Annotated in this window: 46 protein-coding genes, 6 tRNA genes and 1 pseudogene (1 of these 53 only partly in view); 43 read left to right on the plus strand and 10 right to left on the minus strand. The window is 59.6% G+C overall.

Translation table 11 applies throughout. The features are described from left to right. Nucleotides 1–876: the 5' portion of a selenide, water dikinase SelD gene (selD, locus tag GJA_RS07445; RefSeq protein WP_038490550.1), read on the minus strand. 183 nt of this gene lie to the left of the window's left edge; the window shows 876 of its 1,059 coding nt (coding positions 1–876); the start codon lies at nucleotides 874–876; the stop codon falls past the left edge of the window. A 157-nt stretch (nucleotides 877–1,033) separates the two neighbouring features. On the opposite strand from selD, the gene senA reads away from it, so the two are divergent. The 3 genes from senA to udk all read left to right on the plus strand — a co-directional run bounded on the left by senA (nucleotide 1,034) and on the right by udk (nucleotide 5,067). Then, complete coding sequence (senA, locus tag GJA_RS07450) at nucleotides 1,034–2,236, plus strand: selenoneine synthase SenA (protein ID WP_174525959.1); 1,203 nt, start codon at nucleotides 1,034–1,036, stop codon at nucleotides 2,234–2,236. 27 nt (nucleotides 2,237–2,263) lie between these two features. Beyond that, nucleotides 2,264–4,276, plus strand: coding sequence for a UvrD-helicase domain-containing protein (locus tag GJA_RS07455; protein WP_242404478.1), 2,013 nt, complete (start codon nucleotides 2,264–2,266; stop codon nucleotides 4,274–4,276). Between the two features lie 149 nt (nucleotides 4,277–4,425). Next, nucleotides 4,426–5,067, plus strand: a complete 642-nt coding sequence (gene udk / locus GJA_RS07460; protein WP_038490553.1) for a uridine kinase — start codon at nucleotides 4,426–4,428, stop codon at nucleotides 5,065–5,067. 106 nt (nucleotides 5,068–5,173) lie between these two features. Here udk and GJA_RS07465 read toward each other — a convergent pair whose 3' ends face one another. From GJA_RS07465 to GJA_RS07480, 4 genes are all read right to left on the minus strand, one after another. Continuing rightward, a complete protein-coding gene (locus tag GJA_RS07465) occupies nucleotides 5,174–5,605 on the minus strand; it encodes a hypothetical protein (RefSeq protein WP_144241442.1) in 432 nt (143 codons plus the stop codon). Nucleotides 5,606–5,699: 94 nt separating this feature from the next. Further along, on the minus strand, nucleotides 5,700–6,593 hold the full coding sequence (locus GJA_RS07470; RefSeq protein WP_038490559.1) for an AraC family transcriptional regulator: 894 nt from the start codon (nucleotides 6,591–6,593) through the stop codon (nucleotides 5,700–5,702). A 102-nt stretch (nucleotides 6,594–6,695) separates the two neighbouring features. After that, nucleotides 6,696–8,105 (minus strand): DEAD/DEAH box helicase, encoded by a 1,410-nt coding sequence (locus tag GJA_RS07475; protein ID WP_038490562.1) that lies wholly within the window; start codon nucleotides 8,103–8,105, stop codon nucleotides 6,696–6,698. A gap of 415 nt (nucleotides 8,106–8,520) precedes the next feature. After that, nucleotides 8,521–9,930 (minus strand): transglycosylase SLT domain-containing protein, encoded by a 1,410-nt coding sequence (locus GJA_RS07480; RefSeq protein WP_038490566.1) that lies wholly within the window; start codon nucleotides 9,928–9,930, stop codon nucleotides 8,521–8,523. A gap of 397 nt (nucleotides 9,931–10,327) precedes the next feature. Between GJA_RS07480 and GJA_RS07485 the strand changes: the two genes are divergently transcribed. Beyond that, complete coding sequence (locus GJA_RS07485; protein WP_038499010.1) at nucleotides 10,328–10,909, plus strand: DUF1415 domain-containing protein; 582 nt, start codon at nucleotides 10,328–10,330, stop codon at nucleotides 10,907–10,909. Next, the gene (locus GJA_RS07490; RefSeq protein ID WP_038490569.1) at nucleotides 10,906–11,094 is read left to right on the plus strand and encodes a DUF1289 domain-containing protein; all 189 of its coding nucleotides are present in this window, start codon (nucleotides 10,906–10,908) and stop codon (nucleotides 11,092–11,094) included. The genes GJA_RS07485 and GJA_RS07490 overlap by 4 nt, the downstream gene beginning before the upstream one ends. Nucleotides 11,095–11,175: 81 nt before the next feature. Here the strand turns inward: GJA_RS07490 and GJA_RS07495 are convergent, their stop codons facing one another. Beyond that, the gene (locus GJA_RS07495; protein ID WP_038490571.1) at nucleotides 11,176–11,682 is read right to left on the minus strand and encodes a DUF1993 domain-containing protein; all 507 of its coding nucleotides are present in this window, start codon (nucleotides 11,680–11,682) and stop codon (nucleotides 11,176–11,178) included. A gap of 282 nt (nucleotides 11,683–11,964) precedes the next feature. Here GJA_RS07495 and GJA_RS07500 point away from each other — a divergent pair, with 282 nt between their 5' ends. Next, nucleotides 11,965–15,087: a bifunctional diguanylate cyclase/phosphodiesterase gene (locus tag GJA_RS07500; protein WP_038499014.1), complete on the plus strand. Its 3,123-nt coding sequence runs from the start codon at nucleotides 11,965–11,967 to the stop codon at nucleotides 15,085–15,087. A 4-nt stretch (nucleotides 15,088–15,091) separates the two neighbouring features. On the opposite strand, the gene GJA_RS07505 is transcribed toward GJA_RS07500, so the two are convergent. Next, nucleotides 15,092–15,523 (minus strand): thioredoxin family protein, encoded by a 432-nt coding sequence (locus GJA_RS07505; RefSeq protein WP_038490574.1) that lies wholly within the window; start codon nucleotides 15,521–15,523, stop codon nucleotides 15,092–15,094. A gap of 286 nt (nucleotides 15,524–15,809) precedes the next feature. Here GJA_RS07505 and GJA_RS07510 point away from each other — a divergent pair, with 286 nt between their 5' ends. Both GJA_RS07510 and GJA_RS07515 read left to right on the plus strand, forming a co-directional pair. After that, the gene (locus GJA_RS07510) at nucleotides 15,810–16,727 is read left to right on the plus strand and encodes a 23S rRNA (adenine(2030)-N(6))-methyltransferase RlmJ (protein ID WP_038490578.1); all 918 of its coding nucleotides are present in this window, start codon (nucleotides 15,810–15,812) and stop codon (nucleotides 16,725–16,727) included. A gap of 115 nt (nucleotides 16,728–16,842) precedes the next feature. Next, nucleotides 16,843–18,150, plus strand: coding sequence for an EAL and HDOD domain-containing protein (locus tag GJA_RS07515; RefSeq protein ID WP_051780418.1), 1,308 nt, complete (start codon nucleotides 16,843–16,845; stop codon nucleotides 18,148–18,150). 37 nt (nucleotides 18,151–18,187) lie between these two features. On the opposite strand, the gene GJA_RS07520 is transcribed toward GJA_RS07515, so the two are convergent. After that, nucleotides 18,188–18,937, minus strand: a complete 750-nt coding sequence (locus GJA_RS07520) for an SAM-dependent methyltransferase (RefSeq protein ID WP_038490581.1) — start codon at nucleotides 18,935–18,937, stop codon at nucleotides 18,188–18,190. A gap of 12 nt (nucleotides 18,938–18,949) precedes the next feature. Next, nucleotides 18,950–19,567: a Maf-like protein gene (locus GJA_RS07525; protein ID WP_038490583.1), complete on the minus strand. Its 618-nt coding sequence runs from the start codon at nucleotides 19,565–19,567 to the stop codon at nucleotides 18,950–18,952. Nucleotides 19,568–19,735: 168 nt separating this feature from the next. Here GJA_RS07525 and GJA_RS07530 point away from each other — a divergent pair, with 168 nt between their 5' ends. The 27 genes from GJA_RS07530 to GJA_RS07660 all read left to right on the plus strand — a co-directional run bounded on the left by GJA_RS07530 (nucleotide 19,736) and on the right by GJA_RS07660 (nucleotide 40,543). Next, nucleotides 19,736–20,233 (plus strand): YceD family protein, encoded by a 498-nt coding sequence (locus GJA_RS07530; RefSeq protein ID WP_038490586.1) that lies wholly within the window; start codon nucleotides 19,736–19,738, stop codon nucleotides 20,231–20,233. A gap of 223 nt (nucleotides 20,234–20,456) precedes the next feature. Next, nucleotides 20,457–20,639, plus strand: coding sequence for a 50S ribosomal protein L32 (gene rpmF / locus GJA_RS07535; protein ID WP_034749653.1), 183 nt, complete (start codon nucleotides 20,457–20,459; stop codon nucleotides 20,637–20,639). 187 nt (nucleotides 20,640–20,826) lie between these two features. After that, nucleotides 20,827–21,888 (plus strand): phosphate acyltransferase PlsX, encoded by a 1,062-nt coding sequence (gene plsX, locus GJA_RS07540; RefSeq protein WP_038490591.1) that lies wholly within the window; start codon nucleotides 20,827–20,829, stop codon nucleotides 21,886–21,888. 15 nt (nucleotides 21,889–21,903) lie between these two features. Then, the gene (locus GJA_RS07545; protein ID WP_038490594.1) at nucleotides 21,904–22,890 is read left to right on the plus strand and encodes a beta-ketoacyl-ACP synthase III; all 987 of its coding nucleotides are present in this window, start codon (nucleotides 21,904–21,906) and stop codon (nucleotides 22,888–22,890) included. A gap of 31 nt (nucleotides 22,891–22,921) precedes the next feature. Then, entirely contained in the window at nucleotides 22,922–23,863 is a 942-nt protein-coding gene (fabD, locus tag GJA_RS07550; protein ID WP_038490596.1) for an ACP S-malonyltransferase, read from the plus strand. A gap of 84 nt (nucleotides 23,864–23,947) precedes the next feature. Beyond that, nucleotides 23,948–24,709, plus strand: coding sequence for a 3-oxoacyl-ACP reductase FabG (gene fabG / locus GJA_RS07555; protein ID WP_038490599.1), 762 nt, complete (start codon nucleotides 23,948–23,950; stop codon nucleotides 24,707–24,709). Between the two features lie 200 nt (nucleotides 24,710–24,909). After that, on the plus strand, nucleotides 24,910–25,149 hold the full coding sequence (gene acpP, locus GJA_RS07560; RefSeq protein ID WP_008449912.1) for an acyl carrier protein: 240 nt from the start codon (nucleotides 24,910–24,912) through the stop codon (nucleotides 25,147–25,149). Nucleotides 25,150–25,178: 29 nt separating this feature from the next. After that, on the plus strand, nucleotides 25,179–26,426 hold the full coding sequence (gene fabF, locus GJA_RS07565) for a beta-ketoacyl-ACP synthase II (protein ID WP_038490604.1): 1,248 nt from the start codon (nucleotides 25,179–25,181) through the stop codon (nucleotides 26,424–26,426). 159 nt (nucleotides 26,427–26,585) lie between these two features. Further along, entirely contained in the window at nucleotides 26,586–27,050 is a 465-nt protein-coding gene (locus tag GJA_RS07570; protein WP_144241443.1) for a hypothetical protein, read from the plus strand. 42 nt (nucleotides 27,051–27,092) lie between these two features. Further along, nucleotides 27,093–27,731, plus strand: coding sequence for an RNA polymerase sigma factor RpoE (rpoE, locus tag GJA_RS07575; protein ID WP_051780420.1), 639 nt, complete (start codon nucleotides 27,093–27,095; stop codon nucleotides 27,729–27,731). Nucleotides 27,732–27,811: 80 nt separating this feature from the next. Further along, nucleotides 27,812–28,138 carry a sigma-E factor negative regulatory protein gene (locus GJA_RS07580; protein ID WP_038490613.1) on the plus strand — a complete coding sequence of 109 codons (327 nt, stop codon included), beginning with the start codon at nucleotides 27,812–27,814 and terminating at the stop codon, nucleotides 28,136–28,138. A 210-nt stretch (nucleotides 28,139–28,348) separates the two neighbouring features. Then, nucleotides 28,349–29,860 carry a DegQ family serine endoprotease gene (locus tag GJA_RS07585; RefSeq protein ID WP_038490616.1) on the plus strand — a complete coding sequence of 504 codons (1,512 nt, stop codon included), beginning with the start codon at nucleotides 28,349–28,351 and terminating at the stop codon, nucleotides 29,858–29,860. A gap of 59 nt (nucleotides 29,861–29,919) precedes the next feature. Continuing rightward, nucleotides 29,920–30,189, plus strand: coding sequence for a glutaredoxin family protein (locus tag GJA_RS07590; protein ID WP_038490619.1), 270 nt, complete (start codon nucleotides 29,920–29,922; stop codon nucleotides 30,187–30,189). A gap of 313 nt (nucleotides 30,190–30,502) precedes the next feature. Beyond that, nucleotides 30,503–32,293, plus strand: a complete 1,791-nt coding sequence (gene lepA, locus GJA_RS07595) for a translation elongation factor 4 (protein ID WP_038490621.1) — start codon at nucleotides 30,503–30,505, stop codon at nucleotides 32,291–32,293. Continuing rightward, a complete protein-coding gene (gene lepB, locus GJA_RS07600) occupies nucleotides 32,293–33,210 on the plus strand; it encodes a signal peptidase I (protein WP_038490624.1) in 918 nt (305 codons plus the stop codon). The genes lepA and lepB overlap by 1 nt, the downstream gene beginning before the upstream one ends. 21 nt (nucleotides 33,211–33,231) lie before the next feature. Continuing rightward, a complete protein-coding gene (locus GJA_RS07605; RefSeq protein ID WP_038490626.1) occupies nucleotides 33,232–33,642 on the plus strand; it encodes a DUF4845 domain-containing protein in 411 nt (136 codons plus the stop codon). A 17-nt stretch (nucleotides 33,643–33,659) separates the two neighbouring features. Then, complete coding sequence (gene rnc, locus GJA_RS07610; RefSeq protein WP_038490629.1) at nucleotides 33,660–34,469, plus strand: ribonuclease III; 810 nt, start codon at nucleotides 33,660–33,662, stop codon at nucleotides 34,467–34,469. A gap of 1 nt (nucleotide 34,470) precedes the next feature. Then, the gene (gene era, locus GJA_RS07615) at nucleotides 34,471–35,373 is read left to right on the plus strand and encodes a GTPase Era (protein WP_038490631.1); all 903 of its coding nucleotides are present in this window, start codon (nucleotides 34,471–34,473) and stop codon (nucleotides 35,371–35,373) included. A gap of 33 nt (nucleotides 35,374–35,406) precedes the next feature. Then, on the plus strand, nucleotides 35,407–36,198 hold the full coding sequence (recO, locus tag GJA_RS07620; protein WP_038490634.1) for a DNA repair protein RecO: 792 nt from the start codon (nucleotides 35,407–35,409) through the stop codon (nucleotides 36,196–36,198). A gap of 39 nt (nucleotides 36,199–36,237) precedes the next feature. Further along, nucleotides 36,238–37,008 carry a pyridoxine 5'-phosphate synthase gene (gene pdxJ, locus GJA_RS07625; protein WP_038490637.1) on the plus strand — a complete coding sequence of 257 codons (771 nt, stop codon included), beginning with the start codon at nucleotides 36,238–36,240 and terminating at the stop codon, nucleotides 37,006–37,008. Further along, a complete protein-coding gene (acpS, locus tag GJA_RS07630; protein ID WP_038490640.1) occupies nucleotides 37,005–37,400 on the plus strand; it encodes a holo-ACP synthase in 396 nt (131 codons plus the stop codon). Before pdxJ ends, acpS begins: the two co-directional genes overlap by 4 nt. A gap of 26 nt (nucleotides 37,401–37,426) precedes the next feature. Then, nucleotides 37,427–39,274: an excinuclease ABC subunit UvrC gene (gene uvrC, locus GJA_RS07635; RefSeq protein WP_038490642.1), complete on the plus strand. Its 1,848-nt coding sequence runs from the start codon at nucleotides 37,427–37,429 to the stop codon at nucleotides 39,272–39,274. 108 nt (nucleotides 39,275–39,382) lie between these two features. Next, nucleotides 39,383–39,964, plus strand: coding sequence for a CDP-diacylglycerol--glycerol-3-phosphate 3-phosphatidyltransferase (pgsA, locus tag GJA_RS07640; protein WP_038490645.1), 582 nt, complete (start codon nucleotides 39,383–39,385; stop codon nucleotides 39,962–39,964). An 89-nt stretch (nucleotides 39,965–40,053) separates the two neighbouring features. Then, nucleotides 40,054–40,129: transfer RNA gene (locus tag GJA_RS07645), tRNA-Gly, on the plus strand. A gap of 80 nt (nucleotides 40,130–40,209) precedes the next feature. Further along, a tRNA-Gly gene (locus GJA_RS07650) sits at nucleotides 40,210–40,285 on the plus strand. A gap of 56 nt (nucleotides 40,286–40,341) precedes the next feature. Beyond that, a tRNA-Gly gene (locus tag GJA_RS07655) sits at nucleotides 40,342–40,417 on the plus strand. 50 nt (nucleotides 40,418–40,467) lie between these two features. Continuing rightward, a tRNA-Gly gene (locus GJA_RS07660) sits at nucleotides 40,468–40,543 on the plus strand. A gap of 163 nt (nucleotides 40,544–40,706) precedes the next feature. Here the strand turns inward: GJA_RS07660 and GJA_RS07665 are convergent. Continuing rightward, nucleotides 40,707–42,929 (minus strand): TonB-dependent receptor family protein, encoded by a 2,223-nt coding sequence (locus GJA_RS07665; protein WP_051780422.1) that lies wholly within the window; start codon nucleotides 42,927–42,929, stop codon nucleotides 40,707–40,709. A gap of 293 nt (nucleotides 42,930–43,222) precedes the next feature. Between GJA_RS07665 and GJA_RS07670 the strand changes: the two genes are divergently transcribed. The 8 genes and pseudogenes from GJA_RS07670 (at nucleotide 43,223) to GJA_RS07695 (ending at nucleotide 48,665) form a co-directional block, all read left to right on the plus strand. Further along, nucleotides 43,223–43,296 (plus strand) — tRNA-Cys (locus tag GJA_RS07670). Between the two features lie 17 nt (nucleotides 43,297–43,313). Continuing rightward, nucleotides 43,314–43,389: transfer RNA gene (locus tag GJA_RS07675), tRNA-Gly, on the plus strand. A 178-nt stretch (nucleotides 43,390–43,567) separates the two neighbouring features. After that, nucleotides 43,568–44,446 carry a CPBP family intramembrane glutamic endopeptidase gene (locus tag GJA_RS07680; protein ID WP_038490651.1) on the plus strand — a complete coding sequence of 293 codons (879 nt, stop codon included), beginning with the start codon at nucleotides 43,568–43,570 and terminating at the stop codon, nucleotides 44,444–44,446. A 199-nt stretch (nucleotides 44,447–44,645) separates the two neighbouring features. Continuing rightward, nucleotides 44,646–45,125: pseudogene (locus tag GJA_RS07685) on the plus strand (methylated-DNA--[protein]-cysteine S-methyltransferase); the annotation flags it as partial. A 190-nt stretch (nucleotides 45,126–45,315) separates the two neighbouring features. Continuing rightward, on the plus strand, nucleotides 45,316–46,440 hold the full coding sequence (locus GJA_RS07690; RefSeq protein ID WP_038490656.1) for a hypothetical protein: 1,125 nt from the start codon (nucleotides 45,316–45,318) through the stop codon (nucleotides 46,438–46,440). Between the two features lie 125 nt (nucleotides 46,441–46,565). Continuing rightward, on the plus strand, nucleotides 46,566–46,739 hold the full coding sequence (locus tag GJA_RS27745) for a hypothetical protein (protein ID WP_156484098.1): 174 nt from the start codon (nucleotides 46,566–46,568) through the stop codon (nucleotides 46,737–46,739). Nucleotides 46,740–46,816: 77 nt separating this feature from the next. Beyond that, nucleotides 46,817–46,993, plus strand: coding sequence for a hypothetical protein (locus tag GJA_RS27750; RefSeq protein WP_156484097.1), 177 nt, complete (start codon nucleotides 46,817–46,819; stop codon nucleotides 46,991–46,993). Nucleotides 46,994–47,192: 199 nt separating this feature from the next. Continuing rightward, on the plus strand, nucleotides 47,193–48,665 hold the full coding sequence (locus GJA_RS07695) for a class I SAM-dependent methyltransferase (RefSeq protein ID WP_038490659.1): 1,473 nt from the start codon (nucleotides 47,193–47,195) through the stop codon (nucleotides 48,663–48,665). The last annotated feature ends 691 nt before the right edge of the window (nucleotides 48,666–49,356 follow it).

The raw sequence follows: 49,356 nt of genomic DNA on the forward strand, positions 1-49,356 counted from the left end.
CGGCGCCAGGCTGACGTCCTTGCCATACGCATCCCAGTTGCGTCCCGACGCCCCGGTGAAATAACCGTCGGCCGCCAATCGTTCCACGCCCGGCAGCAACGGCACCTGGCCCATCGTCAATTGCGCCGTCAAACCCGCACCGCGCGCCAATTCCAGCAAATGACCCAGCAAGCCAAAACCGGTGACGTCGGTTAATGCATGCACGCCAGCCATGTCCGACAGCGCCTTGCCTGGCTTGTTCAGCTTGGTGGTATTGGCGATCATCGCCGCGTAGCCATCCGGCCCCAGCGCATCTTTTTTCAAGGCTGCCGACAAGATGCCGACGCCCAGCGGTTTGCCGAGGATCAGCACGTCCCCCGCCTTGGCGCCGGAATTGCGCTTGACTTTCGACGGGTGGACCAGGCCCAGCACCACCAGGCCATAAATCGGCTCGACCGAATCGATGGTGTGGCCGCCGGCGATCGGAATGCCGGCCTCGGCGCAGATCGCTTCACCGCCGCGGATGATCTGGCCGATGGTTTCCAGCGGCAGCTGGTTGACCGGCATGCCGACCAGGGCCAGCGCCATGATCGGCGTGCCGCCCATCGCATACACGTCGGAAATCGCATTGGTCGCGGCGATGCGGCCAAAGTCGAATGGATCGTCGACGATGGGCATGAAAAAGTCGGTGGTGGCGATCAGCGCCTGGTCGTCGTTCAATTGATAGACGGCCGCGTCGTCCGAGGTTTCTATGCCGACCATCAACTCTTTTGGTACCGGGAAGCCGGCCGAGTTTTTCAGGATTTCCGCCAGCAGACCGGGCGCGATCTTGCAGCCGCAGCCGCCGCCATGCGAAAACGACGTCAGTTTGATGGGTTGGCCGGGAACTGTGCTCATGTACATTCCTAAATTCTATTAATGAGTATGGGATAAGAAAACTGTAACAGCGGATTATGCGCCAAAGCGCCGAATGGCGCGCCGCAGCGGCGATTTTTGGCCCGTCAATTGCCCGCACGACTGGTATGACCCGCTTAAAAGTCGCTACAATCGCTGTATGAACTTCAGCCACGCACCTTTCCGCAACGCCACGCCGCAACAATTGGCGCTTGCCTTGCGGGCTGCCCGAAATTATACGCTCAGCTTGTTCGACTGTTTTGCCGCGGCCGGGTTGGACCATGCATCCCGGGTTCCGGTAGGGCCGACGCTCAACCCGCCGTTGTGGGAATTGGGCCGCATCGCGTGGTTCGCCGAATGGTTCATCTTGCGTGAAGCCGCATCCAGCCATCCGGCCGATGCCATTCGCCATTCGCTGTTGACGCGCGGCGACGACATGTTCGACGCCAACCTGGTGCCGCGGCCGCGGCGCTGGAACCTGGACTTGCCGACGCCTGGCGCATTGAAAACCTATTGCCATGAAGTATTGGACCGGGTGCTCGACAAATTGTCGCGCGCGGCCAATCTGGATGCCGCGCTGTATCCGTACCGGCTGGTGCTGGCCCATGAAGACTTGCGCGGCGAAGCGCTGCTGGCCAATCTGCAGATGCTGGGACTGGCCAGTCCCGCCGGTTTCAACCAGGCGGGGGCCATGCTGGCGAGGCCGCCTTCGGCCGAGATTGCCTTCCCCGGCGGCACGCTGAACCTGGGCGGCGCGCAGCAGGCCGGTTTTGTCTTCGATAACGAACGCAACGCCCATCCATGCTATGTGCCGCCATTCATTATCGATGCGTCGCCGATTTCCAATGCACAATACAGCGACTTTGTCGCCGATGGCGGCTATCAGAACCGGCAATTCTGGAGCGCCGCCGGCAGTGCCTGGCTGATGCGGCAAGAGCGTTCGTCGCCCCGTTATTGGCAGCGCGACGGTTTGCAATGGCGCACCGTACGGTTCGGACGCTTGCACACGCTGGCCGGATGGGAGCCGGTACGCCACATCAACTTGTACGAGGCGCAAGCCTATTGCGCATGGGCAGGGCGCCGGCTGGCTACCGAAGCGGAGTGGGAATTGGCGGCCTCGTCCGGTCATCCCGGTTTTCAGTGGGGCCAGATCTGGGAATGGACCGCGACGCCGTTCGAACCGTATCCAGGCTTCAAGGCCGATGCGTGGCGAGAATATTCGGCACCGCATTTCATGACCGACCAAGTCTTGCGCGGCGCCTCGTTCGCCACCCCGGCCCGCTTGGTGTCGAACCGCTTCCGCCAATTTCACTTGCCCGAACGGGATGACGTGTTTGCGGGCTTTCGCACCTGTGCTTGGTAAGAGCGCCTTATTTCATCAGGAAAAATTTTGAGCATAGCTAACGCACCAGGTAACGCCCCCCAGTTCATCCCGAAACGCATCAAGCCGACGGCCGAACAGATCGCGATCCAGACCGCGCAAAAGCGCGTGGTCCTGATCGACGCCAACGCCGGCGCCGCCAAGACCACCACGCTGGCGCTGCGCCTGGCCGAAGCGCTGTATCGCGGCCGCCAGCCTGAACGCATGCTGGCGCTGGTGTTTACCCACGCCGCCCGGGTCGCGCTGCAACAGCGGCTGGCTGACATCGGCGTGGCCTTGCCGGTGATCAGGCGCCTGACGATACAGACCTTCGACGACTTTGCCCGGATTGTCTTGCTGAAAATCGAAAGGGCGGCCATGCCGGCCATCGACAACTATGAAGACTTGCGGCCGTACGCGTGGGAAGCGCTGGAAATCGTTGCTGAGAAATACGCTCATGTATACCCGTTGGAAATAGCCACCACCAACACCGCCATCGCCCAATTCCTGAAACTGCAATTGCGCACCAAGGCCAGGCTGGATTTCCATACCCCGGCCTTCGAAGAAAATCCGCTGCAAGACAATCTGGAATTGCTGGGCATGTCGCACACCAATTATTTGTGGATACGCGAATATGAACGGCTGCGCGGCAGCGATACCGGCGGCATCAACTTCCGCGCCCAGTTCGACGCCACTTTCGACCTGGTGCGTTTGCTCGACGACGATCCGCTGCTGCGCCAGCAATTGCCGGAATTTCAGATCATCGTCGCCGATGAATTGCACGACTTGAACGAAGCGTCGTTCCGCTTCCTGACCATGTTGATACGGCGCAGCAATGCATTTTTTTGCGGGGCAGGGGATAAGGATCAGGTCATCTACACCTGGTCGGGCGCCGACCACCAATTCCTGCGCGACCGTTTCGAACAGGAATTTCCGGCCATGCAGCGTTACCCGCTGACTGCATCGTACCGCTATGGCCCGGAACTGGCGCAATCGGTCGGCTTGCTGAAACATAAAGCCAGCGTGTCGGCGCTGGCCCGCGGCACCCAGCTGGATGTCATGCATTACGATTACCTCGACCCGGCAGCTTGCGCGGCGCAATTGCTGGCCTCGCTGCAACAGTGGCTGGGCGATGGCCACAACTTCGGTTCGGTGGCGATCTTGCTGCGCGACCGCGACCAATCGATACGCGTCGAAAACGCTTTATTCCAGAACAATATCCCGTACACCTTCGTCGATATGCAAAGCTATTTGAGCAGCCAGGAAATCCTGATGATGCGCGGCCTGGTGGCGATTGCGCGCAAGGATTTACACAGCATCAAGAGCGCCCAGCGCCGGACCGAGATACTCGAAGCGCTGATCGTGTTCGCCGAAATTCCGTTTACCCGCGAAGAATTGCAGCAAGCCAAGACCGACGTCTCCAACTACCCGGACTTGCTGGAAGGCTTCTTGAGCAATCAACTGGGCAAGTCGCACAACCAGGACAAGGCCGTGCTGACGCTGGCGGCGGTGGAGTATTTGCGCAATGCCGACGCGGCGGCATTGGCGGGGGAGGCGCTGCAACAGGTATTCCAATTGATGAAACTCGACGACACCGCGCGCCGCATCTATGTCGACCCGGCACAGGCGCGCGTGGTGGCGCGTTCGATCGGCGGTTTTATCGCCGTGTGCAGCGAAGCGAAGATCGACCTGGCCGGCTTTTCAAGCTGGCTGGGTGTCATGGAAGACGGCCTGGCCGACATCAAAAAGCAACACAAAGTCACCATCGCCTGCATCGACCAGATCAAGGGACTGGAATACGGCCACGTCATCTTGCCCTATTTGAGCATCGATGAATTCCCGCGCAGCAAAACCGATCCGCTCGAAGAGGAAAACCGCTTTTACGTGGCGGTGACCCGCGCGCGGGACAGGCTGACGCTGCTGACGCCGGCCGATGCGAGCCATCAAAGTCGTTATATCGCGGCGATGCAGATCGACAAGGCGGTGGGCAGCGGAACGCGCTTGCTGCGCAAGAACCAGGCGAGGACGGGTATTGCCGCGTAATCGGTAGTAGTTCAGGCTTGCACTGACAACAAGTACCGGAAGCAGCCGCTCACGGGCCATCCTGTGGCAGGCGTCACAGGATAGACCAATGTTGCATTTTGGATTAGCCGGCCCCTGTCGGTTCGGTTGCGCTTCCGGTATGATTCGGCATGAATAAGATTTCTTTCCATCCGTTTGTGATTGGTGTCGCTGGCGGCAGCGGCAGCGGCAAGTCAACGGTGTCCCAGCAAGTGCTGGCGTCGTTTGGCGCGGATATGGTCTCGGTCGTGATGCAGGACGATTACTACTGCGACCAATCCCATCTCACCCCTGAAGTTCGCCGCCAGCAGAATTACGACCATCCGCAGGCTTTCGACTGGCCATTGCTGGTACAGCACGTCCAAGCCTTGCGCAATGGCGAAGCGATCGAGATGCCAGAGTACGACTTCACGCGCGACAACCGCTCCGACAGGACCATTCCAGTCAAGCCCGCCCCGGTGATCGTGATCGAAGGCCTGTTTGCCTTGTATGACGCGGACTTGCGCAACATGATGTCGCTGAAGATCTTTGTCGACACCGCTTCCGACGTCCGCTTCATTCGCCGCATGCAAAGAGATATTACCGAACGCGGCCGCTCGGTGGAAAGCGTCGTCGGCCAGTATCTGGAAACAGTACGCCCGATGCACCAGCAATTCATCGAGCCAAGCAAGCGCCACGCCGATGTCATTATTCCGCATGGCGCAAATGGCCCGGCAGTCGATGTGATTACCACCAAGGTAGCGAGTGTTATCGGCCAGTTGACGCGGCCCTGATTTTATCGGATGCGTTATCCGATGAGCTGCGCTTATACCGGGCCGAGACGTGATAAAGCGGCATAAAGTCCAGGCCGCCACAGTGCGGCGGCCTGGATAGCCGGCTTTACGGCTTGGCGATCATCAGCCAGATCGATGCGGTCCAAAAGAAAAAGCCGGCGATATTGGCGTACAGCGCGACATTCGAGCGTTGCGGCAACAGCGGCGCCGTGCCGGCCACGGCGGCGGCCATCATGCGCTTCTGGAATGGCTCCAGTATCAGCGCGCCGTTGAGGATGGCCAGCACCATCAGCACATAAGACGCCAGCAACCAAGTTGATCCATAACCGAAGGGCCGGGCAACGACCAGTCCCAGGATGATGCCCAGGATAATCGCGATGCGTCCCGCGACATCCAGCTTGCCGACCGCCTTGAACGCCAGGCGGGCAAATTCGGCATGATTGCTGCGCGCTACGACGTGGCACACGGTGCCGTAGGAAATCAGCATGGTAAAACCCAGCACCATCGCCGTGACGTGTAAAAAGACCAGAACAGACATGAACAACCTTTCGATAAGGGGCGGGACGCCCGAAATCCGGATTGGATCATGCCGCTCGATTGTTTTCTTGCCTGTTCCTGCTAAACGTGCCGCTTCATGCTTTTGCTTGCACGCCGCGCCGGTAAGCGCCCGGGGTGATGCCGGTCAGGCGATGAAAGGTGCGTGAAAAGTGTTGCGGATTAGTAAAGCCGCATAATAAACCGACTTCAATCACCGAATATTGCCGTTGCCGCAACAGTGTCTGGGCCTGGGTGATGCGCAGTTGCAGCACATATTGATGCGGCGTGGTCCGGAAGCTGGCCTGGAACAGCCGCGAAAAATGCGCCGGGCTGTAAGCGGCGCATGCCGCAAGGTCGGTCAATTGTATCGGCTGTGCCAGGTTGGCTTGTATAAAGTCGGTGATGCGCCGCATTTGCCAGGCCGGCAAACCGCCCGGGATTGCCGCTGCCGGCACGCGTACGCCATGCTGGCTGACCAGCCGCGCGCAGATGGCTTGCTCGATACCATCGGTAAACAGGCGGCCCGAGCTGTAGCCGCTGGCTTGTTCCAGCTGCAGCGTATGCATCAGCGCGGCCAGCATGTCGTCGCGGATGCCGGGTGCGGGCAGCGCTTCGAAGTCGCGGCCGTCGAGTAAAGCTGCCGAAGCTTGCGCCATGACGGCATCGTCCAGCGTGACGCTGATGAAATGGGCCGGTTCCAGCCACTGTATGCTTTCCTGGCACTGGCGCAGCGATAGCGCCAGCGAGCGCGCGACCAGCGGAATCCGCCTGACCGGCCCATTTTCCTGTGCATGCAGCATGGCGCCTGGACGCAGGAACATGGTCAGTACTTGCGGCTGGATCGCATGGCTTTGCCAGTCGCTTGTCGGCAACTGGTGCGTCTCGACCAGCAGTGTTGGCGATGGCGATGCCCGGCCGATCGGCTGCGCATTGAACAGCGGCGCTTCTATACCATCGCGCAACGCGATGATGCGGGCGGTTTCAGTCATCGTGTTGTTTCCTGGAAGCGGGACTCATCATGCAAAACGGCCACCAGATGAATCGGGTGGCCGTTTTCTTAAGACTTTACATTAATCAACGATAATCGAAGATTAACGGTCGCCGTAGGTGCGGCGTGCGCCGTCGGTGCTGCGCGGGTTGGAGCCCTTGTAGCCGCCGCCGCTGCTTGGTGCGCCGTCTTTACGCGGTGCGCCTGGCTTGCTGAAAGTGCGTTGGCCGGTTGGCTTGGCGCCGCCACGGTTGTCGCCTGGTTTCCAGCTGCCTGGACGCGCGCTCGAACGTGGCGCCGATGCGGTCTTCTTAGGCTCGAAACCTTCGATGACGTTGACCGGAATCAGTTGCTTGGTGAAGCGCTCGATGCGTTTGACGTTCATGCCTTCGGCATGGTTGACCAGCGAAATGGCCAGGCCGTTACGGCCAGCGCGGCCGGTACGGCCGATGCGGTGGACGTAGTCTTCCGGGAATTTCGGCAAGTCGTAGTTGAAGACGTGGGTGATGGTTGGCACGTCGATACCGCGCGCGGCAACGTCGGTGGCAACCAGCACCTTGACCTGGCCGCGGCGCATGCCGTCCAGGGTGCGGTTACGCGCGCCCTGGTGCATATCGCCGTGCAAGGCGGCAGCCGAGAAGCCGGCGATGTTCAAGCGGTCGGCGATGGTGTCGGCGTCACGCTTGGTGGCGGTGAAGACCACGGCCTGGTCCAGCGTTTCGTCGCGCAGCAGGTGGTCCAGCAGGCGATTCTTGTGCGACAGGTCGTCGACAAAGTGGACGCGCTGGGTGATGTTTTCATGCTTGTTCGACGAGCTGGCGATCTGGATCACCAGCGGGTTCTTGGTGATGCGGCGCGCCATGTTGCCGACCACGCCATCCAGCGTTGCCGAGAACAGCATGGTTTGACGGCCTTCCGGGGTTGCTTCGACGATTTTCTCGATATCGTCGATAAAACCCATGTCCAGCATGCGGTCGGCTTCATCCAGCACCAGGATTTCCAGTTGCGAGAAGTCGATCTTGCCCGATTCCATGTGGTCGATCAGACGGCCTGGAGTCGCCACCAGAATCTCGGGATTCTTGGCCAGCAATTGCATTTGTTTAGGGTAAGGCATGCCACCGAGGATAGATACAGCCTTGATGCGGCGGATGCCGGTGCTGTATTTGTCGGTATTGGTGGTCACTTGCAAGGCCAGTTCGCGGGTCGGGGTCAACACCAGCATTTTTGGCTGGGCAGCCTTGAAACGTGGACGGTCGCCGCGAGCGCGGGCCGCTTGCATTTCCTGGTTCGGCGTTTTGCCGGCCGCGCCAGGCTCGATGCTGGCCAGCTTGTGCAGCGATGGCAGCATGAAGGCGGCGGTCTTGCCGGAACCGGTTTGCGACGAGACCAGCAAGTCGCGGCCTTCGATCGCGGCCGGTATCGCTTGCGATTGGACAGCGGTCGGCGCGGTATAGCCGGACTCGGTCAGGGCAGCGAGGATGGACGGATGCAGGCCTAAGGATTCAAAAGTCATTCTTTTTCTTTCGTGAAAATCAGCGTTCTTGCAAAAAGCAGAACGCAAAATAGCAACGCCAACCAAAACGAAATGACTCAATAGAAAGAAATTTCGGCACAAAAGCTTTGCGCCGGGACGGTGTCAGGTGCGACACACAAGGCGGGAGGGCTTTATTCAGCGGCATCCTGTGGATGCGCTAAGGCTTGCGAAGCTGCTAGTTAATGCAGGCAACTGCAGTGTTGCAGCGCACAAGCGATACTATACCGTATTTCCCCCGTCCTTGCATAGAAAAAATGTACTTTCTGTTAGCAAAAAGGGGAGAAACGCCGTGTAAAGCCTTGTGAGGAGGATTTTTGGCCTTGCAAGAACATCATGCAGACGTCGATTGCAAGGCCTGAGCAACCCCTGGGCAGCCAGGTGGCCGGTGCCAACCTTAGCGGTGCGCTTTGTGGTGGTTGTTGCTGCTGCCGCGCTGGATGCGTGGCTTGACCAGGGAGATCGGTCCTTTGCCGTTGCCTTTGGCCAGTTTGACGTTGCGCGACGAATGTTTTCTTTCCGGACGGTCGGCTTCGAACGCCATGGTGGCGTTGTCGGCGACTTCCGGCGCGATATCGACGTTCAGCGATGCCGAGGTTTTCGGCACCAGGATGGTCGAACCGGCTTTCAGGCTGGTACGTTGTGGAATGTTGTTGGCTTGGCGCAAGACGTCAGGCGTGGTGCCGAATCTCGACGCCAGCGTTTCAATCCGTTCGCGCGCGCTGGTGATCTTGTGCGTGGTCCAGGTCGACAGCGCATGGCCCCATTGCGCCAGGTTGGCGGTGAACTTGGCGGCATTTTCCTGCGGCAGCAAGATCTTGGTTTTTTCGCTGCCGGTGATGACCGGGCGATTAAATTGCGGATTCAGCGCCTTGAATTCGTCGAGCGACAATTCGGCCAGTTGCGCGGCGATGGTCAAGTCGATATCGCTGGTCTTGTCGACCGCCGTGAAATACGGCTGGTTGTCGACCGATTGCAGCGCGATGCCGTATTGGCCCGGATTGGCGATGATGTTCTTGACGGCTTGCAATTTCGGCACGTAGTTGCGCGTTTCGGCCGGCATCAGGTCGGCCAGGCTTTCGAAATCGGTTGGCTTGCCCAGCGACTGGTTTTTCTTGATCGCGCGCTGCACCGAGCCTTCGCCCCAGTTATACGCGGCCAAGGCCAGTTGCCAGTCGCCAAACATATCGTACAGGCGCTGCAGATAGGTCAGCGCCGCATCGGTCGACGCCAGCACGCCGCGGCGCTCGTCCTTGAACATGTTTTGCTTCAAATTGAAGTCGCGCCCGGTGGCTGGCACGAATTGCCACATGCCGGCCGCATTGGCGCTGGAAAATGCTTGCGGGTTGAAGGCCGACTCGATGAATGGCAGCAAGGCCAGTTCGGTCGGCATGCCGCGTTTTTCCAGTTCCTGCACCACATAATAGATGTAGCGCGACGCGCGCGCGGTGGTGCGGGCGATGTAGTCGGGACGGGCGGTGTACCAGGCGATATGCTTGGCGACCAGTTGATTGTCGATATCGGGAATCGCATAACCGCTGCGGATGCGCGCCCAGACATCGCCGTCGTGCAAGCCATCAGGGCCGTCCGCCAGGTTTTTCAGCAGTTTGTCGGTCTTTTGCAGCCGGGTGTCCATGGTCGGCAGTTTTGCCGTGACCTGTGGCGCCATCGGGATCAACGTGGGAGCGCTGCTGCCTTGCGGCGTTGCAGCGAGTTCCGGACCGGATTCGTAAGCCTGGGAAAGCGCAGGAGCAAGGGCTAAAACAAGCGCGGCCAGGATCGTGGATTTAGGTGTGTTTTCGTGCATAGTGTTCCATTGTTGTCGTCGAAGAAACATCGGACTGACCATGATTAAGCACGGAGTGTACGTATGACCGCACGCCTGAGTCAAGAATTATGTCCGCTGGATGACAGCTTTTTACGTTGATTCTTTTTGCTGATCATATGATTTTTACAAAAATAATTACCTGCAATAATTTCTTTTAAATCAGGATGTTGCCTCGAATTCGCTGCGATCAGGCTGTGCCGAATATGCCGCGCCAAGTGAACCAGCATAGGCACATGCGATGAAACGGCAAGCCCGCGATCGATTCCGCATGAGCCTGCGCAAAAGTGCGTACAATTTGGCTTTGGCAGCTAAGGTATCACTTGTATACCCACCTGCAAGCTTTAGTAACAGCATCACTCACAGGAAATAAATGCAAATGACTACCTCATCACGCGCCGCCGACCACGACCACGATACCATCATCGCCAATACCGTCGCCTGGATGGAAAAGGCCGTGATCGGCTTGAACCTGTGCCCGTTCGCCAAGGCCGTGCATGTCAAAAAACAAATTCGCTACGTGGTGTGCGACGCGACCACGCCGGAAGAATTGCTGGGCGTCTTGATGGATGAGCTGCAAACGCTGGCCGACAGCGATCCGGAACAGATCGACACCACCATGCTGATGCATCCTTATGTGTTGAATGATTTCCTCGATTACAACGAATTCCTCGATGTGGCCGATAGCGCAGTGGAAGACATGCAATTGGATGGCGAGCTGCAGGTAGCCAGTTTCCATCCGCACTACCAGTTTGCCGATACCGATCCTGACGATATCGGCAATTACACCAACCGTGCGCCGTACCCGACGCTGCATTTGCTGCGTGAAGACAGTATCGACCGCGCCGTCGAGGCGTTCCCGGAGGCATCGGATATTTTCGACAAAAATATCGACAAGCTGGAAGCGCTGGGCCACGAGGGCTGGGATAAACTCGGCATACCAAAGGTGCAATACGAATGAGCGACTTGCCTATCCGCCCGGACACGCCTTGCGTCGCAGTGTGCTCGACCACTTTTGATGAAATCTGCCGCGGCTGCGGCCGCACGGTGGTCGAAGTGGCGCACTGGGTATCGATGACGCCGGAACAGAAGGAAATTGTCTGGCAGCGGATTACCGCACAGGGTTATCCGCGGCGTAATACATGACGTCTGATACATCACGTCATTGCCGGCCTGTGCCGGCATTAACGCCGGATGAGCGACAGTGCCGCCCATCCACGTCACTGATTAATAACTACCGATAAAATCTTTTTTGCCGACATCCAGGCCGTTATGGCGCAGGATGTCGTAGGCGGTCGTCGCGTGGAAGAAGAAATGCGGCAGCGCGTAGTGGAACAGATAGGTCTGGCCAGTGAAATGCTTGATCTTTTCGCCGCTGCCGGTGGTGATCGGGCGGATCTCGCTGCCGTCGATGTCGGCTTGCGGCAAACCGTCGATGAAGGCGATGGTCTTGGCGATACGCGCTTTCAGTTCGGCAAAAGTTTGCTCGGTATCTTCATACGGCGGCACGGCCACGCCGGCCAGACGCGCGCCGCAGCCCTTGGCGAAGTCGGTGGCGATCTGGATCTGGCGCACGAAGGGCAGCATGTCGGGGAATAAACGGAAATTCAACAGCGCGTTTGGATCGATTTTCTTTTCGGTCGCGTGGTTTTCAGCTTTTTCCAGAATCGCCGACAGGCTGTTCAGGATTTGTTTGAAGACGGGAATCGACGCGGAGTAAATGGACAGGGACATGGGGTTTCCTTTTATAAAGTGGCGCGATGATAGCAAGGCTGGCGGGTTTTTGCTTGGACTGCATCAAGACCTTGGGAAGCCCGCATTTGTATGCTGTAGTGCAATGGCGGATTTGAGTGAGTTTGGGTGAGTTTTTGATGACTTACTATGCTTTTTACAGGCATAATTCCTTTTGGACAAATGTTTTTGTTTTGTCCGGGACGGCGCCGACCGTTATTAATCCTATCAAATAAAGTTTGATGATGCCCCTTACCGACCCGGCCGCATGCGCGCTGTATGCGCATGGCTAGAACTTTTTATCACAACCTTCGTTCCAGGCTGGGCGAGCTGTACGGACTATCGCTGTCCATTTACGGCGCCTTGTTATTAGTGGTGTTTGGCGGCCTGGTGATTCCGGCCATCGTCGGCAGTTATCTGCTGGTCGGCGTGCACGAGCGGCAGTCGGCGCGGATGACGCTGAACGAATCGTTGCAGCGCAATGCGGATATCCTGGCGCTGGGCATGCAGGAATCGTTGTGGAATATGAATGCCGAATCGGCCCATTCGCTGGTCGAGTCGGTGATGCGCGACCGTTCCGTATTGCAAGTGCAAGTGATGGGCCAGTCCGACACCCAGTTCATGCACATGGAAGCGCCGCAGCGGCCGATCGGCAATGTCTACCGGGCCGAGCGCGAAGTGCTGGTGCGCGGCGAGCGCATCGGCCACATCGTGGTCGAGATGGATGATGCCAGGAGCCAGCAAGAGTTGCGCGAGAAGCAGGTTTCCTATGTGTTCGTATTGGCTGCGCAACTGGCCATCTCGATGGCGCTGATCGTGCTGTTCCTCAACCGGCGCCTGTTGAAACCATTACGCAAGCTGATGCGCTTTTCCGACCGTCTGTCGCACGGCGACTTTGAAACCCATCTTGATTCCGGCAGCAACGACGAACTGGGCCGGCTGGCGGCGCAGATGGAACAAATGCGCGTGGCGATCAAGCAATTGTTTGAAGACATAGGCCAGCGCGAAGAACGTTTCCGCACCATCGTCACGCAAGTGCCGGGTGCGGTATTCCGTTTCCGTCCGGACGGGCCGATCGATTTTGTCAGCGACGCCATCGAGGATATCGCCGGGTATTCGGCGCGCCAGTTCATGCGCACCACCACCCACGCGTGGGCCGACCTGATTTGCCCGGAAGACCGCAAGATGCACCGCCGCGCGCTGAAGCAGGCGATTATCGACAATCAGCCGTATGAAATGGAATACCGCATCACCGATGCGTCCGGCACCGAGCGCTGGGTGGCGGAAAACGGCCAGCCGCAAGTCAGCGAGCGGGGCGGTTCCGCGTGGGTCGACGGCATCATTTCCGACATCAGCCAGCGCAAGCACCATGAAATGCGCATCGAAGCCTTGCTGACCGAACAAAGCGCGATTCTCGACAATGTGATGTTTGGCGTGATGTTCGTGCGCCACCGTAATATTGTGTCGGTCAACCGGCGCTGCGAGGAATTGTTCGCTTATCCGCATAATGACATGACCGGACGCTCGACGGCCATCATGTTCGCCAGCCCGTTCGATTACGAGGCGGCCGGCGAGCGCCAGTATTCCAGCCTGGCCACCGGCGAATATTTCAATGAAGAGCGCCAGTATGTGCGCAAGGACGGCACCCTGTTCTGGGCGCTGGTCAGCGGCTGCGCGCTCGATCCGCAGCGCGCTTATGAAGGCAGTATCTGGGTCTATGCCGACATTACCGCGCGCAAGGAAGCGGAAGAAAAACTGCGCCTGTCGGCCACCGTGCTGGAGCATATCGCCGACGGCGTGATGGTGATCGACGCCAAGGGCATGATCGTGGCCGTCAATCCGGCCTTCACGCAAATCACCGGTTACACCGAATCCGAGGCGGTCGGCCAGGATTCGACGCTGACCCGCTCGGGCCGCCACGACGAAGCGTTTTATCACGATATGTGGATGGAATTGATTGGCAGCGGCTTTTGGCGCGGCGAGATATGGAATCTGCGCAAGAACGGCGAAATCTACCTGGAGTGGCTGACCATCAGCGCGGTGCGCGATACGCAGGGTGTGACCACCCACTATGTCGGCGTGTTCAGCGACATCACGCTGATCAAGGAATCGCAGGAAAAACTGGACCACATGGCGCACCACGATCCGCTGACGGCGCTGCCGAACCGGCTGCTGTTCCACGACCGCCTGCACAACGCCTTGCAGCGCGCCGCCCGCGACAATGAACAACTGGCGATCCTGTTCATCGACCTGGACCGCTTTAAAAACGTCAACGATACGCTGGGCCACCATATCGGCGATGAATTGCTGAAACAAGTGGCGCAAGAGCTGATGGGCAAGCTGCGCGAAGGCGACACGCTGGCGCGCCTCGGCGGCGATGAATTCATCGTCTTGCTGGAAGATGTAGACGGCCAGTACGGCGCCACCCACGTCGCCGAAAAGCTGATGACGATGTTCGAGACGCCGTTCGTGGTGGCCGACCACGAATTGTTTGTCACCTGCAGCGTCGGCATCAGCCTGTTCCCGAACGACGCCGTCGATTTGAACATGCTGATCCGCAATGCCGACGTGGCCATGTACCAGGCCAAGGCGCGCGGTCGCAACGGTTACCGCTTTTATGCGCCGTCGATGACGGGCGAGGGCGTCGAGCGCTTGCGCCTGGAAACCTTCCTGCGCCGCTCGATCGAGAAAAACGAGATTTTCCTGAATTACCAGCCGCAAGTGGAAATCGACAGCGGCCGCCTGATCGGGGTCGAGGCGCTGGTGCGCTGGAACCACCCGGAACTGGGCCTGGTGCCGCCGGTGCGCTTCATTCCGCTGGCCGAAGACAGCGGCTTCATCAACCAGCTCGGCAAATGGGTATTGTTCGAGGCGTGCCGCCAGATGATACGCTGGCAAAACGCCGGCCTGTACGTGCCCAAGATCGCCGTCAACTTGTCGGTCAAGCAATTCGAGCGCGGCAGCATCGTCAATATGGTGGCGGAAATCCTGGCCGAAACCGGCCTGGAGCCGCAGCGCCTGCAATTGGAAGTGACCGAATCGGTGATCATGAATACCGGCGATGCGCTGGCCTTCATCAACGACTTGCATTCGATCGGCGTCGGCCTGGCGATCGACGATTTCGGCACCGGTTATTCGTCGCTGGCGTATTTGAAGCAATTACCGGTGCAAACCCTGAAAATCGACCGTTCCTTCATCAAGGATATTTCGACCGACGTCAACGACGAGGCGATTGCGATCGCCATCATTCAGCTCGGCAAGAGTATGAATCTGTCGGTGATCGCCGAAGGGGTGGAAACCGCGGAACAGGCCGCGTTCCTGCTGCGCCATGGCTGCAAGCTGGCGCAAGGGTATTTCTACAGCCGGCCATTGCTGGCGCAGGATGTGCTGCTGAACTGGACTGCCTGAAGTTTTATGGCTGGCCGGCGGCCGCCAGCAACTGGCGTAAATTGACGGACTGCTGCCATGCGCGGCGCTCGGCGCTGCTGGCCGACTGGGCCGCCAGCTCGCCGGCGCTTAATGCCACTTGCGCCTGGATCATGCGCTGGGCCAGGCCGGCGTCCGGCAGCACGGTGCCGAAAAACGCCACCTGGTCCTGCTGCTGGATCAGCAGCGTCGGGAAATTTTCAATGTCGAGGTCGCCGACCACGTCGGCCTGGTCTTCGATATCGATCCACACGAAGACTTTGTCCGGATGGCGGGCCGCCAATTGTTCGAAGGTGGCGCGGTAGGTGGTGCACGTGCCGCACCAGCCTGCGCACAGGCAGGCGACGATCCAGCGTTGGCCGGCCAGCGCGGCCGCGATGGCCTCGCGATTGTCGGAGTCTAAGGTCAGGCTAAACATGCGTTGATATTGGATGGTGCCAAAAGAATATGCAATCAGTACTGCAAAAAGAATGTCCAGGGCGCTTGTGACGCCACAACTTGGTATTCTACCTTGCCGCAGCGGATCGAACTCAAGTATTGACGATCGCCTTTTGTATAGGCTTTTCGGCTGTGTTTTTGTGCTAACGCAGCTTTCTAGTGGATAATGCTGGTAATTACGCGCTATTTCTGTTCCTTCTCGCAGTTTCCTGCCTTTCTGATACCAGCGCCGCCCCAGTCACCTTCTTTTAGGAATTACCAAGCTTATGTTGAGTTACCGCCACGCCTTTCACGCGGGTAATCACGCCGATGTGCTGAAGCATTTTGTGCAAATCCAGTTGATGCAGTACCTGAATCAAAAAGATACCGCCTATAGTTATATCGATACCCATTCCGGTGCCGGCGTGTATGCGCTGGACGGCGGTTATGCGTCGAAAAACGCGGAATATGAAACCGGCATTGCCCCGTTGTGGGAGCGCAGCGACTTGCCGCCGGCGCTGGCCGAGTATATCAATCTGGTCAAGGGCATGAATCCGAGCGGCAAGATGCGTTATTACCCTGGCTCGCCGTATTGCGCCGATCAGGTGGCGCGCGAGCAAGACCGTCTGCGCTTGTTTGAATTGCATCCGGCCGACGCCAAGATCCTGGCCGACAACTTCCGCAAGGTCGAGGCGCATGCCGCGGCCCAGGGCGTGCGTTCGACCGTGCGCGGCAAGCGCGTGATCATCACCAAGGCCGACGGTTTCCAGAGCTTGAAAGCGCTGTTGCCGCCGCCATCGCGCCGTGCGCTGGTGCTGATCGATCCGCCGTACGAAGACAAGATGGATTACCGCAAGGTCAAGGATGTGCTGGCCGATGCGCTGGTGCGTTTCCCTACCGGCACGTATGCGATCTGGTATCCGGTGCTGCAGCGCATGGAGTCGCGCCAGTTCGCCGACAAGCTGAAGCAATTGCCGGCCGCCAGCTGGCTGCACGTGACGCTGACCGTCAACACGCCGTCGCCGGACGGTTTTGGCTTGCACAGCAGCGGCATGTTCGTGCTCAATCCGCCCTACACGCTGGAGCCGACCTTGCGCGAAGTGATGCCTTACCTGGTCAAGGTGCTGGGCCGCGACGACGGCGCCAGGTTCGTGCTGGAAAGCGGAACGACGACGGCGCGCAACACTGGCACCCGCCGCGTGTGATTTTTCCTCGCGGAACCACGCAGATGGACCTCTGCAGCGTATAGTAAGAGCTGGCTGGGCGCTTGCCCGCCAGGCACGCCGCAGCCGGGAATGCGGTCAGGCAGGATGTATTGCCATGACATTCGACGTTTTTCCGGCCGCGCCCGATGCGCCGCCGCTGTTCAATCAATTCTTCCTGGCGCGCCAGCCGATACTGGACCGCGAGCAGCGCCTGGTCGCCTACGAATTGCTGTTCCGGACCGCGCAGACCGATCATGCCGACGTCAGCGATGATATGGCCGCCACCGCCGCCGTGATTGCCCATGCATCCGAACTGGGTATGGAACAGGTAGTCGGCCAGCAAGTCGCGTACATCAATGTCGATGCGGCCGTGCTGCACAGCGACTTTATCGAATTCCTGCCGCATGACCGGGTCATCCTGGAAATTCTCGAAACCGTGCGCGCCACGCCCGAGGTGCTGGTCCGGATGCGCGCCTTGCGCCGGCTGGGCTTTCATTTTGCGCTGGACGACGTCGCGTCGGCGTCGGACGATGTGCAGAAACTGCTGCCGCTGGTCGATATCGTCAAGGTCGATCTGCGCCAGGTCGCGCCTGAAACCCTGGATACGCTGGCGTCGGTACTGGCCGCTTCCGGCAAGAAATTGCTGGCCGAAAAAGTGGAAACGCTGGATGAATTCCAGCGCTGCCTGCAGCTCGGCTTTGAATTTTTCCAGGGCTATTATTTTGCGCGGCCGGTAATCTTGACCGGTAAAAAGATTTCACCATCGGCCTTGGCGATCCTGCATTTGCTGGAATTGATACAGCAAGGCGCCGATAACCGGGAGCTGGAGCACTGCATCAAGCATGACGCCTTGATCGGCCTGAACCTGTTGCGACTGGTAAATACGCCGGCGGTCGGCGCCGGCTTGCGCATCGATACCCTGGGCCAGGCGCTGCTGGTGCTGGGACGGCGCCAGTTGCGGCGCTGGCTGCAAATCCTGCTATATGTCCATCCGGGCTCCAGCCAGCCGTTCGCGACGCCGCTGCTGCAACTGGCGACCACGCGCGGCAAGTTGCTGGAATTGATGACGGAAAAGTTGCGGCCCGGCGAAAAACTGTCGGCCGACATCGGCTTCACGGTCGGCATCATGTCGCTGATGGATGCGTTGTTCTCGATGAGCATGAACGATGTGGTGCGCAGCGTGAATATCGACGACAGAGTAAAAAGCGCCTTGCTGTTCCGCCATGGCGACTTTGGCGGCATGTTGCGCCTGGTTGAGCACGTCGAGCAAGCCGAGTGTGGTCCCGGCTTGCTGAGCCTGCTCGATCAATTACAGTTGTCGGCGGCGGACTTGAACCTGATCCAGGTCGCCGCCTTCGACTGGGTACATGGCTATGTGGCGGGGGTTGCCGGCATGGATGATCCGGCCGGCGCCGTGCACTGATGCGGATGGGCTGCTGATGCTTCTGCTAATCTGCCAATTATTGGGCCAGCAGCAGGAATACGGTGGGCTTCTTGTGGAAGTCCGGTGCCTTGCCGGCTGCCAATTGGATTTTCCAGTGCGCGCCGCTGAGGGTCTTGATGCTTTCGCTATCCAGACTCAGGTCGGTTGCCACGCAAATCAGCGTGCCCGGCTGGCAATGGGCGACCAGCGCTTCCAGCATCGCCGCGTTGCGGTACGGCGTTTCAATGAAAAGCTGGGTTTGCTTTTCGCTGCGCGAACGGCTTTCCAGGTCCTTGATGCGCTTGCTCCGCAGCGCGGCATCGGTCGGTAAATAACCGTTGAAGGCGAAACTTTGGCCATTCAAGCCGCTGGCCATGACCGCCAGCAGCAGCGACGACGGGCCGACCAGCGGTCTCACGGTGATGCCGTGCTGATGCGCCAGCCGCACCAGGTCGGCGCCCGGGTCGGCCACCGCCGGCACGCCGGCTTCCGACACCAGGCCGGCGTCGCGGCCGGCCAGCAATGGCGCCAGCAAGCCGGCCAGCACTTGCGCCGGGGTATTCACGTTGAGTTCGGAAATGGTAATTTCCTGCAAAGGTTTGGCCAGCGGGTGCTTGATTGCAATCAATTTCAAGAAAGCGCGCGCGGTCTTGGCGTTTTCGGCGACGAAATAATCCAGCTGCGACGTGATGTGGCGCACTTGCTCCGGGATGATGTGGGCCAGCGCGTCGTCGCTATGTTCGGTCAGGCCGAGGGTATTGGGAATCAGGTAAAGGGTGCCGGACATAAGGTACTTGTTTTATTGTAATGAAGAAGTGAAAAAAGCGATGCCTGCCTTGCGCAGCATGCCGCTCAGGGCGATCAGCGGCAAGCCGGTCAGTGCGGTCGGGTCGTTGCTGTCGATGCGTTCCAGGATGGCGATGCCAAGGCCTTCGTTCTTGGCGCTGCCGGCGCAATCATACGGCTGTTCGATGCGCAGGTAGGCGTCCAGCTCGGCGTCCGGCAAATCGCGCACGCTGACCCGGGTCTGGATGTCTGCCACTTGCACCACGGGTTCGGCGTGGCGGCCGTCGATGACACACAGCGCGGTATGGAAAACGACTTGCCGGCCGCGCATCTTTTGCAATTGCAGCAGGGCATTATGGTGGTTGCCGGGCTTGCCGATCTGCTCATCGTCCAGCGTCGCGACCTGGTCGGAGCCGATGACGATGCTGCCCGGCTGGCGGGCCAGCACCGCCAGCGCCTTCGCTTGCGCCAGGCGCAGCGCGGTGGCGCCCGGGGTTTCGCCGGCCAGCGGGGTTTCATCCAGGTCGGGTACGGCCACCTCGAAAGGCAGCCGTAAGCGTGATAGTAATTCCTTGCGGTAGGCGGAGCTGGAAGCGAGTATCAGGCGGAACGGCGGGGCAGGTGGCGTCATGTGAAATTCTGTGGCGGTAATGGTGGTCGCGGATGATAAAATACCACCCTGATCGCGGAGAGCCGCGCCCGGCGGCACATTTGTCTTATCAAAAAAATGTGCTTAGGCTTTGACTCGGTGCTAAAAACCCTGTTATTATCGCAGGTTTTCCGGGGAAATTTTCTACCAATGAATGCTTTTGTGATCGACGCCTTTGATTTTTGTCGCATCAACGGGAGCCGCGAAGGTGTCACTCCTGTCGCTGAAATGACCCGGTTGAGCAAGGATTGCGCCGATACGTCCGGCACGATCGCCTGGCGGATTGAAGGCGGTACCAGCAAGCAAGGTTATCCGCAACTGATCTTGTCGGTCAGCGGCACGGTGCAACTGGTGTGCCAGCGTTGCCTGACACCCTATGCTTACGAGATCGATGCATCGACCACGCTGATGCTCGGCAAGGACGATGAGCATGCGGATGAGATCGAGGAAATCATCAACGATGAAACCATCGACGTCATCGTCGGCAACCGCGCGATGGATGCGATGGACTTGATCGAAGATGAAGCGTTGCTGGCTTTGCCGCAAGTGCCTAAACATGCAGTCTGCCCGGATAGCGCGGTGCTCGACGCAGCCAGGACGGAAAAGAAATCGCCGTTCGCGGGCCTGAAAGACTTGAAACCAGAATAAGTAGCAGGGCAGCCGTAGTCCGCAGTAAGGCTGCAGTACCGAACATGTAGTGGAAAAGAACGTGTCAAACGCGTGTAGTAATCGAGTATGGCAGTGTGTAGTGAAATGTAGTAGTGTAAAACGATGTCGGTAAAGTAACTACTTTGCCGCTGGGATACTCGATTCGCATGTATTTGCCAGTCGATTGTGCTAAAATTTTAGAACTTATGTATTAGGAGTCATCATGGCAGTTCAACAGAACAAGAAAACCCCTTCCAAACGCGGCATGCACCGTTCGCACGACTTCCTGGTCGCGCCGCAATTGAGCGTCGAGCCAGTTACCGGCGAAACCCACATGCGTCACCACATCAGCCCTAACGGCTTCTACCGTGGCCGTAAAGTGTTGAAGACCAAAAACGACGAGTAATCGACGTTTTTGTTGGGTAGGATGCAAGCGGTGTTACGTGGTTTTACCGGCGTGGCGCCGCTTCTTCTTTTTCAACGGCTGCAATGTTCTTTTGCACACCGTCATTTTGAATCACGCTGACTCTGGCTGGCTCATGCTCTGGCTGACGCCCCTTGCCGCACTCCCTGCGCGGTATTGAATCAAAACAATGACAATCAAAATTTCTATCGACTGCATGGGCGGAGATCATGGTCCCTCGGTCACTATTCCCGCAGCAATTTCCTTCATCAACCGCGAACCCGACGCTGAACTGATCCTGGTGGGATTGGAAGACGTGATCCGCGCCGAACTGAAAAAACATAAAGCCGAAGCGCATCCGCGCCTGACGGTACTGCACGCTTCCGAGCAAATCACGATGGACGATCCGCTCGAGGTGGCCTTGCGCCGCAAGAAGGATTCGTCGATGCGCGTGGCGATCGAACAAGTCAAGGATGGCCGGACGCAGGCGTCTGTGTCGGCCGGCAATACGGCGGCCTTGATGGCGGTATCGCGCTACGTGCTCAAGACCATGGCCGGCGTCGACCGCCCGGCCATTTGCAGCGTCTTGCCAAATCAAAAGAATGGTCCGACCTATATGCTGGACCTGGGCGCCAACGTCGATTGCGAACCGCACCATTTGCACCAGTTCGCCATCATGGGGTCGGTGCTGGTCACGGCGATGGAAGGCATCGCCCGTCCGACCATCGGCCTGCTCAATGTCGGCACCGAAGATATCAAGGGCAATGAAGCGGTGAAATTGACCGCCAAACTGCTGCAGGCCGACCACCAGCGCGGCGCGCTGAATTTCTTTGGCAATGTCGAAGGCAACGATATTTTCAAGGGCACCACCGATATCGTCGTCTGCGACGGTTTTGTCGGCAACGTCACCTTGAAATCGATCGAAGGCCTGGCGCGTTTCGTCAAGGATGTGATGACCTCCGAATTCAAGCGCAATCCGCTGACGATGCTGGGCGCGCTGATTGCCAGGGGGGCGCTGAAAGCGATCTCGAACCGGCTCAATCCATCGCGCTACAATGGCGCCAGCCTGCTGGGTTTGCGCGGCCTGGTGTTCAAGAGCCATGGCGGGGCGGATGCATATTCCTTTGAATGGGCGATCAAACGGGCGTATGATGCGGCAAAAAATGACGTGCTCGCGCACTTGTCGACCATGATCGCCGACCTGATGCCGCGTGAGCCAGTCACACAGGAAGTACCAAGCTCAACTATTTAGTGGACGGTAAGCGGCATGACTTTGTACAGTAAAATTATCGGTACCGGCAGCTATCTGCCAGAAAAACGCGTCACTAACCATGACTTGACCGCGCAACTGGCGGCCAAGGGCATTGAAACCTCGGACGAATGGATCGTGTCGCGCAGCGGCATTTCGGCGCGCCACTATGCGGCGCCGGAGCAGAATTCGTCCGACCTCGGCGTCGCGGCGGCTAAAAAAGCGCTGGAGATGGCCGGTTTGCAGGGCAATGACCTGGACCTGATCATCGTGGCCAGTTCGACCCCTGATTTCTTTGGCAGCTTCCCCAGCACCGCCTGCATCGTCCAGGAAAAACTCGGCATCACCAACCATTGCGCGGCAGTCGACGTGCAAGCGGTGTGCAGCGGTTTTGTCTACGCGGTGGCGACCGCCGACAGCTTCATCAAGTCCGGCATGCATAAGAACGTGCTGGTGATTGGCGCCGAAGTGTTTTCGCGCATCCTCAATTTCGACGACCGCACCACCTGCGTGCTGTTCGGCGACGGCGCCGGCGCGATCGTCATGACCGCTTCGGAAGAGCCCGGCGTGCTGGCCACCAAATTGCACGCCGACGGCCGCCATTCGCACATCCTGAGCGTACCGGGCAATCCGGACGGCGGCGCGCTGGCCGGCAGCGCCTTCCTGTACATGGATGGTCCGGCGGTATTCAAGCTGGCCGTGTCGGTGCTGGAAAAAGTGGCCCACGAAGCGTTGCAGCACGCCAACATGAGCGCCGACCAGATCGACTGGCTGATCCCGCATCAAGCCAATATCCGCATCATGAACAGCACGGCCAAGAAACTTGGTTTGCCGCCTGAAAAGATGGTGGTGACGGTCGACCAGCATGGCAACACCTCCGCCGCATCGATTCCGCTGGCGCTGGATCTTGCAGTGCGCGATGGCCGCGTCAAAAAGGGCGACAATGTGATGATGGAAGGCGTAGGCGGCGGCTTCACCTGGGGCGCCGTGCTGGCGCGTATGTAGCATCAACACCTCGGTTTTGGATGGATATCACATGACTCAATTTGCATTTGTTTTTCCCGGTCAAGGTTCGCAAGCGATTGCGATGCTCGACGGTTTTGCCGGCAATCCGCTGGTTGCGCAGACTGTTGCTGAAGCGTCGGACGCGTTGCAGTTCGATCTCGGCAAGCTGATCGCCGAAGGTCCGAAAGAAGAACTCGACCTGACCACCAATACCCAGCCAGTGATGCTGACCGCCGCCGTGGCGGTGTACCGCGCGTGGATCGCCGCCGGCGGTCCGCTGCCGTCGGTGGTGGCCGGCCATAGTCTGGGCGAATATTCGGCGCTGGTCGCCGCCGGCGTGATCTCCTTCAAGGATGCGGTGCCGCTGGTGCGCTTCCGCGCCCAGGCGATGCAGGAAGCCGTGCCGGTCGGCCAGGGCAGCATGGCGGTGGTGCTCGGTTTGTCGGACGACGATGTGCGCGCCGCTTGTATTGAAGCGATCGCGGCCGATCCGGCGCTGGTGGTCGAGGCGGTCAATTTCAATGCGCCTGCGCAAGTTGTGATCGCCGGCCATACCGCCGCGGTCGAGCGCGCCTGTGAACTGGCCAAGGCCAAGGGCGCCAAGCGCGCGATGAAATTGCCGGTGTCGGCGCCATTCCATTCGACGCTGCTGAAGCCGGCTTCCGACCGCTTGCGCGACTATATGGCCGAGCTGCATTTCTCGGCGCCGCACATCGCGCTGATCAACAACGTCGATGTGGCGGTGGTCAGCGATCCGGCCAGCATCAAGGATGCGCTGGTGCGCCAGGCCGCGAGTCCTGTGCGCTGGGTCGAGACGATGCAGAAAGTCGCCGCCGACGGCATCACGCAAGTGGTCGAGTGCGGCCCCGGCAAGGTATTGATGGGCTTGACCAAGCGCATCGATGCATCGCTGGTGGGCGACGCGATCGTCGACCAGGCGTCGCTGGAACGTATTTTGGCTTTGCTTAAGTAATCAGTACCCAAGGCAGGCGGTGCGGCAAGCAGTGCCGCCGCCGCTTGTGCGGTAACCTCAATCAGTCAGGCATTAAGGACAACCATGAATTTAGTCAATCAAATCGCGCTGGTCACCGGCGCTTCGCGCGGCATCGGCCGCGCCATCGCCGTCGAGCTGGCAAAGCAGGGTGCTACAGTGGTCGGCACCGCCACCACCGAAGCGGGCGCCGCCGCCATTTCCGATTACCTGGCCACGGTCGCCGCGGAACTCGGCGTGGCAAGCGTCGGCAAGGGCGTGGTACTGAATGTCACCGATGCGGCGCGTTGCGCGGCGGTCATCGATGAAGTGCAGAAATCGTATGGCAGCGTATCGATCCTGGTGAACAACGCCGGCATCACGCAAGACCAATTGGCGATGCGCATGAAGGATGAAGAGTGGGACAACGTCATCCTGACCAACCTGAGCGCGGTCGGCCGTTTGTCGCGCGCCGTGTTGCGCGGCATGATGAAGGCCAAGGCTGGCCGCATCATCAACATCACCTCGGTGGTCGGTTCGACCGGCAATCCGGGGCAGATGAATTACGCGGCGGCCAAGGCTGGCGTAGAAGGCATGGGCCGCGCGCTGGCGCGTGAAATCGGCAGCCGCAACATCACCGTCAACAGCGTCGCGCCGGGTTTCATCGATACCGACATGACCAAGGCGCTGGGCGACGAGCAGCACGCCGCCTTGCTGACGCAAATTCCGCTGGCGCGCCTTGGCAAGCCGGAAGATATCGCCGCCGCCGTATCGTTCCTGGCGTCGCCGCAAGCGGCCTACATCACGGGCACCACGCTGCACGTGAACGGCGGCATGTACATGAATTGAGGCCCGGTTGATGCCCGGTGAACCCGAAGCGCGCCGCCGTAGCGGTCTTTTTGAAGAAGCGGCGTTATATTTGTGTTTATAATCGCATCTTTTAGCAGTAAATTCGGTTGAATTAGCAGCAGACGCCGAAATTAGTATTCGGACGCGCAAACCTGATAAAATGCGCGCACTTTCCGTAACACACACAATGGAGTTATAACATGTCGGATATCGAACAACGCGTTAAGAAAATCGTCGCTGAGCAACTGGGCGTTGCAGAAGCAGACATCAAAATCGAATCCTCCTTCGTCGACGACCTCGGCGCGGACTCCCTGGACACCGTCGAACTGGTGATGGCCCTGGAAGACGAATTCGAAATGGAAATCCCTGACGAACAAGCTGAAAAGATCACCACCGTGCAACAGGCTATCGACTACGCCACTGCACACGTCAAGGCCTAAGCCTGTCTGACCGACTTCAGGAGAATCGCTTGAGCCGTTCTAAAAACCGTCGTGTCGTCGTTACCGGCCTGGGCTGCATTTCACCTGTCGGCAATACTATTGCCGAGGCGTGGAGCGCAATCGTCGAGGGAAAATCCGGCATCGCCACGATCACCAAGTTCGATGCACTGCCGTTCAGCACTCACTTTGCAGGTGAAGTCAAAGGTTTTAATATCGAAGACTACATTACCGGCAAGGAAGCGCGCCACATGGATACCTTTATCCATTACGGCATGGCGGCCGGCATCCAGGCGATCCAGGATTCCGGGATCGCTGTCACCGAAGAGAACGCCGATCGCATCGGCGTGATCATCGGTTCCGGCATCGGCGGCTTGCCGATGATCGAAGAAACCAAGACCGAATATGACAAGCGCGGCCCGCGCCGCATTTCGCCATTTTTCGTGCCGGCTTCGATCATTAACATGATCTCTGGTAATCTTTCGATCAAATACGGCATGCGTGGGCCTAACCTGTCCATCGTCACCGCCTGCACCACCGGCTTGCACAGCATCGGTGCGGCGGCGCGTTTGATCGAGTACGGCGACGCCGACGTGATGATCGCCGGCGGCGCGGAATCGACCGTGTCGCCGCTGGGTCTGGGCGGTTTCGCCTCGGCCCGCGCCCTGTCCGCACGTAACGACGATCCGGCAACGGCATCGCGTCCGTGGGACCGGGACCGCGACGGTTTTGTGCTCGGCGAAGGCGCCGGCGTGATGGTGCTCGAAGAGTACGATCATGCGGTTGCGCGCGGCGCGAAGATCTATGCTGAATTGCATGGTTTTGGGATGAGCGCCGATGCTTATCACATGACCTCGCCGCTGGAAGATGGTAGTGGCGGCAGCAAGTCGGTGATTTCTGCCCTGAAAAACTCTGGCCTGAATCCGGACCAGATCGATTATGTCAATGCACACGGCACGTCGACCCCGCAAGGCGACCTGGCGGAAGTCATGGGCATCAAACGCACCTTCGGCGACCATGCAAAGAATCTGGTAGTCAATTCGACCAAGTCGATGACCGGCCATTTGCTGGGCGGCGCGGGCGGCCTGGAAGCAGTGTTTACGGTATTGGCGATCCACCACCAGGTGTCGCCTCCTACCATCAACATCTTCAACCAGGATCCGGCGTGCGACCTGGACTTCTGCGCCAACACGGCACGTGACATGAAGATCGATTATGCGGTCAAGAATTCGTTCGGCTTCGGCGGCACGAATGGCACGCTGGTCTTCGGCAAGGCCTGAGGTCCGCTTTAAAAACGCTTGAACTTTTTAGCGCTCACGTGGGTCAAACCATGTGAGCGCTAATTCGGCGCCAACGCTCGTTGGCGCCTGAATTTGCCCGGCATGTCGCCGGCGCGCCTGGGCATAGTGCCACTTTGTTCTTCCCTTTGAAAACCAGTCATGTCGATTGCCGTGTCTGCCGTCGTCCGTCCTTCTGTTTGCCTGCGTCTTTTGCAGGCGTGCTTTGCCGTTGGCGGACTGGCCGCCGGCGCCGTGCTGGCGGCCGGCGGCGATGCGCATGCGTGGCGTTGGCCGGGGGCGGCCGCGAGCATCGCCGGCGGCGGGTTTTTACTGTTTTTTCTGCGCCAGCACATAAAGCCGCAGCGGCTTGATATATCCGGGGTCGGTTCGATGCGGCTGGCGGTATATCTGGAAGCGGGAGGGGACGATGGACGCACGGTCGAACTGCAGGCGGGTTCGACCTTGTGGCCGGGATTATTGCTGCTGCGCTTGCGCGGCGAGGCGGGGCGCATCGGCGTGTTGCCGGTCTGGCCGGGGCAGGCCTGTTGCACGGATTTCCGGGGGCTGGCCGTGGCGTGCCGGGCAATTGCCGGACGCGGCGCCGACATCGAACAAAAAAATTGACCGAATACTGAACTTCTTGCAACGGGCCAACTCTATAGCTATATGGAGATCCGCGCTGCATGCCACCGAGGATCGGCAGTGAGTACAGAACGCGAGTGCGACCAATTGCTGGTCGAGCGGGTCCAGGCAGGTGACAAACGGGCATTCGATGCGCTGGTGTCGAAATATCAGCGCCGGCTGATGCGTCTCGTGTCGCGCCTGGTGCATGACCCGGCGGAAGCGGAAGATGTGGTGCAAGAAACGTTTATCAAGGCGTACCGCGCTTTGAAGCATTTTCGCGGCGATTCGGCATTTTATACATGGTTATACCGGATCGGTATCAATACCGCCAAGAATTTCCTGGTGACCCAGGGGCGGCGTACGCCGACATCGACCGATTCAGGCTCCGAGCAAGCCGAATCGTTCGAAGATGGCGATCATTTGCGTGACATCAATACGCCGGAATCCATGCTGGCGAGCAAGCAGATTGCTGAAACCGTCAATGCGGCGATGGATTTATTGCCGTTGGAATTGCGTACCGCCATCGTGCTGCGAGAAATAGAAGGCCTGAGCTACGAAGAAATTTCCGCCATCATGGTCTGTCCGATCGGCACCGTGCGCAGCCGGATTTTCCGCGCGCGCGAAGTTATTGCGGAAAAATTGAAACCTTTGTTGGATATGCCGATTGACAAACGCTGGTGAATCCAGTGATTATAGGCAAGACAACGGCAGAGTTTGCTTGGGCTTCCACGCGCAACGATCTTCATATGGCAGGAACTGTGATGGATACGCAAAAACGATTGCATGAAAATATCTCGGCGCTGGCCGATGGCGAACTGGCCGAACATGAAGTCGAGCTGGCCTTTGCCGCGCTCGATACGCCCGATGGGCGGGCGGCCTGGAATGCCTACCACCAGATCGGCCATGCCTTGCGCTCCGACGATTGCGGTTTCGACTTGAGCGGCGGCTTCAGCGCACAACTGGCGGCGCGGCTGGCGGCCGAGCACGATGCTGCGGGGGGAGCTTCCAGCGAGCCTGCCAGTAGATCTGCCAGCGAACCGGCCGATAGCGCCGTTGCCGTGCCGCTGCGGGCCGGCAGCCTGTCCTGAGGGCGTCACGCCTCGCGCGGCAGGTTTTTATGCGCCATGCTCTTGAAAAACATTGTCTGCACAATATCTGGTGTGGGCGTGATGGAGCGTTTTCGCTTACCATGCATTAATGCCTATTGCTGCCATGCAATAGCAGGCTGGTGCATTACGTGTGCAGCGTCATTCTGCATTTCCCTTTCAATACTCAAGCATACTCAAGCGATACTTTTCATGAAAAAAAATATTTCTGCCGGTAGTAAGACTCTTTCCGCGCTGCTGATCAGTGCCGGTGTATTGTTTGCGCCCGCCATGGCCGGCCTGGCGCCGGCCGCGCAGGCGGCCGCGGTGGCCGGCTTGCCCGATTTTACCGACCTGGTCGACAAGGTCGGCCCGGCGGTGGTCAATATCCGTACTACCGAGCGCCTGAAGCTGAGCCAGCCGGGGCAGGGCGGCAGCGACGAGGCTGAAATGCAGGAATTTTTGCGCCGCTTCTTTGGCGGCGCATTGCCGCCGCAACTGTCGCCGGGCCAGCCGTCGCCGCGCCAGCAGGCGCCGCGCCGCGGCCGTCCAGCGCCCGTGCCGCAAGAACAGGAAGTGCAGCGCGGCGTCGGTTCCGGCTTCATCATTTCGGCCGACGGTTATGTGCTGACCAACGCCCATGTGGTCGATGGCGCCGATGAAGTGTATGTGACGCTGACCGACAAGCGCGAATTCAAGGCCAAGGTGCTGGGTGCCGACGCGCGCACCGACGTCGCATTGCTGAAAATCGAGGGCGCCAGCCTGCCGCGCCTGACGATGGGCGATTCCAGCAAGATTCGCGTGGGCGAATGGGTGATCGCGATCGGTTCGCCATTCAACCTGGAAAACTCGGTTACTGCGGGTATTATTTCCGCCAAGTCGCGCGATACCGGCGATTATCTGCCGCTGATCCAGAGCGACGTGGCCGTCAATCCCGGCAATTCGGGCGGCCCGCTGATCAATATGCGCGGCGAGGTGATCGGCATCAACTCGCAAATCGCAACCTTGTCGGGTGGTTATAACGGCATTTCCTTTGCGGTGCCGATCGATGAAGCGATGCGGGTCGGCGATCAATTGAAGAAAGCCGGCAAGGTCACGCGCGGCCGCATCGGCGTGCAAATTGGCGAACTGAGCAAGGAAGTGGCCGAATCGCTGGGCTTGAAGGACGCCAAGGGCGCGCAAGTGTCGATGGTCGAACCGGGCGGTCCGGCCGACAAGGGCGGTATCAAGGCTGGCGACATCATTCTCAAGTTCAACGGCGTGCAAATCGAACGTTCGTCGGACTTGCCGCGCCTGGTCGGCGGCACCGCCGTCAACAGCAAGGCCACTGTGACGGTCTGGCGCAAGGGCGCGCTGCAAGAAGTGCCGGTCACCGTGGTCGAGCTGGAAAACGACAAGAAGGCCGGCAAGAAGGCCGGCACCAAGGCGCCGGCCGACGAGCAGCCGTCGAACGCGCTGGGCTTGACGGTCAGCGACTTGAGCGATGTCAAGCGCAAGGAATTGAAAGTCGACGCCGGCGTGCTGGTCGAAGACGCCGATGGCGTGGCGGCCGCGGCGGGCTTGCAGGCGGGCGATGTGATCTTGCAGGTGAATAACACCGGCATCAAGGACGCCAAGCAATTCAATGCGGTGGTCGCCAGGCTCGATCCGAAAAAAGCGTCGGTGGTGCTGGTGCGCCGCGGCGATACGTCGCAATATGTGTCGCTGCGCCCGTCGGCAAAATAAGCGGTCCGCCATCTTAATCTGGCCAGGGGCTGCGGCTCCTGGCATTGACCTTTGCGCCCATGTACTTGACCCCGCACTTCACCCTGTATTCCCGCAGTTATTGCCATTTATGCAGCGACATGCTCGACGCCTTGTCGGCATTAAACGGGTCAGCGCGTCCGTTTACGGTCGAGGTGATCGATATCGATAGCGACGCAGCGCTGGTAAAGCGCTACGATGAGCTGGTGCCGGTGCTGTTCGGCGATCTGGACCAGCCCGAGTTATGCCATTATTTCCTCGATGAGCAGCGCGTGCGCGATTATCTGGACGCCGTAGTGACTGTCACTTAATGTTATTAAAAATAAAATTTTAAGCCGCATCCGCCTTGTTTTGGCCGTAAAATGTGGGTGAAATTGCATCGATGCCCGTGGCTGCATGTCATAACACGGGCTTTCTACTCTGAAATCCGGTAAAATGGGGTGGTCGAAAAAAGCTCCTGTCGGATGCAGCAGCTTCTGTCGCTTCAAAGGCGCTCGCATGGGGCATCATCGCCCCGATCGGAGCGCTTTTTTTATCATTGTGTGGGGTGCCGGGCCTGGTCCGGTTTTTTGTCCCCGGACAACCCAGTAAGCAGTGTCGTCAACTTCGCATTTATATTTGTTAATGAACAACATACGCAATTTCTCCATCATCGCCCACATCGACCACGGTAAATCGACCTTGGCCGACCGCATCATTCAATTGTGCGGCGGCTTGTCCGACCGCGAGATGGAAGCGCAGGTGCTCGATTCGATGGATCTGGAGCGCGAACGCGGCATTACCATCAAGGCGCAGACGGCGGCGCTGCACTACAAGGCCCGCAACGGCGAAATCTATAACCTGAATTTGATCGACACCCCGGGCCACGTCGACTTCAGCTACGAAGTCAGCCGTTCGCTGTCGGCCTGCGAAGGCGCGCTGCTGGTGGTCGACGCGTCGCAAGGCGTCGAAGCGCAAACGGTGGCCAACTGCTACACCGCGCTCGACCTGGGCGTCGAAGTGGTGCCGGTACTCAATAAAATCGACTTGCCGAACGCCGATCCTCCGAGCGCCATCGCCGAGATCGAAGACGTCATCGGCATCGACGCGGCCGACGCCGTGCATTGCTCGGCCAAGACCGGCCTCGGCGTGCAAGACGTGCTGGAATCGCTGATCTTGAAAGTACCGCCGCCGAAGGGCGACCCGGACGCGCCGCTGCAAGCGCTGATCGTCGATTCGTGGTTCGACAATTATGTCGGCGTGGTGATGCTGGTGCGCGTGGTCAACGGCACCTTGCGCCCGAAAGACAAGATCCGCCTGATGGCCACCGATTCGGTGCAACTGGTGGAAGATATCGGCGTGTTTTCGCCGCGCTCGCAATCGCTGCCGATGCTGTCGGCCGGCCAGGTCGGCTTCATCATTGCCGGCATCAAGGAATTGAAGGCCGCCAAGGTCGGCGATACCGTGACGCTGGCCAGCCGTCCGGCGCCGCAACCATTGCCGGGTTTTAAGGAAGTGCAGCCGCAAGTGTTCGCCGGCCTGTTCCCGGTCGAGGCGAACCAATACGACGCGCTGCGCGACTCGCTGGAAAAATTGAAATTGAACGACGCCGCGCTGATGTACGAGCCGGAAGTGTCGCAGGCGCTGGGCTTCGGCTTCCGCTGCGGTTTCCTCGGCTTGCTGCACATGGAAATCGTGCAGGAGCGCCTGGAACGCGAATTCGACATGGATTTGATCACCACCGCGCCGACCGTGGTGTACGAAGTGGTGCAGCGCGACGGCAGCGTGATCAATGTCGACAATCCGTCGAAGATGCCGGACCCGTCGCGCATCGAAGAAGTGCGCGAGCCTATCGTCACGATCAATCTGTACATGCCGCAGGAATACGTCGGCTCGGTGATCACGTTGTGCATCGCCAAGCGCGGCGTGCAGATGGACATGAGCTATCACGGCCGCCAGGTCAAGCTGATCTATGAAATGCCGATGGCCGAGATCGTGCTGGACTTCTTCGACCGCCTGAAATCGACGTCGCGCGGTTATGCGTCGATGGATTACGAGTTCAAGGAATACCGCGCGGCCGACGTAGTCAAGGTCGACATGCTGATCAACAGCGAAAAAGTCGATGCGCTGGCGATTATCGTGCACCGTTCCAACAGCCAGTACCGTGGCCGCCAGGTGGCCGCCAAGATGCGCGAACTGATCCCGCGCCAGATGTTCGACGTGGCGATCCAGGCGACCATCGGCGCCAACATCATTTCGCGTGAAAACGTCAAGGCCTTGCGCAAGAACGTGCTGGCGAAATGTTATGGCGGCGATATCAGCCGTAAGAAGAAATTGCTGGAGAAACAAAAAGCAGGTAAGAAACGCATGAAACAAGTGGGTTCCGTCGAGATCCCGCAAGAAGCATTCCTGGCAATTTTACAAGTGGACGCATGATGAACCTGCAAGTGATCTTAGGAAATTTCGCTTTAATCCTGTTCGTATTGATGGTGTTGACCGGCGTGGTCTGGTGCCTGGACGTGTTTTATCTGGCGAAACAGCGCCGCCTCGCGGCCGACCGCGCGCTGGCCGACTACGATGCGCGCCAGGCCAAGTTCGCCGCCGAAGGCATCAAGACCGAGCCTGGCGTCAGCCGCGCGGCGATCGAAGCCGGCTTGCTGCGCCAGCCGACCTGGGTCGAATATTCGGGCAGCTTTTTCCCGGTGATCGCGCTGGTGTTCGTGCTGCGTTCCTTCCTGTACGAGCCGTTCAAGATTCCATCGTCGTCGATGGTGCCGACCTTGCTGGTCGGCGACTTGATCCTGGTGAACAAGTTTACCTATGGTATACGCCTGCCGATCATCAACAAGCGCATCGTCGAAGTCAACGATCCGCAGCGCGGCGACGTGATGGTGTTCAAGTACCCCAAGGATATGACGCAAGACTACATCAAGCGCGTCATCGGCGTGCCGGGCGATAAAGTCACCTATGAAAACAAGCGTTTGACGGTGAACGGCAAGCCGGTCGAGTACACCGCGCTGGACGATTACCTGGACGATGAAAAGCCGATTTACCACAAGCAATTGCAAGAAGGCTTGACCGGCGTGCAGCACCGCATCTTGAACGATGAAGAAAAACCGACCCTGATCCTGGGCGAAGTCAGCGACTTTCCGCACAAGGAAGCGTGCGACTACAACGAAGACGGCTTTACTTGCGTGGTTCCGGCAGGTAATTACTTCATGATGGGCGACAACCGCGACAATAGCGCCGACAGCCGTTATTGGGGGTTTGTGCCCAATGAAAACATCGTCGGTAAGGCATTTTTTGTCTGGATGAATACCGGCAACTTGAAACGCATAGGCGGCATCCATTAAACCGGCGACCGGGAGCGCGGCATGAGTAACAGCAGAATCGGCAACATCGGGCGCCATGCTCGCAAGCAACAAGGCTTGTCGCTGACGGGCTTGATTTTTGTCCTGGCCGTACTGGGCATGCTGGTCTTGCTCGGCTTCAAGATCGTGCCGACCTATGTCGAATACCGCGCCATCCTGGGCGCCATCAAGAGCGCCAAGGCGGCCGGCGGCACGCCTGCCGAAGTGCAGAACGCCTTCGACAAGACCGCCAGCGTCACGTATATCGACTCCATTAGCGGCAAGGACTTGCTGATCGGCGCCGAAGACGGCCAGATCGAAGTCAGCTTTGCCTATGAAAAGAAAATCCCGCTGATCGGGCCCGCAAGCCTGGTGCTTGATTACGCAGGCAGCACCGCCAAGGGCGGGGCGCCGCTTGCCAAGCCTGCCGAATAAACAGAATTGAAACCACAATGAATCTTCAGTTATTGCAAACCCGTTTAGGCTATACGTTCCAGGATGCTGGCCTGTTGCAGCAAGCCTTGACGCACCGTAGCCACAGCAGTTTGCATAATGAGCGGCTGGAATTTTTAGGCGACTCGATTCTCAACTGCGTGGTCGCCTCGATCCTCTACGAACGTTTCCATGCGATCGACGAGGGCGACCTGTCGCGTTTGCGCGCCAACCTGGTCAAGCAGCAATCGCTGTATGAGATCGCGCAAAAACTGGAGTTGTCGCAATTCCTGCGCCTCGGCGAAGGCGAATTGAAATCGGGCGGCTTCCGGCGCCCATCGATTTTGGCCGACACGCTGGAGGCGCTGTTAGGCGCCATTTTTTTGGATACCGGCTTCAATGCCGCGCGCGACGTGATCCGCGCCTTTTATATTCCCATCCTCGACTCGGTCGACCCGCAAACGCTGGGCAAGGACGCCAAGACCTTGCTCCAGGAATTTTTGCAAAGTAAGAAAATCTCCTTGCCACAATACAATGTGGTGGCCACCCACGGTGCGGCGCACAGCCAGGAATTCGAAATCGAATGCCTGGTCCCCAAGCTCAATATCCAGGTCTACGGCCGTGGCGGCAGCCGCCGCGCCGGCGAGCAGGCCGCCGCCAAACTGGCGCTGGAAGTGGCGGAACAGGCGTTGCTGAAAACCCCGGCCGCCAGCCGCAAGGCCAAGCCGCGCACCGCCCAGCTGAAACTGGCCGGCATCGCCACCAACCAGAGCGATGCCGCCGACAGCGTCGCCGCCATCGCCATCAACACTCAACAGAATCGACACTAGCATGACCGCCACTCCTACGCCCGCCAACTTCCGCTGTGGTTATATCGCCATCGTCGGCCGCCCCAACGTCGGTAAATCGACCCTGATGAACGTGCTGATCGGCGCCAAGGTCAGCATTACCTCGCGCAAGGCGCAGACCACGCGCCACCGCATCACCGGCATCCAGACCGTCGACGACGCGCAATTCATCTATGTCGATACGCCGGGTTTCCAGACCCGCCATTCGAACGCGCTGAACAAGACGCTGAACAAGACCGTCACCAATACCCTGATTTCGTCGGACGTGATCCTGTACGTGATCGAGGCGGGCACTTTCGGCCCGGCCGACCAGCAAGTGCTGGACCTGCTGCCGAAGGAAGTGCCATGCATCCTGGTGATCAACAAGTCGGACCGCGTCAAGGACAAGGCCATCCTGCTGCCGTTCGCCCAGCAAATCGCGGCCAAGCGCGATTTCGCGGCGATCGTGCCGGTCTCGGCCAAGTTGCATTTCCAGTTGGAAGGCTTGCAAAACGAGATCAAGCGCTTCATGCCGGAAAACCAGCCGATCTTCGGGCCGGACGACATTACCGACCGCAGCGAGAAATTCCTGGCGTCGGAAATCGTGCGTGAAAAACTGTTCCGCTTCGTCGGCGACGAATTGCCGTACACCAGCACCGTATTGATCGAGAAATTCGAGCAAGAGGGCGATTTGCGGCGCGTATTCGCCGCCATCCTGGTCGAGCGCGACACGCATAAATCTATGATCATCGGCAACAAGGGTGCGCGCCTGAAAGAAGTGTCGACCCAGGCCCGGCTGGACATGGAAAAACTGTTCGGCGGCCCGGTCTACCTGGAAATCTGGGTCAAGGTCAAATCCGGCTGGGCTGATAACGAAGCCGGCTTGCGTGCCTACGGTTACGAATAAGCCACGGCCACCATTGCCACTATTGCCAAGCGCATGAGCACTTCCACGCTCGATCCCGCGGCGCCAGCCGTCATGGCCACAGCGGCGCCGGCCCGGCGCCGCGCGCCCAGGAGCGACGGCCGCATCAGCGGCCAGCCAGCCTTCGTGCTGCACAGCTATCCCCACAAGGAAACCAGCCTGATCGTCGACGTGTTCACCCGCGATCACGGCCGCATCGCGCTGGTCGCCAAGGGCGCCAAGCGGCCCCATTCTCAATTGCGCGGCGTGCTGCAAACCTTCCAGCCGCTGTCGGCCGGCTGGACCGGCAAGTCCGAATTGCGCATCCTGACCGGTGCAGAATGGGTGGGCGGTATGTTGCCGTTGGAAAAGACCGCGCTGCTGTGCGGCTTTTATCTGAACGAATTGCTGGTCAAATTGCTGGCGCGCGACGACCCGCACCCGGTGTTGTTCGACCATTACGTTGCAACACTGAATCAACTGGCGCACAATGAGCCGGCCCCCATCGTGCTGCGCAAGTTCGAACGGGCGCTGCTGAAGGAAACCGGCGTCGCGGCCGACCTGGGCCATTGTACCGGTACCCGCCGCGCGGTGGACGCTCAGCAAGTGTACGTGGTCGATCCGGAACGGGGCCCGCGTCCGGAGCGCGCATCGGACCAGTGGCCGCGCGTGTCCGGCAAGACGCTGCTCGACATGGAGCGCGAAGATTACGTTGATGCGACCACGCAGGCGCAAAGCAAGCTGCTGATGCGCTTCCTGCTGGCCCATCACCTGGGCGGCGCGCCGTTGAATACGCGCCAGATTTTGATCGACCTGATGCAGTTATAACGCCTTTTATCCGATATACGAGCTACCCGAGATCACACTATGAGCTTCTTGCAACCGTCCGGCCCGGTCATCGACCTGGGCGTCAATATCGACCACGTCGCGACGCTGCGCAATGCGCGCGGCACCGCTTATCCGGACCCGATCCGCGCCGCCTTGCTGGCGGAACAGGCCGGCGCCGACGCCATCACGCTGCATTTGCGTGAAGACCGGCGCCACATCAAGGACGCCGACGTGATCGCGATCGCGCCGCAATTGCTGACCCGCATGAACCTGGAAGCGGCGGTGACCCAGGAAATGATCGACTTCGCCTGCCGCATCAAGCCGGCCGACGTCTGCCTGGTGCCGGAAAAGCGTACCGAAGTGACCACCGAGGGCGGCCTCGACGTGGTGCGCTATTACCAGGAAGTCGCCGCGGCGGTCAAGCAATTGCAGGGCGAGGGCATCCGCGTCAGCCTGTTCATCGACGCCGACGAGGCCCAGATCGGCGCCGCGGCCGAGCTCGGCGCGCCGGTGATCGAATTGCATACCGGGCGCTACGCCGACACGGCCGGCGCCGAGCAACTGGCGGAACTGGAACGCATCAAGGCCGGCGTGCTGTTCGGCGTCGGGCGCGGCTTGAAAGTCAATGCCGGCCACGGTTTGCATTACAGCAACGTGCAAGCGATCGCCGCGATCCCGGAGATTGCCGAACTGAATATTGGCCACGCCATCGTCGCCCACGCCGTGTTTGCCGGCTGGGAAAACGCGGTGCGTGAAATGAAGGCGATCATGGTGGCGACACGGTTGGGGAAAACCTCGGGGGTAAAATGATCTACGGCATCGGCACCGATATCTGCAAGATCCCGCGCATCGAAGCGGCGCTGGCCCGGCATGGGGAGCGCTTTGCGCAAAAGATCCTGGGGCCGCAGGAGCTGGAAAAATACCGTGCCCGCAGCGTCAGGAGCCCGCTGCGCGGCCTGCGTTTCCTGGCCACCCGTTTTGCCGCCAAGGAAGCGTTCTCCAAAGCCATCGGGCTCGGCATCCACATGCCGATGACCTGGCCGGCCGCGCAAATGCTGAACCATGCCAGCGGCAAGCCGATGATCGTCTGCAGCGGCGTGCTGGCCGAATTCATGCAGCAAAACCGCCTCAGCGCCCAAGTGACCATCAGCGATGAAGCGGAATATGCGGTGGCTTTCGTCATCGTCGAGCAAGCCGCCTGATACTGCGGTTTTAAAAGAATGAAGCAATGACTGAAGCAAGTCCAAAATCCGAGGTGTTGGCCACCGTCGCCAAGCTGCCTAATTTGCCGGGCGTGTACCGTTATTTCGACGCCAGCGACGCCGTGCTGTACGTCGGCAAGGCGCGCGACCTGAAAAAGCGCGTGTCGAGTTATTTTCAAAAGAATCTGTCCAGTCCGCGCATCGCGATGATGGTCGAGCGCATCGCGCGGCTGGAAACCACGGTCACGCATAGCGAAGCCGAGGCGCTGATCCTGGAAAACAACCTGATCAAGACGCTGCACCCGCGCTTCAATATCCTGTTCCGCGACGACAAGTCGTACCCCTACCTGAAGATCACCGGCGGCGATGCGCCGCGGATGGTGTATTACCGCGGTGCGGTGGACAAGAAAAACCAGTATTTCGGACCTTTCCCCAGTTCCTGGGCGGTCAAGGAATCGATGCAGATTCTGCAAAAGGTGTTTTTGATCCGTACTTGCGAAGACAGCGTCTACGCCAACCGTACCCGGCCGTGCCTGCTGCACCAGATCGGCCGCTGCAGCGGGCCTTGCGTCAATTTGATCAGCAAGGAAGATTACAGGATCGACGTCGAGAACGCCGCCAGGTTCCTGCGCGGGCGCCAGAGCGAAGTGCTGGCGGACCTGGAAAAGAAGATGCACGCCTATGCCGAGGAACTCAAGTTCGAGCAGGCGGTGGTGGTGCGCAACCAGATTGCGTCGCTGTCGCGCGTGCTGCACCAGCAAAGCATGGAAACCACCGGCGACGCCGACGTCGATATCATCGCCGTCATCGTGCAGGGCGGGCGCGCCTGCGTCAACCTGGCGATGGTGCGCGGCGGCCGCCACCTGGGCGACCGGGCGTATTTTCCGACCCAGGTCGGCGATGCGGCGGCGATCGCCGAGCAAGCCATCGAGGTCGAGGTGCTGAGCGCCTTCCTGGCCCAGCACTACACCGGAAAATTCATCCCCGGCACGCTGATCCTGAACCTGGAATTCGACCAGCCGGCGCTGATGCTGGCGTTGATGGAGCAGTGCGGCCACCGCATCAACCTGATTTTCCAGCCGCAGGGCCAGCGCCGGCTATGGCTGGAACTGGCGCAGAAGGGCGCCGATATCTCGCTGGCGCGGCTGCTGTCGGAACAGGGTTCGCAACAGTCGCGCACGCGCGCGCTGGCCGAGGCGTTGCAGCTGGAATCGGACGACCTGGAAAGCCTGCGCGTCGAATGCTTCGACATCAGCCACACCCAAGGCGAGGCGACCCAGGCTTCGTGCGTGGTGTTCCACCACCACGCGATGCAAAACGGCGAATACCGCCGCTACAATATCAACGACATCACGCCCGGCGACGATTACGCGGCGATGCGCCAGGTGCTGATGCGGCGTTATGAAAAAGTGGCCAATGGCGACGGCGTGATGCCGGACGTGGTGCTGATCGACGGCGGCAAGGGGCAAATCGAAATGGCGCGCCAGGTGTTCGCCGAACTGGGACTCGATATCAGCTTGATCGTCGGCGTCGCCAAGGGAGAAGGGCGCCGGGTCGGCCTGGAAACGCTGCTGTTCGTCGACGGCCGCGCGGCGCAGGAGCTGGGCAAGGAATCGGCGGCGCTGATGCTGATCGCGCAGATCCGCGACGAGGCGCACCGCTTTGCGATCACCGGCATGCGCGCCAGGCGGGCCAAGACGCGCCAGACCTCGCGGCTGGAAGAGATCGAGGGCATCGGCGCCAAGCGGCGCCAGAAGCTGCTGGCGCGCTTCGGCGGCTTGCGCGGGGTGGTCGACGCCAGTGTCGAGGATTTGATGTCGGTCGAAGGCATCTCGAACCAGCTGGCCGAAGAGATTTACAGACAGCTGCATTAATAACAGCTGTATTAATGTGCACTAGTGTAATGCCCGTGAGCCATGTAGACTAGTGGCGCTTTGTTTAATTCACCAGCCGGCAGGTTGATTTTTCGTCTGTTCTTCACTATGCCTTTTAATATCCCGATACTCTTGACCTGGTTGCGCGTGGCACTGATACCGCTGGTGGTCGGCGTGTTTTACCTGCCGCCGTCGCTGCTGCTGCACGGCGACCAGAACCTGGTCGCCACGCTGGTGTTCATCGTCGCCGCCGTCACCGACTGGTTCGACGGTTTCCTGGCGCGGCGCTGGAACCAGACTTCGGCCTTCGGCGCCTTCCTCGATCCGGTGGCCGACAAGCTGATGGTGGCCGGCGCGCTGCTGGTGCTGGTGCAGCTGGAGCGCTGCGACGCGGTGCTTGCGTTTATCATCATCGGCCGCGAAATCGCCATTTCCGCGCTGCGCGAATGGATGGCGCAGATCGGCGCGTCGAAATCGGTGGCGGTCAGCTCGATCGGCAAGATCAAGACGGCCGCGCAAATGACGGCCATTCCGCTGCTGCTGTACCACGAAGTGGTGTTCGGCGCGATCGACACGCAGGTCTGGGGCAACCGCCTGCTGTGGATCGCCAGCGTGCTGACGGTGTGGTCGATGTTTTATTATCTGCGCCTGGCCTGGCCCTTGATCAAGGAAAAGGCCGGGAATCTGTAAGTGGCGCGGTAAGATTTTATAAACGTTAATGGTTTATACCGTTGACAGCCCCCGTAATTACTCTATAATGCTGGCCTGTTGTTGATGACGCGGGAGTAGCTCAGTTGGTAGAGCGCAACCTTGCCAAGGTTGAGGTCGAGAGTTCGAGACTCTTCTCCCGCTCCAGTTTCTTGGGAGCCGCATCAGCAAGAGTAGCAAGTAGTACTGGAAGTGCAGCAAGCTTTCTGATAAGATGTTGTTCCGCTGCGGGAGTAGCTCAGTTGGTAGAGCGCAACCTTGCCAAGGTTGAGGTCGAGAGTTCGAGACTCTTCTCCCGCTCCAGCGTTTGCTGGAGGTAGCGAAAATGGCAGTAGTAAAGCAGCAGTAAGAAACTCCATGCGGGAGTAGCTCAGTTGGTAGAGCGCAACCTTGCCAAGGTTGAGGTCGAGAGTTCGAGACTCTTCTCCCGCTCCAGAATTCAAGCCGCAAGTTCAATCGACTTGCGGTGGGAGTAAAGACTCCATGCGGGAGTAGCTCAGTTGGTAGAGCGCAACCTTGCCAAGGTTGAGGTCGAGAGTTCGAGACTCTTCTCCCGCTCCAGATAGTGAAAAAAGAACCTGCGGGTTCTTTTTTTTCGTCCCTGTATTTCTGTGCTCGATTCCAGGAACATTCCATTGCCGTTCAGTTCCCGCCAATAAAAAAATGGGCTGGTGTGGGCTTGCGCCGCACACCAGCCCAGTGACTGGCATTGCTGGAGGATCGCTTAGAAGACCAGCGAGGTCTGGAAATACAGCGTGCGCGGCTGGCCGACGAATTTGCCGCCGTTGTTATCGGTCGAGCGCGTGAAGTAGCGGCGGTCCATCAAGTTCTTGACGCCGACGGCCAGCTTCAGGTTCTTCATCTGCTTGCCGAAGTCGTAGCCGCCGCGTAGCGCCACGGTGGCGTAGCCGGGAATGTCGCCGAGGCGGCCGGTGACGTCTTCCTTGGTGATGTAGGTCGCGCCGTCGACCGGCGAATCGGGCGAGCGCTGTTTGGAGTTGGCGAACAGGTCGGCGTTGAAGGTCCAGCGGTCGATCGCGTAGCGCGCGCCCAGCGAGCCGACCTGGCGCGAATACAGCGGCAAGTCCATGCCCTGGAATGCGCCGGCTTGCGACAGCGCCTGGGTGTAGGTGAAGTTGGCCGACACCGACCAGCCTTTCAGGACCGGATTCAGGTCGCCCAGGTCGTAGCGCAGCGCCGATTCCAGGCCGCGGTGACGGGTTGCGCCCAGGTCGGTCCAGGTGCCGTCGCCGACGATGGAGCGCGCCAGTTGCAGCTCTTTATCGAAGTCGATGTTGAACAGCGTGAATTCGCCGCCCCAGGCCGTGCCATTGATATGCGTGCCGATTTCATAGGTGGTCGCCATTTCCGGGTGCAGGCCGTTGGTGGTCGAGGCCAGTTGCGCGTACTGCTGCGGGCCGAACGATTTGCCGGCGTTGGCGAATACCGTCCAGCGCTCGCTGACGCGGTACAGCGCGGACAGCGTCGGCAGCGTTTCGCGTGAATCGATGCTCGGGAACAGTGCGCTGGTCAGCTTGCCGTTGGTGGCGAAGTTCGACACATTATTGAAGGTGCTGATGTCTTCCAGCCGCACTCCCGGCGTGATGGTCCAGTTGCCGATGCTGATGCGGTCGTCGATATACAGCGCATGCGCGGTGGTGCCGCCCTGGCTGGTCTGGTAAGTGAGCATCGGGATGGCGAACGCGTCGAAACCGCTGGCTGGCTTGTAATACGCGGTGCGGCCGGCCACTTCGGCGCTGCTTTCCTTCAGGTAGCGGTAGCCGACGCTGACTTCCTGGCTCACCGCGCCGGTTTCGAACAGCCGCGAATAGCGCGGTTCGATGCCGAAATAATGATAGCTGCGCGGTGCGGTGGTCAGGCGGCGCTGTCCGGCGCTGGTCCCGCCGCCTTCCTGTTCGATGAAGCTGCCGCGGAAGGAATCGACGTAGTAGGCCAGCACTTCGGCATTGTTGACACCATCGTTATGGGTGTATTTCAGCGACGTGTCGGTGCGCCGTCCGGAAAATTGATCGTACGGACGGGTCGACTGGAACGGGTCCTGCGCGTATTGCGCGCTGGTCAGGCCGCCGGCCATGTCGCCCTGGCCTTCGAAGTGGTGCAGCGCTCCCGCAATCGTGTCATTGGCCGAAATGCGGTACGCGGCCTTCAGCATGATGTCGTCGATATCGATCTTGTCGTTGCTGGAACGGTAGCCGTCGCCGTGGGTGCCCGAATACAGGATCGCGCCGCCCAGGCCGTTGTCGTTGGTGCCGCCGATAAAGAAGCTCGGGGTCGACTTGACGTCGCCGCCGTGGCGGTACAATTCCGAGCCCAGGCTCAGGCTGGCCTTGAAATCCTTGGGAATCGCGCGTGTGACGAAGTTGATGATGCCGCCCACGTTTTGCGGGCCATAACGCACCGATCCGGCGCCGCGCACCACGTCGACCGATTCCAGGTTGTCCAGCGCCAATGGCGCCAGCGACAGTTGCGGCTGGCCATACGGCGCATACGACATCGGCACGCCATCCATCAGCACGGTGGAACGCGGCGACAGGCGCGCCGTCAAGCCGCGGATGCCGACGTTGAGCGAGACGTCGCTGCCGCCGGTGCCGTTGCTTTCTTGTACTTGCACGCCGGGAATCTGGCGCAGCACGTCGCGCACGCTGCTGGAGCCGCTTTCTTCGATGCGCTGGCGCACCACGATGCTGCGCGCGCCCGGATGTTCCAGCACTTTTGCATTGCTCGGGGTGCTCAGCCAGTTGCCGGTCACGGTGACGGTGTGCGGCGCCGCCATGTCGGAGGAGGTTTCGTGCTGCGCGTCGGTTTGCTGCTGGGCTTGCTGGGCATGTACTGCGCCGGGCAAGCCCAGCATGGCGACGGCAACGGCTGCCGCGCATTGACTCAAACACAATCCCGCACCTGGCTGCCGGCTTTTCAAACGTGCCATTTATTGATTCTCTTTCTCGCCCGTGGGCGCCTGCGTTATCGATCCTAAATAAGAGTGAAAGTCTAAATGATAATCACCCTCATTATCAAGTAGATAGTGAGCAAGCTATTACTTATGCACAAATTAGCCATTTTGCAAGCGTTGCTGGAAAATAAGTCCGGATGGGACTTGCCAATAGCGCGGAACGAGGCGATAATAGCGCCCTGATCTGATCTTGCGACGAGATGAAACTCGTTAATAATCAATGGCTTAGAAATAAGTTGGCAATAAGTGAGATCAAAAGTAAGACCTCAGGCGAGGTAGCAAAGAGGTTATGCAGCGGCCTGCAAAGCCGTTTAGACGGGTTCGATTCCCGTCCTCGCCTCCAGATAATTTGTGCTCCAAGCGGGAGTAGCTCAGTTGGTAGAGCGCAACCTTGCCAAGGTTGAGGTCGAGAGTTCGAGACTCTTCTCCCGCTCCAGAATCCGAAAGGGAAGTCGTCATGGCTTCCCTTTTTTGCGTTTACGCACTGTTTTTCCAAACAAGGCACGCTGGACCTACCCGCCGGAATTTTTGTTTCGTGGGAAACGATTACATATGTCACATTGTTGCAGGTCGATTATACTGACAGCCGTTTCCTTCTTTTACCAAGGTTCCCCATGATCGTCACTTACGGCCTGCTTGCTTTGGCCATCTTATCCGTATGGTTAACCGATGTGCGTTTGTCGCCATCGCTGCGCATCCCTGCCTGGGGTGTATTGTTGCTGGCGGCCATAGTCAGCGGTCTCGCCAGCGGCATCCTGGCGCCGCTGGCGCTGCTTTCCATCGTGGTGTTTGTCGTGCTGGCCTCGTATGCCGAGCGCTGCGGCCGCAAGCCGGACGCGCAATGGCTGGCCCGGCTGCTGCTGTTGCTGACCATGCTGGCCGGCTTGGTGCTGGCCATGCACCTGGCGCCCGGTTTCCATAATCCGCGCATCATCGACAAGCTGGTCTTGTCGCCCGGCGGCGCGCCGTTTACCCAGTATCTGAATTTCGACAAGGGTTTGACTGGCCTGGTGTTGCTCGCGCTGTTCTGCGCCCGCGCGCACAATTGGCAGGAATTCGCGCAGGCCATCAAGCGGGCCGTGCCGGTGATGGCGGTGACGCTGGTCGCAGTGGTCGGCACCGCGCTGGCCATCGGTTTTGTGAAGCCGGATTTCAAATTGCCCGACATCACGCTGCAATTCTTGCTGGTCAATCTGCTGTTGACCTGTGTTGCCGAAGAAGCCTTTTTCCGTGGTTTGTTGCAAGAGCGGATCGCAGCCTTCCTGAAGCACACCACTACCGGTGAAACCGTGGCGCTGCTGGTTGCCAGCGTACTGTTCGGCCTGACGCATGCCGCCGGCGGCTGGCGTGTGATCTTGCTGGCGACCATGGCCGGCCTGGGCTACGGTTTTGCCTATCGTTATACCAAAAGAATCGAGGCGGCCATCGCCACGCACTTCATCGTCAACGCGGTGCAGTTCCTGGCGCTGACTTATCCTTACCTGCGCGGCTGACGGCAAACGCCGCGCGATTCAATAGCAAGATCTGTCGTGCTTTCAGTGACTGGAAGCGTTACAGTATGATCTGGCTAAGAGCCTATCCCAGTAGTGAGCGTCTTCTGCTGGCAGCGCATCAGCAACGCAGTCCCCGTTCCTGAGGGGCGCCAGAACAAGACGCTCACTACTGGGATAGGCTCTAAATACAGGGGTTGCCGTGTCCTATGTCTACAAAACCATCGACTCGCCGGTCGGCCAGTTGAAGCTGGTCGCCAACGGCGACCGGCTGTGCGCGATCCTGTGGCAAAACGAGCAGCCTGGCCGGGTTCGGCTGGGGCCGATGCGCGAAGATCCGGAGCGTCCGGTCTTGCTGGAAACGCAGCGCCAGTTGCAGGAATATTTTGCCGGCCGGCGCGACAGCTTCGCGCTGGAACTCGACCTTGCCGGCAGCGCATTCCAGCAGCAGGTGTGGCAGGCGCTGTTGACGATACCGTTCGGCGAAACCCGCAGCTACAGCCAGATCGCGCGCCAGATCGGCAATCCCAGGGCGGTGCGGGCGGTCGGCGCGGCCAATGGCAAGAACCCGATTTCTATCGTCGCGCCCTGCCACCGCGTGATCGGCGCATCCGGCGCGCTGACGGGTTTCGCCGGCGGATTGCAGGCCAAGAAATTGCTGCTGGCGCTGGAGGACAAGCAGCAGTTGCACATGGCGTGGTGAGCGCTGCGTCAGCTTGCTTTGCCGGCTTGCGCGGCCAGATCGTCATCGCGCGGTAGCGTCAAAAGGAAGGGCAGGCGGAACTCTGTACATCGCCGCCGCCACTGATGCGCAGCTTATGCCGCCTTGCCTGTTGCGGGGCGCCCCTTATGACTGCCGACGCGAGCCTGCCGTGAAACTGACCTTTCCTTCCTTGTCGGGCGCCCAGCCCTTGTCCACTTCGCCGGCGGCCACGCCGCCGCCCGTTACCCATCCTGCCGGTACGCCGCAGCGGCCGGCCGAGCCGTCGCGCCAAACCCGCCACGCCGGCGGCACCGCGGCACTGCGTTTGCGGCAGATGTTCAAGGCCAGTTCGCCATCGATCAACCAGTTGCCATCCGGAACAAAAATCGTTACCGACAATGTCGAGAAGATGACGCCAGCCGAAAGGACCGCCGTCGCCGATGCGCTCGGCATCGATAGTGCGCACTTGAATGAGCGTGGTATCAACGGTGAAATCGGCGCCGTGCTCGATAAGTTCCAGCATTTGTGGTTCACGCCCGAGATCGCTGCAGGCCAGCAGCCGATGGTGCAATATGAAAAAAATGTCAATCTTGGCCATCTCGCGATGCTGTTTCCGAAAGTACCAGTCGAGAAGCTCAGGGAGTTGGATACCGCGATGAGCAAGGCAAACATGGAAATCGCCTGGGATAGCCGACGTTCGGCGATGGCGATTCAATTCGATGGCACTGCATTGAATGTCAAGGATTTCAGGCAGCAGGCGACTACCGTGTTGGGAGGTAATGGCGAAGTGATGGACGGCGCCAGCGATGCGGCAAAGATCGTTGCGCAGATGCTGGCCAGCGAACCGCGCGCCAAGCTGGAGCTGGTCAGCGGTTTTTCCTTGGGCGGCGCCAGCGCCCAAGTGTTCAAGGCGGCGCTGGCGGCGCATCACCCTGTCGCTGCCAAGGTGCCGATGGTGTTGGCCGATCCGCAATTACTAAACAATAAGCAGGCGCGCCGGGCGGTCGTGGAAGGGGGGCAAGTTGTCGATTACGCCCAGCCGCGGGGGCTGGCGCTGACTTTCGATTATGCAGGTAGCCCGCATCGCGGCGTGATGGGCGCGATGGGCGCGGCGCAGTTCAACTATCCCGGCCTGGTCAAGCTGAAACTGCCGCTGCAAGCGCACGACGGGCTCGACGGCGGCGAGCCGGCAGCGTCATGGCTGGGATATCACGGCATCTATCCCGGACCGATACAGCGCTTTTCCCGGCAAACGCCGCCGGTCGGCGGTTACCGCGGTTATCCGGAAGTGTGAAAAAAATGATGCAAAAAAATGCAACGGCGATGGAACTTGGACGCGCAGTCCACCACTTATCAGCAGTGGAGAGCAAAACTCCCGATTCCCTTAAACGAAGTTTCTTTTTTTGATTGGAGTTAATCATGGCAATACCATCTATTCCTGGCGGCGTTGGTGCAGCAGCAGGCGGAGCAGAGCTGGCTCTCGGCTTGGGAAACATTGCGCAAGGCATGGCGATCAACCAGATCCTGACCCAGGCGCAAATGGCCGCTGCGACCCAGAAGAAAGCCAATGAGATTGCGGCCAACGCAATCTAAGCCAGCCCACCATGCCGGCACGCTGGTGCGTATGACCATACAGGGCGCACCAAGCGTGTATTTGAAAGGATGAATCGATGAACTACCCTAACGTAGCAGGCAATTTTTCGACCCGATCGCAACCAGAAATGGACCCGAACACGGCTCCTCCGCAAGGCGCCGAAGATATTTTGTGGGCCATGGCGCAAGGCCGTGCGCTGACAAAGTTGCAGACCTTTTCTTCGATGGCCAAGCGTCTCAACGACCAGCAGTAAGCGTCCGCACCGGATCGCAGCCAGCCTGCGCCGCCTGATGGGCCGATATCATCGCCCAGTCTTGTCTTCCAGAGCAATCGCCGCAACTGTCCGGACAGTGTCTCCGGCCGGTGGGCGGCGGTGTGCTCGCCGCTCAGCTTTCGCCGCTTATTTTCCCCATTTTTTTCCTGCTTGCGTCTCTACTTTAAGGGTGTCTACAATGAACTGGACAGATGGTTATGCCTCCGATACCGACTACCAGGCCGGCTTCTTCCGCGAACAGAGTCCGGTCTACCTGAGCTTTGCCTGTGCCTTGAACGGCGTCGAGCCCATCGATACCGGCCGTCCGTACACTTATTTCGAGCTTGGCTTCGGGCGCGGACTGACCGCCAACCTGCTGGCCGCCAGCAACCCGCATGGGCAATTTTTTGCCGCCGACTTCAATCCCGCGTATGTCGCGGGCGCGCGGCAGCTGGCCGGGCAGGCCGCACTGGATAACCTGACGCTGCTGGAGGCGAGTTTTGCCGATCTGGCCGACGGCAAGCACAGTGCGCTGCCGCCATGCGACTTCATTTCGCTGAACGGCGTCTACACCTGGGTGTCGGAGGAAAACCGGCGCCAGATCGTGCGTTTCATCGAGCGTTACCTGAAACCGGGCGGCATCGTCTATATCAGCTACAACGCCATGCCGGGCTGGGCCTCGGCATTGCCTTTGCAGCGCTTGCTGGTCGATCACGCCGAACTGCGGGCCGGCGGCACCGGGACCAAGGTCGACCGCGCACGCGCATTCTGCCGCCAGCTGGAACAGGTCAAGGCGGGGTATTTTGACGCCAATCCGGGTTTGTCCAGGCCGCTTGACGCGCTGCAGCGCGAATCGTCCGACTACCTGGCCCACGAATACATGCACCGCTGCTGGCAGCCGCTGTACCACAAGGATGTGGCGCACGACCTGGCCGGCGCCAAGCTCGATTATGCCGGTTCGGCCCATCTGCCGCATGCGTTCCCGTCGCTGGCCTTCACGCCGGAACAGCAGCAATTGCTCGATGCCGTCGACGACCATACCCTGCGCGAAACCATCAAGGATTATTTGCTGAACACCAGCTATCGGCAGGATATCTTTGTCCGCGGCGCGCGCCGCATGAAGCCGCTGCGGCAAGCCGAATGGCTGCTGCGCAGCGGACTGGCGCTGACGGTGCGACGCGCCGATGTCAAGCCGCATGACGCCGCTGATGCGCCGTTATTCGATGCGCTGGCGCTGCGTCCGCATACGCTGGCCGAACTGGCGGCCTTGTCCGGCCGCGAGCTGGCCGGCATGGCGCGAACGGCGGCGGTGCTGATCGCCTCCGGGCAGGTTTGTCCGTATATTTTTTCCGGCGCGGGCGTGCCGCCGGCTGCGGCGCAGCGCCTGAACCAGGCCATTGCCCGGCACTCCACCATCGATGACGATTACCAGGGGTTGGCGTCGCCGCTGCTGGGCAATGGCGTCGCCGCCGGCCTGGTGCAGCGGCTGGTTTACCTGGCCTTGTGCGCCGAGCCGGCAGGGCCCGGGGCGCCGGACGCCGCCGCCATCGTGCGCCAGGTGGCGGCCGGCCTGCGCGGCCACAGCACCATCGACCAGGCGCAATTGGCGGACACGGTGCAAGCGATCCTGCGCGAACGGCTGCCGATCTGGCGCCAGTTGCAGGTGCTGTGACGCCAATTCAGGCACGGCAAGGCGGCCGTCGAGAAATCGCTGCCGCCGCGATGGAACTTTGGCACGCCATTTTTTACTTATCTTGGCGACATTCTCTTTTTTACTTTTCAGGAGATTTACATGGCAATTGATGCGACCACGGGCCATTCGACCCTGCAGTACTGCTTTGATAAAGAAACCAACAAGACTACCGTCACCTATGTGAACCAACTCGATGACGGTGAAACCCAAACCGGTCCTTCGTTCAAAATGGACGGCGACCACCGTACGGAAATCAAGGACGCGCTGGTTGAAGACAACAAGAAGCCGACCACTCCAGAAAAGAACGCCGGCGTGTTCAGCACTTTCCTGAATTTATTCTCGTCCAAAAATTCGCCGGGTAGCACCACGCCGCCGGCGACCACCACGCCGCCGGCCACCACCACGCCGCCGGCCACCACCACGCCTCCAGCGACCACCACGCCTCCAGCGACCACCACGCCGCCGGCCACGACGACGCCACCGGCTACCACTACTCCGCCCGCGGCGAACACGCCGCCGGCCGCCATTCCGAACGGCGCCACGGTACCGGTCAACCAACCGAATACCGCCAGCGCGGCCTACCTGCTGGCGAGGGATCCGGCAGTCGGAGAAGGCAAGTTGAGCCAGGGGGATTTGTGGAATATCGCCAACGACAAGACCGGCAAGTACC

Origin of the sequence: Janthinobacterium agaricidamnosum NBRC 102515 = DSM 9628, from assembly GCF_000723165.1 — a bacterium.
Lineage (GTDB): Bacteria > Pseudomonadota > Gammaproteobacteria > Burkholderiales > Burkholderiaceae_D > Janthinobacterium > Janthinobacterium agaricidamnosum.

Excerpts from the sequence above, each read along its gene's own strand:
- GJA_RS07470 (WP_038490559.1), bottom strand. The coding sequence starts at position 6,593 with ATGACTGAAACCGCCCGCATCATCGCGTTGCGCGATGGTATAGAAGCG.
- GJA_RS07510 (WP_038490578.1), top strand. The coding sequence starts at position 15,810 with ATGTTGAGTTACCGCCACGCCTTTCACGCGGGTAATCACGCCGATGTG.
- GJA_RS07680 (WP_038490651.1), top strand. The coding sequence starts at position 43,568 with ATGATCGTCACTTACGGCCTGCTTGCTTTGGCCATCTTATCCGTATGG.
- recO (WP_038490634.1), top strand. The coding sequence starts at position 35,407 with ATGAGCACTTCCACGCTCGATCCCGCGGCGCCAGCCGTCATGGCCACA.
- GJA_RS07570 (WP_144241443.1), top strand. The coding sequence starts at position 26,586 with ATGTCGATTGCCGTGTCTGCCGTCGTCCGTCCTTCTGTTTGCCTGCGT.
- GJA_RS07515 (WP_051780418.1), top strand. The coding sequence starts at position 16,843 with ATGACATTCGACGTTTTTCCGGCCGCGCCCGATGCGCCGCCGCTGTTC.
- GJA_RS07665 (WP_051780422.1), bottom strand. The coding sequence starts at position 42,929 with ATGGCACGTTTGAAAAGCCGGCAGCCAGGTGCGGGATTGTGTTTGAGT.
- lepA (WP_038490621.1), top strand. The coding sequence starts at position 30,503 with ATGAACAACATACGCAATTTCTCCATCATCGCCCACATCGACCACGGT.
- acpS (WP_038490640.1), top strand. The coding sequence starts at position 37,005 with ATGATCTACGGCATCGGCACCGATATCTGCAAGATCCCGCGCATCGAA.
- GJA_RS27745 (WP_156484098.1), top strand. The coding sequence starts at position 46,566 with ATGGCAATACCATCTATTCCTGGCGGCGTTGGTGCAGCAGCAGGCGGA.
- GJA_RS07500 (WP_038499014.1), top strand. The coding sequence starts at position 11,965 with ATGGCTAGAACTTTTTATCACAACCTTCGTTCCAGGCTGGGCGAGCTG.
- GJA_RS07505 (WP_038490574.1), bottom strand. The coding sequence starts at position 15,523 with ATGTTTAGCCTGACCTTAGACTCCGACAATCGCGAGGCCATCGCGGCC.
- GJA_RS07545 (WP_038490594.1), top strand. The coding sequence starts at position 21,904 with ATGACTTTGTACAGTAAAATTATCGGTACCGGCAGCTATCTGCCAGAA.
- pdxJ (WP_038490637.1), top strand. The coding sequence starts at position 36,238 with ATGAGCTTCTTGCAACCGTCCGGCCCGGTCATCGACCTGGGCGTCAAT.
- rpoE (WP_051780420.1), top strand. The coding sequence starts at position 27,093 with ATGGAGATCCGCGCTGCATGCCACCGAGGATCGGCAGTGAGTACAGAA.
- pgsA (WP_038490645.1), top strand. The coding sequence starts at position 39,383 with ATGCCTTTTAATATCCCGATACTCTTGACCTGGTTGCGCGTGGCACTG.
- plsX (WP_038490591.1), top strand. The coding sequence starts at position 20,827 with ATGACAATCAAAATTTCTATCGACTGCATGGGCGGAGATCATGGTCCC.
- GJA_RS07480 (WP_038490566.1), bottom strand. The coding sequence starts at position 9,930 with ATGCACGAAAACACACCTAAATCCACGATCCTGGCCGCGCTTGTTTTA.
- fabG (WP_038490599.1), top strand. The coding sequence starts at position 23,948 with ATGAATTTAGTCAATCAAATCGCGCTGGTCACCGGCGCTTCGCGCGGC.
- GJA_RS07465 (WP_144241442.1), bottom strand. The coding sequence starts at position 5,605 with ATGTCTGTTCTGGTCTTTTTACACGTCACGGCGATGGTGCTGGGTTTT.
- GJA_RS27750 (WP_156484097.1), top strand. The coding sequence starts at position 46,817 with ATGAACTACCCTAACGTAGCAGGCAATTTTTCGACCCGATCGCAACCA.
- lepB (WP_038490624.1), top strand. The coding sequence starts at position 32,293 with ATGAACCTGCAAGTGATCTTAGGAAATTTCGCTTTAATCCTGTTCGTA.
- senA (WP_174525959.1), top strand. The coding sequence starts at position 1,034 with ATGAACTTCAGCCACGCACCTTTCCGCAACGCCACGCCGCAACAATTG.
- GJA_RS07520 (WP_038490581.1), bottom strand. The coding sequence starts at position 18,937 with ATGTCCGGCACCCTTTACCTGATTCCCAATACCCTCGGCCTGACCGAA.
- GJA_RS07485 (WP_038499010.1), top strand. The coding sequence starts at position 10,328 with ATGACTACCTCATCACGCGCCGCCGACCACGACCACGATACCATCATC.
- udk (WP_038490553.1), top strand. The coding sequence starts at position 4,426 with ATGAATAAGATTTCTTTCCATCCGTTTGTGATTGGTGTCGCTGGCGGC.
- GJA_RS07695 (WP_038490659.1), top strand. The coding sequence starts at position 47,193 with ATGAACTGGACAGATGGTTATGCCTCCGATACCGACTACCAGGCCGGC.
- GJA_RS07495 (WP_038490571.1), bottom strand. The coding sequence starts at position 11,682 with ATGTCCCTGTCCATTTACTCCGCGTCGATTCCCGTCTTCAAACAAATC.
- fabD (WP_038490596.1), top strand. The coding sequence starts at position 22,922 with ATGACTCAATTTGCATTTGTTTTTCCCGGTCAAGGTTCGCAAGCGATT.
- rpmF (WP_034749653.1), top strand. The coding sequence starts at position 20,457 with ATGGCAGTTCAACAGAACAAGAAAACCCCTTCCAAACGCGGCATGCAC.
- GJA_RS07605 (WP_038490626.1), top strand. The coding sequence starts at position 33,232 with ATGAGTAACAGCAGAATCGGCAACATCGGGCGCCATGCTCGCAAGCAA.
- GJA_RS07525 (WP_038490583.1), bottom strand. The coding sequence starts at position 19,567 with ATGACGCCACCTGCCCCGCCGTTCCGCCTGATACTCGCTTCCAGCTCC.
- rnc (WP_038490629.1), top strand. The coding sequence starts at position 33,660 with ATGAATCTTCAGTTATTGCAAACCCGTTTAGGCTATACGTTCCAGGAT.
- GJA_RS07590 (WP_038490619.1), top strand. The coding sequence starts at position 29,920 with ATGTACTTGACCCCGCACTTCACCCTGTATTCCCGCAGTTATTGCCAT.
- GJA_RS07490 (WP_038490569.1), top strand. The coding sequence starts at position 10,906 with ATGAGCGACTTGCCTATCCGCCCGGACACGCCTTGCGTCGCAGTGTGC.
- uvrC (WP_038490642.1), top strand. The coding sequence starts at position 37,427 with ATGACTGAAGCAAGTCCAAAATCCGAGGTGTTGGCCACCGTCGCCAAG.
- GJA_RS07475 (WP_038490562.1), bottom strand. The coding sequence starts at position 8,105 with ATGACTTTTGAATCCTTAGGCCTGCATCCGTCCATCCTCGCTGCCCTG.
- GJA_RS07585 (WP_038490616.1), top strand. The coding sequence starts at position 28,349 with ATGAAAAAAAATATTTCTGCCGGTAGTAAGACTCTTTCCGCGCTGCTG.
- GJA_RS07530 (WP_038490586.1), top strand. The coding sequence starts at position 19,736 with ATGAATGCTTTTGTGATCGACGCCTTTGATTTTTGTCGCATCAACGGG.
- era (WP_038490631.1), top strand. The coding sequence starts at position 34,471 with ATGACCGCCACTCCTACGCCCGCCAACTTCCGCTGTGGTTATATCGCC.
- acpP (WP_008449912.1), top strand. The coding sequence starts at position 24,910 with ATGTCGGATATCGAACAACGCGTTAAGAAAATCGTCGCTGAGCAACTG.
- GJA_RS07580 (WP_038490613.1), top strand. The coding sequence starts at position 27,812 with ATGGATACGCAAAAACGATTGCATGAAAATATCTCGGCGCTGGCCGAT.